61 protein-coding genes, 4 tRNA genes and 1 pseudogene (1 of these 66 only partly in view) are annotated in these 54003 nt (G+C 70.7%); 48 read left to right on the top strand and 18 right to left on the bottom strand.

Annotated elements, in window-relative coordinates; genetic code table 11:
• The 6 genes in view from IE317_RS02790 to IE317_RS02775 are tightly spaced (at most 12 nt apart) and all read left to right on the top strand, a layout consistent with a single transcriptional unit that may run on beyond the window.
• Window positions 1-531 carry the 3' portion of a class I fructose-bisphosphate aldolase gene (locus tag IE317_RS02790; RefSeq protein WP_229902434.1) on the top strand. It extends 153 nt beyond the left edge of the window, so 531 of the gene's 684 nt are visible here — the last part of the coding sequence; its start codon lies beyond the left edge, outside the window; its stop codon occupies window positions 529-531.
• A 7-nt stretch (window positions 532-538) separates the two neighbouring features.
• Window positions 539-658: a 4Fe-4S binding protein gene (locus IE317_RS44255; protein ID WP_229902433.1), complete on the top strand. Its 120-nt coding sequence runs from the start codon at window positions 539-541 to the stop codon at window positions 656-658.
• 9 nt (window positions 659-667) lie between these two features.
• The gene (locus tag IE317_RS44250) at window positions 668-772 is read left to right on the top strand and encodes a DUF1876 domain-containing protein (protein WP_229902432.1); all 105 of its coding nucleotides are present in this window, start codon (window positions 668-670) and stop codon (window positions 770-772) included.
• A gap of 12 nt (window positions 773-784) precedes the next feature.
• Window positions 785-1249, top strand: coding sequence for a flavodoxin family protein (locus IE317_RS44245; RefSeq protein WP_229902431.1), 465 nt, complete (start codon window positions 785-787; stop codon window positions 1247-1249).
• The gene (locus IE317_RS44240) at window positions 1204-2001 is read left to right on the top strand and encodes a glutamate-cysteine ligase family protein (protein ID WP_229902430.1); all 798 of its coding nucleotides are present in this window, start codon (window positions 1204-1206) and stop codon (window positions 1999-2001) included. The genes IE317_RS44245 and IE317_RS44240 overlap by 46 nt, the downstream gene beginning before the upstream one ends.
• Entirely contained in the window at window positions 1926-2093 is a 168-nt protein-coding gene (locus tag IE317_RS02775; RefSeq protein WP_191306435.1) for a hypothetical protein, read from the top strand. Before IE317_RS44240 ends, IE317_RS02775 begins: the two co-directional genes overlap by 76 nt.
• A 79-nt stretch (window positions 2094-2172) precedes the next feature.
• On the opposite strand, the gene IE317_RS02770 is transcribed toward IE317_RS02775, so the two are convergent.
• Window positions 2173-3969, bottom strand: coding sequence for a sigma-54-dependent Fis family transcriptional regulator (locus IE317_RS02770; RefSeq protein WP_229902429.1), 1797 nt, complete (start codon window positions 3967-3969; stop codon window positions 2173-2175).
• Window positions 3970-4155: 186 nt separating this feature from the next.
• On the opposite strand from IE317_RS02770, the gene IE317_RS02765 reads away from it, so the two are divergent.
• From IE317_RS02765 to groL, 8 genes are all read left to right on the top strand, one after another.
• On the top strand, window positions 4156-5793 hold the full coding sequence (locus tag IE317_RS02765; RefSeq protein WP_191306434.1) for a methane monooxygenase: 1638 nt from the start codon (window positions 4156-4158) through the stop codon (window positions 5791-5793).
• 71 nt (window positions 5794-5864) lie between these two features.
• Entirely contained in the window at window positions 5865-6914 is a 1050-nt protein-coding gene (locus tag IE317_RS02760; protein WP_191306433.1) for an FAD-binding oxidoreductase, read from the top strand.
• Window positions 6915-6926: 12 nt separating this feature from the next.
• Window positions 6927-8030: an aromatic/alkene monooxygenase hydroxylase subunit beta gene (locus IE317_RS02755; protein WP_191306432.1), complete on the top strand. Its 1104-nt coding sequence runs from the start codon at window positions 6927-6929 to the stop codon at window positions 8028-8030.
• The gene (mimD, locus tag IE317_RS02750; RefSeq protein ID WP_229902428.1) at window positions 8027-8377 is read left to right on the top strand and encodes a propane 2-monooxygenase effector subunit MimD; all 351 of its coding nucleotides are present in this window, start codon (window positions 8027-8029) and stop codon (window positions 8375-8377) included. Before IE317_RS02755 ends, mimD begins: the two co-directional genes overlap by 4 nt.
• Before the next feature lie 97 nt (window positions 8378-8474).
• A complete protein-coding gene (locus IE317_RS02745) occupies window positions 8475-9509 on the top strand; it encodes an amidohydrolase family protein (RefSeq protein WP_191306431.1) in 1035 nt (344 codons plus the stop codon).
• Entirely contained in the window at window positions 9506-10231 is a 726-nt protein-coding gene (locus IE317_RS02740; protein ID WP_191306430.1) for an iron-sulfur cluster assembly protein, read from the top strand. The genes IE317_RS02745 and IE317_RS02740 overlap by 4 nt, the downstream gene beginning before the upstream one ends.
• Entirely contained in the window at window positions 10228-11253 is a 1026-nt protein-coding gene (locus IE317_RS02735) for an NAD(P)-dependent alcohol dehydrogenase (RefSeq protein ID WP_191306429.1), read from the top strand. The genes IE317_RS02740 and IE317_RS02735 overlap by 4 nt, the downstream gene beginning before the upstream one ends.
• A gap of 11 nt (window positions 11254-11264) precedes the next feature.
• On the top strand, window positions 11265-12914 hold the full coding sequence (groL, locus tag IE317_RS02730; RefSeq protein WP_191306428.1) for a chaperonin GroEL: 1650 nt from the start codon (window positions 11265-11267) through the stop codon (window positions 12912-12914).
• A gap of 69 nt (window positions 12915-12983) precedes the next feature.
• Here groL and IE317_RS02725 read toward each other — a convergent pair whose 3' ends face one another.
• Complete coding sequence (locus IE317_RS02725) at window positions 12984-13469, bottom strand: enoyl-CoA hydratase-related protein (protein WP_191306427.1); 486 nt, start codon at window positions 13467-13469, stop codon at window positions 12984-12986.
• A gap of 408 nt (window positions 13470-13877) precedes the next feature.
• Between IE317_RS02725 and IE317_RS02720 the strand changes: the two genes are divergently transcribed.
• Complete coding sequence (locus IE317_RS02720) at window positions 13878-14438, top strand: hypothetical protein (RefSeq protein WP_191306426.1); 561 nt, start codon at window positions 13878-13880, stop codon at window positions 14436-14438.
• A gap of 194 nt (window positions 14439-14632) precedes the next feature.
• Here the strand turns inward: IE317_RS02720 and IE317_RS02715 are convergent, their stop codons facing one another.
• The gene (locus tag IE317_RS02715; protein ID WP_191306425.1) at window positions 14633-15118 is read right to left on the bottom strand and encodes a universal stress protein; all 486 of its coding nucleotides are present in this window, start codon (window positions 15116-15118) and stop codon (window positions 14633-14635) included.
• 11 nt (window positions 15119-15129) lie between these two features.
• The gene (locus IE317_RS02710) at window positions 15130-16665 is read right to left on the bottom strand and encodes an MDR family MFS transporter (protein WP_191306789.1); all 1536 of its coding nucleotides are present in this window, start codon (window positions 16663-16665) and stop codon (window positions 15130-15132) included.
• A gap of 118 nt (window positions 16666-16783) precedes the next feature.
• Between IE317_RS02710 and IE317_RS02705 the strand changes: the two genes are divergently transcribed.
• Window positions 16784-17365: a TetR/AcrR family transcriptional regulator gene (locus IE317_RS02705; protein WP_191306424.1), complete on the top strand. Its 582-nt coding sequence runs from the start codon at window positions 16784-16786 to the stop codon at window positions 17363-17365.
• On the opposite strand, the gene IE317_RS02700 is transcribed toward IE317_RS02705, so the two are convergent.
• The 4 genes from IE317_RS02700 to IE317_RS02685 form a co-directional block, all read right to left on the bottom strand.
• Complete coding sequence (locus IE317_RS02700; RefSeq protein WP_191306423.1) at window positions 17315-18571, bottom strand: NAD(P)/FAD-dependent oxidoreductase; 1257 nt, start codon at window positions 18569-18571, stop codon at window positions 17315-17317. The genes IE317_RS02705 and IE317_RS02700 overlap by 51 nt on opposite strands.
• Entirely contained in the window at window positions 18568-18759 is a 192-nt protein-coding gene (locus IE317_RS02695) for a ferredoxin (protein WP_191306422.1), read from the bottom strand. The genes IE317_RS02700 and IE317_RS02695 overlap by 4 nt, the downstream gene beginning before the upstream one ends.
• Window positions 18760-18786: 27 nt before the next feature.
• On the bottom strand, window positions 18787-20016 hold the full coding sequence (locus tag IE317_RS02690; RefSeq protein ID WP_191306421.1) for a cytochrome P450: 1230 nt from the start codon (window positions 20014-20016) through the stop codon (window positions 18787-18789).
• An 89-nt stretch (window positions 20017-20105) separates the two neighbouring features.
• Window positions 20106-20555 (bottom strand): MarR family transcriptional regulator, encoded by a 450-nt coding sequence (locus tag IE317_RS02685; RefSeq protein ID WP_191306420.1) that lies wholly within the window; start codon window positions 20553-20555, stop codon window positions 20106-20108.
• 167 nt (window positions 20556-20722) lie between these two features.
• On the opposite strand from IE317_RS02685, the gene IE317_RS02680 reads away from it, so the two are divergent.
• A complete protein-coding gene (locus IE317_RS02680) occupies window positions 20723-21085 on the top strand; it encodes a MarR family winged helix-turn-helix transcriptional regulator (RefSeq protein WP_191306419.1) in 363 nt (120 codons plus the stop codon).
• An 880-nt stretch (window positions 21086-21965) separates the two neighbouring features.
• On the opposite strand, the gene IE317_RS02675 is transcribed toward IE317_RS02680, so the two are convergent.
• Window positions 21966-22355, bottom strand: a complete 390-nt coding sequence (locus IE317_RS02675; protein ID WP_191306418.1) for a histone-like nucleoid-structuring protein Lsr2 — start codon at window positions 22353-22355, stop codon at window positions 21966-21968.
• Window positions 22356-22574: 219 nt separating this feature from the next.
• Between IE317_RS02675 and IE317_RS02670 the strand changes: the two genes are divergently transcribed.
• Both IE317_RS02670 and IE317_RS44235 read left to right on the top strand, forming a co-directional pair.
• A complete protein-coding gene (locus tag IE317_RS02670; protein ID WP_191306417.1) occupies window positions 22575-22913 on the top strand; it encodes a helix-turn-helix domain-containing protein in 339 nt (112 codons plus the stop codon).
• A 194-nt stretch (window positions 22914-23107) separates the two neighbouring features.
• Entirely contained in the window at window positions 23108-23494 is a 387-nt protein-coding gene (locus IE317_RS44235) for a hypothetical protein (RefSeq protein WP_229902427.1), read from the top strand.
• 812 nt (window positions 23495-24306) lie between these two features.
• On the opposite strand, the gene IE317_RS02660 is transcribed toward IE317_RS44235, so the two are convergent.
• The 4 genes from IE317_RS02660 to IE317_RS02645 form a co-directional block, all read right to left on the bottom strand.
• A tRNA-Val gene (locus IE317_RS02660) sits at window positions 24307-24378 on the bottom strand.
• A gap of 1 nt (window position 24379) precedes the next feature.
• A tRNA-Cys gene (locus tag IE317_RS02655) sits at window positions 24380-24450 on the bottom strand.
• A 24-nt stretch (window positions 24451-24474) separates the two neighbouring features.
• Window positions 24475-24547: transfer RNA gene (locus IE317_RS02650), tRNA-Gly, on the bottom strand.
• A gap of 112 nt (window positions 24548-24659) precedes the next feature.
• Window positions 24660-25085, bottom strand: coding sequence for an SsgA family sporulation/cell division regulator (locus IE317_RS02645; RefSeq protein WP_013227152.1), 426 nt, complete (start codon window positions 25083-25085; stop codon window positions 24660-24662).
• Window positions 25086-25476: 391 nt separating this feature from the next.
• On the opposite strand from IE317_RS02645, the gene IE317_RS02640 reads away from it, so the two are divergent.
• The 14 genes from IE317_RS02640 (at window position 25477) to IE317_RS02575 (ending at window position 36907) form a co-directional block, all read left to right on the top strand.
• Window positions 25477-25548, top strand: a tRNA-Val gene (locus IE317_RS02640).
• A 737-nt stretch (window positions 25549-26285) separates the two neighbouring features.
• The gene (locus IE317_RS02635) at window positions 26286-27809 is read left to right on the top strand and encodes a sugar transferase (protein ID WP_191306416.1); all 1524 of its coding nucleotides are present in this window, start codon (window positions 26286-26288) and stop codon (window positions 27807-27809) included.
• Window positions 27810-28384: 575 nt separating this feature from the next.
• Window positions 28385-28999: a malonic semialdehyde reductase gene (locus tag IE317_RS02630; protein ID WP_191306415.1), complete on the top strand. Its 615-nt coding sequence runs from the start codon at window positions 28385-28387 to the stop codon at window positions 28997-28999.
• A 133-nt stretch (window positions 29000-29132) separates the two neighbouring features.
• Window positions 29133-31169: a threonine--tRNA ligase gene (thrS, locus tag IE317_RS02625; RefSeq protein ID WP_191306414.1), complete on the top strand. Its 2037-nt coding sequence runs from the start codon at window positions 29133-29135 to the stop codon at window positions 31167-31169.
• Entirely contained in the window at window positions 31166-31708 is a 543-nt protein-coding gene (locus tag IE317_RS02620; RefSeq protein ID WP_191306413.1) for an HIT family protein, read from the top strand. Before thrS ends, IE317_RS02620 begins: the two co-directional genes overlap by 4 nt.
• A 74-nt stretch (window positions 31709-31782) precedes the next feature.
• Entirely contained in the window at window positions 31783-32304 is a 522-nt protein-coding gene (locus IE317_RS02615) for a MarR family winged helix-turn-helix transcriptional regulator (protein WP_191306412.1), read from the top strand.
• A gap of 88 nt (window positions 32305-32392) precedes the next feature.
• Window positions 32393-33016, top strand: coding sequence for a phosphatidylinositol phosphate synthase (pgsA, locus tag IE317_RS02610; RefSeq protein ID WP_191306411.1), 624 nt, complete (start codon window positions 32393-32395; stop codon window positions 33014-33016).
• Window positions 33013-33930, top strand: coding sequence for a phosphatidylinositol mannoside acyltransferase (locus IE317_RS02605; RefSeq protein ID WP_191306410.1), 918 nt, complete (start codon window positions 33013-33015; stop codon window positions 33928-33930). The genes pgsA and IE317_RS02605 overlap by 4 nt, the downstream gene beginning before the upstream one ends.
• Before the next feature lie 18 nt (window positions 33931-33948).
• Entirely contained in the window at window positions 33949-35094 is a 1146-nt protein-coding gene (locus tag IE317_RS02600) for a glycosyltransferase family 4 protein (RefSeq protein ID WP_191306788.1), read from the top strand.
• Window positions 35091-35573 (top strand): NUDIX hydrolase, encoded by a 483-nt coding sequence (locus tag IE317_RS02595; RefSeq protein ID WP_191306409.1) that lies wholly within the window; start codon window positions 35091-35093, stop codon window positions 35571-35573. Before IE317_RS02600 ends, IE317_RS02595 begins: the two co-directional genes overlap by 4 nt.
• A 1-nt stretch (window position 35574) precedes the next feature.
• Window positions 35575-35844 carry a hypothetical protein gene (locus IE317_RS02590; RefSeq protein ID WP_191306408.1) on the top strand — a complete coding sequence of 90 codons (270 nt, stop codon included), beginning with the start codon at window positions 35575-35577 and terminating at the stop codon, window positions 35842-35844.
• A complete protein-coding gene (locus IE317_RS02585; protein WP_191306407.1) occupies window positions 35841-36092 on the top strand; it encodes a hypothetical protein in 252 nt (83 codons plus the stop codon). Before IE317_RS02590 ends, IE317_RS02585 begins: the two co-directional genes overlap by 4 nt.
• Before the next feature lie 31 nt (window positions 36093-36123).
• Complete coding sequence (locus IE317_RS02580) at window positions 36124-36390, top strand: hypothetical protein (protein WP_191306406.1); 267 nt, start codon at window positions 36124-36126, stop codon at window positions 36388-36390.
• 13 nt (window positions 36391-36403) lie between these two features.
• A complete protein-coding gene (locus tag IE317_RS02575) occupies window positions 36404-36907 on the top strand; it encodes an XdhC family protein (RefSeq protein WP_191306405.1) in 504 nt (167 codons plus the stop codon).
• A 59-nt stretch (window positions 36908-36966) separates the two neighbouring features.
• On the opposite strand, the gene IE317_RS02570 is transcribed toward IE317_RS02575, so the two are convergent.
• Window positions 36967-39075: an elongation factor G-like protein EF-G2 gene (locus tag IE317_RS02570; protein WP_191306404.1), complete on the bottom strand. Its 2109-nt coding sequence runs from the start codon at window positions 39073-39075 to the stop codon at window positions 36967-36969.
• 128 nt (window positions 39076-39203) lie between these two features.
• Between IE317_RS02570 and IE317_RS02565 the strand changes: the two genes are divergently transcribed.
• The 3 genes from IE317_RS02565 (at window position 39204) to pdxS (ending at window position 42622) form a co-directional block, all read left to right on the top strand.
• On the top strand, window positions 39204-40592 hold the full coding sequence (locus tag IE317_RS02565) for an FAD-binding oxidoreductase (RefSeq protein ID WP_191306403.1): 1389 nt from the start codon (window positions 39204-39206) through the stop codon (window positions 40590-40592).
• Window positions 40593-40624: 32 nt separating this feature from the next.
• Window positions 40625-41608, top strand: a complete 984-nt coding sequence (locus tag IE317_RS02560) for an ArsR/SmtB family transcription factor (protein ID WP_191306402.1) — start codon at window positions 40625-40627, stop codon at window positions 41606-41608.
• A 90-nt stretch (window positions 41609-41698) separates the two neighbouring features.
• Window positions 41699-42622: a pyridoxal 5'-phosphate synthase lyase subunit PdxS gene (gene pdxS, locus IE317_RS02555; protein WP_191306401.1), complete on the top strand. Its 924-nt coding sequence runs from the start codon at window positions 41699-41701 to the stop codon at window positions 42620-42622.
• 4 nt (window positions 42623-42626) lie between these two features.
• On the opposite strand, the gene IE317_RS02550 is transcribed toward pdxS, so the two are convergent.
• Window positions 42627-42962, bottom strand: a complete 336-nt coding sequence (locus IE317_RS02550) for a cupin domain-containing protein (protein ID WP_191306787.1) — start codon at window positions 42960-42962, stop codon at window positions 42627-42629.
• Between the two features lie 70 nt (window positions 42963-43032).
• Between IE317_RS02550 and IE317_RS02545 the strand changes: the two genes are divergently transcribed.
• Window positions 43033-43971 carry a GlxA family transcriptional regulator gene (locus IE317_RS02545; RefSeq protein WP_191306400.1) on the top strand — a complete coding sequence of 313 codons (939 nt, stop codon included), beginning with the start codon at window positions 43033-43035 and terminating at the stop codon, window positions 43969-43971.
• A gap of 56 nt (window positions 43972-44027) precedes the next feature.
• Here the strand turns inward: IE317_RS02545 and IE317_RS02540 are convergent, their stop codons facing one another.
• On the bottom strand, window positions 44028-44948 hold the full coding sequence (locus IE317_RS02540) for an NADP-dependent oxidoreductase (protein ID WP_191306399.1): 921 nt from the start codon (window positions 44946-44948) through the stop codon (window positions 44028-44030).
• A gap of 105 nt (window positions 44949-45053) precedes the next feature.
• Between IE317_RS02540 and IE317_RS02535 the strand changes: the two genes are divergently transcribed.
• A complete protein-coding gene (locus IE317_RS02535; RefSeq protein ID WP_191306398.1) occupies window positions 45054-46007 on the top strand; it encodes an AraC family transcriptional regulator in 954 nt (317 codons plus the stop codon).
• On the opposite strand, the gene IE317_RS02530 is transcribed toward IE317_RS02535, so the two are convergent.
• Window positions 45977-46540: a helix-turn-helix domain-containing protein gene (locus tag IE317_RS02530; protein WP_191306397.1), complete on the bottom strand. Its 564-nt coding sequence runs from the start codon at window positions 46538-46540 to the stop codon at window positions 45977-45979. The genes IE317_RS02535 and IE317_RS02530 overlap by 31 nt on opposite strands.
• Window positions 46541-46608: 68 nt before the next feature.
• On the opposite strand from IE317_RS02530, the gene IE317_RS02525 reads away from it, so the two are divergent.
• From IE317_RS02525 to IE317_RS02505, 5 genes are all read left to right on the top strand, one after another.
• Complete coding sequence (locus tag IE317_RS02525) at window positions 46609-47301, top strand: AzlC family ABC transporter permease (protein WP_191306396.1); 693 nt, start codon at window positions 46609-46611, stop codon at window positions 47299-47301.
• Window positions 47301-47621, top strand: coding sequence for an AzlD domain-containing protein (locus tag IE317_RS02520; protein WP_191306395.1), 321 nt, complete (start codon window positions 47301-47303; stop codon window positions 47619-47621). Before IE317_RS02525 ends, IE317_RS02520 begins: the two co-directional genes overlap by 1 nt.
• Window positions 47622-47887: 266 nt before the next feature.
• A complete protein-coding gene (pdxT, locus tag IE317_RS02515; RefSeq protein ID WP_268246844.1) occupies window positions 47888-48508 on the top strand; it encodes a pyridoxal 5'-phosphate synthase glutaminase subunit PdxT in 621 nt (206 codons plus the stop codon).
• Window positions 48509-48549: 41 nt separating this feature from the next.
• Window positions 48550-49305 (top strand): YebC/PmpR family DNA-binding transcriptional regulator, encoded by a 756-nt coding sequence (locus tag IE317_RS02510; protein ID WP_091310751.1) that lies wholly within the window; start codon window positions 48550-48552, stop codon window positions 49303-49305.
• A gap of 87 nt (window positions 49306-49392) precedes the next feature.
• Window positions 49393-49944 carry a DUF4262 domain-containing protein gene (locus tag IE317_RS02505; protein ID WP_191306394.1) on the top strand — a complete coding sequence of 184 codons (552 nt, stop codon included), beginning with the start codon at window positions 49393-49395 and terminating at the stop codon, window positions 49942-49944.
• Between the two features lie 9 nt (window positions 49945-49953).
• On the opposite strand, the gene IE317_RS02500 is transcribed toward IE317_RS02505, so the two are convergent.
• The gene (locus IE317_RS02500; RefSeq protein WP_191306393.1) at window positions 49954-50394 is read right to left on the bottom strand and encodes a cupin domain-containing protein; all 441 of its coding nucleotides are present in this window, start codon (window positions 50392-50394) and stop codon (window positions 49954-49956) included.
• Window positions 50395-50467: 73 nt separating this feature from the next.
• Here IE317_RS02500 and ruvC point away from each other — a divergent pair, with 73 nt between their 5' ends.
• The 5 genes and pseudogenes from ruvC to IE317_RS02475 form a co-directional block, all read left to right on the top strand.
• Entirely contained in the window at window positions 50468-51052 is a 585-nt protein-coding gene (ruvC, locus tag IE317_RS02495; RefSeq protein ID WP_191306785.1) for a crossover junction endodeoxyribonuclease RuvC, read from the top strand.
• Window positions 51049-51645 (top strand): Holliday junction branch migration protein RuvA, encoded by a 597-nt coding sequence (ruvA, locus tag IE317_RS02490; protein WP_191306392.1) that lies wholly within the window; start codon window positions 51049-51051, stop codon window positions 51643-51645. Before ruvC ends, ruvA begins: the two co-directional genes overlap by 4 nt.
• 8 nt (window positions 51646-51653) lie before the next feature.
• Window positions 51654-52721, top strand: a complete 1068-nt coding sequence (ruvB, locus tag IE317_RS02485) for a Holliday junction branch migration DNA helicase RuvB (protein ID WP_191306391.1) — start codon at window positions 51654-51656, stop codon at window positions 52719-52721.
• A 119-nt stretch (window positions 52722-52840) separates the two neighbouring features.
• Window positions 52841-53245 carry a preprotein translocase subunit YajC gene (gene yajC, locus IE317_RS02480; protein ID WP_191306390.1) on the top strand — a complete coding sequence of 135 codons (405 nt, stop codon included), beginning with the start codon at window positions 52841-52843 and terminating at the stop codon, window positions 53243-53245.
• Between the two features lie 236 nt (window positions 53246-53481).
• Window positions 53482-54003, top strand: a pseudogene (locus tag IE317_RS02475) (protein translocase subunit SecD); the annotation flags it as partial.

The raw sequence follows: 54003 nt of genomic DNA, 5'->3' as shown, positions 1-54003 counted from the left end.
GCGAACCCGGCCGCGAGCGACCCCAAGTACATCCTGAAGCTGGCGATCGAGGGCGGCTTCAACGGCATCGCCATCCAGATCGGGCTGGCCGAGAAGTTCTACTGGGACTACGCGGGTGAGCTGCCGCTGGTGCTCAAGCTCAACGGCAAGACCGAGATCCCGTCCGACGCCGAGGCGCTGTCCCCGCTGCACGGCAGCGTCGAGGAGGCGGTCCGGCTGGGCGCCGACGCCGTCGGCTACACCCTCTACGTCGGGACTCCGGCCCAGGAACAGGACTTCGCGCAGCTGCGGCAGGTCCGCGCCGACGCGCACCGGCTCGGCATGCCGCTCATCGTCTGGGCCTACCCGCGCGGCTCGGCCAACGAAGCCAAGGGCGGCCGCGACTCGTTCTACGCCGTCGACTACGCCGCCCGGGCCGGACCGCAACCGTCGCGGTGGGCCACGGCGCGAAGGCGGCCCGGCAGATCGACGCCGCTGCCTGTCCTGCGGCAACTGCTTCGAATGCGACAACTGCTTCGGCGTGTGTCCTGACAACGCGGTGATCAAGCTCGAACCGGGGAACCGGTACGCGATCGACCTCGACTACTGCAAGGGCTGCGGGATCTGCGTCGCCGAATGCCCCTGCGGCGCCATCGAAATGGTGCCCGAAGAAACCTGAGGAGACATGATGCGGGAGAAGCGCTGGCACGGCGACCTGGCCCACAACCTGCTCGAATGCGCGGCCGGCGACATCGAAGCGCTCACGCGCAAGCCGGTCCGGCTCGAGCACTGAAAGGAGCGGACTATGCGGATCCTCGTCGTCTTCGAGTCGATGTTCGGTGCCACCGAAGAGGTGGCCAAGGCCATCGGGAAGGGGCTTGCCGTCTCCGCCCCGGCGGAGGTGGTCAACGTCGACAAAGCGCCTCGGGACCTGACCGGCGTCGATCTGCTCGTCGTCGGCGGACCCACCCACCCGACACGGTCGCAGACCGGCGTCCGGGAGTGGCTGGACTCGCTCGACGCCGTGCCGGCCGAACTGGCCGTCGCGGCCTTCGACACGCGGATCGAGAAGCCGCGCCTGGTCACCGGGGCCGCGTCGCTCGGGGTGGCCAAGCGGCTGCGCCGGCGCGGGTGCCAGCTCGTCCTGCCGGCGGAGAGCTTCTTCGTCGGGACGGAACCGGTCGACGCCGGCCCGGAACCCGGCGAACCGGAACGAGCCGAGGCGTGGGGTGCGGCTCCCGGGGCGGCGCTGGCCCGCGCCGGCTCCTGACGGCCGTGGCGGACGCCCCGACGGCCGGCGTGGAGGAGGAGTTCGTGCTGCTGGACACGCGGACCGGGGCGGCCGTCCCGGCGGCTCCGCGCATCCTGGACGGCCTCCGCGGCGAGCCCGGCGTGGTGCCGGAGTTCCTGCGCTTCCAGATCGAGACCGTCACGGGGGTGTGCCGTTCGCTCGCCGAGGTCCGCGCGGATCTGACGCGGCTGCGCCGCCGGGTGAGCGAGGCCGCGGAGGCGGCGGGGTGCTTGGCCGTGGCGACTTTCCTTCCGGGTCGCGGCCCGGTGGTCCGCCGGTCGGACCGGCTGCAGGCCAGGCTCCTGGCGCTGGTCGTCCTCCCGTCGCTCGTCGCCGCGGTGCGCGGTGCTGTTCGGCATCGGCGAGTATTCGGCCTCGGCGGCCAAGTCCCGCGAGCAGACGGCCACGCGCTACACGGTGACGGCGGTCCTCCTGGCCGACGGCCCCCAACCGGCGGCGGGCCGAAGCGGAACGCCGTTCAACTCAGCCCCGACCCGGGCGGCGTGGCGAACGCGAGACGGGCAACAGCGGATGGGGGAGGTGGAAGCGGCGGCGGGCACGGTCGCGGGCCACGAGGTCCGGATCTGGGGGGACGGAACAGGGGCATCGACGGAGCGCCCGCTGACCATGGCAGCAGCGACCATCGGAGCCCCCCTTGGGCGCGGCCATCCTCTGGGCGGCGGCAGTGTCGTTGTGCGTGTTCCTCTACCGCGGCGCGGTCTACGCGCTGAACCGCCACCGCCTGGCCGAGTGGCAGCGGGAATGGACGGCCTGCCAAGCCAGCAGCAAACACCGCGGCGACCAGAGCCCCACCGGCTGCTAGCCGACACGTCGCTTCCGTTGTGGCGAACCGAGACCGACCGGAGAAGGTCCGAGCGGCGACCTGACCGGATAGTTCGAGTTCAGGAATGGTCCGGGACGATGCCGAACGCACGGATTTTGCGGTAGATCGTCGCCCGGGACATGCCGAGGTCAGCCGCGGCGAGTTCCTTGTTGCCCCGGTTCGCGGCCAAGCTGCGCACGATGGCATCGCGTTCGATGGCTTCGAGCTTGGTCAGCTGGCGGCGGGTGAAGGTCCGGCACTCCGCGGGCAGGTCCGAAACCTCGATCGTCCCGCTCCGGCGTCGGCGGGCGGCGTCCGCCAGCACCTCGTCGAGCTGGCGGACGTTGCCGGCCCAGGGCAGCCGCATGAGCTGGCGCAGGCAGGTGTCCGACATCGTGAGGGGCCGGTTGGCCGCGTGGCGCCCGAGGAGGTGGGGGACCAGGCGCTGCAGGTCGTCGAGCCGGTGGCGCAGCGGCGGGATCTCGACGGTGTGTGCGAAGAACGGCATCAGGCAGCCCTGGACATCGGAGCCGGGCGGTTCGTCGCCGAGCGTCACGACCACCCAGGCCGGCGCCTGGTCGGGGGGCGCGCCCTGCCAGAGGGTGAGCAGAGTGGTGAGGCGCTGGAGGTCGTCGCCGGTGAGGGCGTCCGCGTGCCGGATGATCACGACCGGTGACTCGCCTCGGGTCACCTCGTCGGCGAGGTCGTCGGCCCAGTCCTCGTAGCCGCCGTCCGCGACGGCGGCGGAGTCGACCAGCACGGGCCGGCGCCCGTGCCGGGCTGCGACGGCCTGCGCCACGGCGGTCTTGCCGACGCCGCGTTCGCCGCTGAGTGCCAGCCAGGTGCTGCCGGTGAGGCTGCTGTCGGCGGCGGCGCAGGCCTGACGCCATTGCGGGTTGGCGCCGACGACGCCGGGAAGCTGCAGGTCGTTGCGTCCGGCCCGGCGGCGGCGCTGGGTCTGGTTCTTGACGCGGAACACGCCGCCGGCCAGCGCGGAGCCGCTGTAGACCGGGCGGTACTCCATCCGGGCAGTGGTTCCGGAGGGGAGGTCGGCGACGACGGTCACCGGCTTCGTCGAGCCGACCAGGTCCGCCGTGTGGGTGATGAGCGCGGCGCGGTCGGTCACGTCGTACAGCTCCTCGGCGTGGCTGTTGACCATGACGACGTCCTGGTTGACGGCCAGGATCGCCCCGGAGCCGCGTTGACAGGACGCCAGGTACTCGCGGAAGAGACTGAGTTCCCGCGCACCGGTGGTCGCGAGCATCGCCTCCTCGATCCGTTTCGCCGTGGTCCGGGCCAGCGTGAGGAGCAGCGGACCGGAGGTGTCGGCCCATGACGTCAGGTCGAGTACGCCGACGAGATGTCCCCGAAGCGGGTGAATGATCGGCGCGCCGGCGCATTCGAACTCGGTGAGGCTGCTGTTGAAGTGTTCGAAGCCGGACACCAGCACGGATTTCTGGCATTCGAGGGCGGTGCCGATCCCGTTGGTCCCGACGGACTCCTCGGCGTAGCTGTACCCGGGGGCGAGCGAGATGGTGTCCAGGCCGGAGGTCAGGGCGTGGTCCGTGCTCACCCTGCTGACCACGAGACCGTTCGCGTCCGTCAGCAGGATCGCGACGGGGTGGTTGGCCATTTCCTCCGATAGATTCACCAGTACGGGTGTCGCGCTGTGGGCCAGCAGACTCTCTTCGTCACGGTCGGTGACAAAAATGGGCTCCGGGGCTTCGGTGGCGACGCGATTGGCGAGCGCACGGCGCCAGGACGCGCTGATGACGTCCCGCACTCCGGGTACCTCGGGCAGGGGAGGGGAAGAGAGAAACCGCTCCCGCAGGTAGCGCATCGGCTGCGATCCCGGCCGGTCTCCTTGCGTCGTCACCAGCGTCTCCTTCGACGGTCGGTGCCCTCGGACAGTGTGGTGGCCCTGTCCGTGCCCACATCGTCGCCCAGACCTGCGCCCGGCTTCATCTCACATTGAGACAGAACCCGGCTGCGATCCGCAACACACTCTGCCGGTCAGACATACCGGCCGGGCTGAGAGACCCCGGTTTCGAGGAGGCCGATTTTGAGCAGGCAGAGTCTCACCAAAGCGCACAACAAGATCACCGAACTGTCGTGGGAGCCGACGTTCGCCACTCCGGCGACCCGGTTCGGGACGGACTACACGTTCGAGAAGGCGCCCAAGAAGGACCCGCTGAAGCAGATCATGCGCTCCTACTTCCCGATGGAAGAGGAGAAGGACAACCGGGTCTTCGGTGCCATGGACGGCGCGATCCGCGGGAACATGTTCCGGCAGGTGCAGCAGCGCTGGCTCGAATGGCAGAAGCTGTTCCTCTCGATCATCCCGTTCCCGGAAATCTCCGCCGCGCGGGCGATGCCGATGGCCATCGACGCGGTCCCGAACCCCGAGATCCACAACGGCCTCGCGGTTCAGATGATCGACGAGGTTCGCCACTCGACGATCCAGATGAACCTCAAGAAGCTGTACATGAACAACTACATCGACCCGGCCGGGTTCGACATCACGGAGAAGGCGTTCGCGAACAACTACGCCGGCACCATCGGCCGCCAGTTCGGCGAGGGCTTCATCACCGGTGACGCGATCACCGCGGCGAACATCTACCTCACGGTCGTGGCCGAGACGGCCTTCACCAACACCTTGTTCGTCGCGATGCCCGACGAGGCGGCCGCGAACGGCGACTACCTGCTGCCGACGGTGTTCCACTCGGTGCAGTCCGACGAGTCGCGCCACATCAGCAACGGGTACTCGATCCTGCTGATGGCGCTGGCCGACGAGCGCAACCGGCCGCTGCTGGAGCGCGACCTGCGCTACGCATGGTGGAACAACCACTGCGTCGTCGACGCCGCGATCGGCACGTTCATCGAGTACGGCACCAAGGACCGCCGCAAGGACCGCGAGTCCTACGCGGAGATGTGGCGCCGCTGGATCTACGACGACTACTACCGCAGCTACCTGCTGCCGCTGGAGAAGTACGGCCTCGTCATCCCGCACGACCTGGTCGAGGAGGCGTGGAACCGCATCACGAACAAGTTCTACGTTCACCGCGTCGCGCAGTTCTTCGCGACCGGCTGGCCGGTGAACTACTGGCGGATCGACGGCATGACCGACACCGACTTCGAGTGGTTCGAGGACAAGTACCCGGGCTGGTACAACCAGTTCGGCAAGTGGTGGGAGGCCTACAACCGGCTGAGCCGGCCGGGCCGCAACAAGCCGATCGCGTTCGAGGACGTCGGTTACGAGTACCCGCACCGCTGCTGGACCTGCATGGTGCCCTGCCTGGTGCGCGAGGACCTGGTGGTCGACAAGGTCGACGACCAGTGGCGGACCTACTGCTCGGAGACCTGCGCCTGGACCGACAAGGTCGCATTCCGGCCCGAGTACGAGGGCCGGGCGACGCCGAACATGGGACGGCTCACCGGGCAGCGCGAGTGGGAGACGCTGCACCACGACCGGGACCTCGCCGACATCGTCAAGGATCTCGGGTACGTCCGCGACGACGGCAAGACCCTGATCCCGCAGCCGCACCTGGACCTCGACGACCCCAAGAAGCTGTGGACGCTCGACGACCTGCGCGGGATCCAGTTCGCCAGCCCGAACGTGACCCTCAACCAGATGTCCGACGCCGAGCGCGAGCAGTGGGCCGCGGCGTACCGCGCGAACCCCAACGTCACCGTCGCCTGACGGCCTGAGACCGGCGGCCGGCGGGACGTGACCGCTCCTGCCCGCCGGCCGCCACGAGAATCGAGGCAACGATGGCGGACAAGCACCGCATCTCCTTCGAACCGGTCGACATCGACATGGAAGTCGGCGAAGACGAGAAGATCCTCGACGCCGCGTTCCGCCAGGGCATCCACCTGATGCACGGCTGCCGCGAGGGCCAGTGCTCGGCGTGCAAGTCGTACGTGCTCGAGGGCGAGATCCAGATGGAGCGCTACTCGACGTTCGCCTGCAACGACGCCGAGGTCGAAGAGGGCTACGTCCTGCTGTGCCGGGCGCACGCCTTCAGCGACTGCACCATCGAGCTGCTGAACTTCGACGAGGAGGAACTGCTCAACTCGGCGCCGCTGCAGCAGGTCCGGACCGAGGTTCTCGAGATCGTGCCGCACACGCACGACATCGTGGGCCTCAAGCTCAAGCCGGTCGACCCCGCCGCGTACGAGTTCAAGCCCGGTCAGTACGCCGACCTCACCATCCCGGGCAGCGACGAGCACCGGTCCTTCTCGATGGCGACGACACCATCCACACCGGACCACATCGAGTTCGTGATCAAGAAGTACCCGGGCGGCCGGTTCTCGGCGTTGCTGGAGAACGGGATCGCGGTCGGCGACACGATCGAGCTGACCGGCCCGTACGGCAACTTCACGCTCAAGAGCGGCCACGCCCTGCCGCTGGTGCTGATGGCGGGCGGGGCCGGGATGGCGCCCGTGCTCGGCCTGCTCCGGTACCTCAGCGAGACCGAGGACACCCGCCGGATCCGTTTCTACTACGGCGCGCGCACTTCCGCAGACCTGTTCTACCTCGACGAGATCCGGGTGCTGGGGGAGCGGCTGGCGGACTTCGAGTTCGTCGTCGCCCTCTCGGAGTCCACCGACGGCGCCGAAAGGCTCGGAGTCCACATCGAGCCGGGCATGGTCACCGACGTCGTCGAAGCCGCGGAGCCGGAGCTGCACCGGACCGAGGTGTACCTGTGCGGGCCACCACCCATGGTGGACGCCGCCCTGGCCCTGGCCGCCCGGCAAGGCGTTCCGGACGACCAGGTGTTCTACGACAAGTTCACGACCTCGGTCACCGACGACCAGTAGAGGAGACAGCAGATGGCAACACCAGCGCCGAAGGTGCGCAGCTTCCCGAAGGTGGAGTTCACCGATTCCGAAGCGGGCGCACTGGAGTTCCCGAGCTCCAAGAGCCGGGCGTACTCGTACTTCAAGCCGGCCAAGCTGCGGGCGACGGTGTACGAGGACGTGACCGTCGACGTGCAGCCGGACCCCGAGCGGCACCTGTCCCAGGGCTGGATCTACGGCTTCGGCAACGGGCCGGGCGGCTACCCGCAGGAGTGGACCCAGGCGAAGTCCTCGAACTGGCACGCCTTCCTCGACCCGAACGAGGAGTGGGAGCAGACCCTCTACCGGAACAACTCCGCGGTGGTCCGGCAGGTCGCGCTCGGACTGGAGAACGCCAAGCGCGCCAACGCCTACGACGGGTGGAACCCCGCCTGGCAGAAGTTCATCGCCCGCAACCTCGGCGCCTGGATGCACGCCGAGAACGGGATGGCGCTGCACGTGTTCACCTCGATCCAGCGCTCCGGCCCCACCAACATGATCAACACCGCGGTCGCCGTCAACGCCGCGCACAAGATGCGCTTCGCCCAGGACCTCGCCCTGTTCAACCTCGACCTGGCCGAGTCGCTCGACACCTTCGACGGCGCCGTCCACAAGGAGGTCTGGCAGTCGGCCCCCGAGTGGCAGCCCACCCGGCGCGTCGTCGAGGAGCTGACCGCGGTCGGCGACTGGGCGGAGCTGCTGTTCGCGACCAACGTCGTCTTCGAGCAGCTCGTCGGCCAGCTCTTCCGGTCCGAGCTGGTCATGCAGATCTCCGCCAAGAACGGCGACTACGTCACGCCGACCATCGTCGGCACCGGTGAGCACGACTACAGCCGCGACCTCGCCTACACCCGCGCGCTGTTCCGCCTGCTCACCCGCGACGAGCAGTTCGCCGCCACCAACAAGGAGCTGTTCGGCCAGTGGCTCTCGACCTGGGTGCCGCGGTGCCTGGACGCCGCGCACGCGCTGCAGCCGATCTGGTCGCAGCCGGCCGAGAAGACGCGGACCTTCGCCGACTCGCTCGCCGCGACCAAGGAGAAGTTCGCCCAGCTGCTCGAGGAGATCGGGCTCGACGTTCCGAAGGAGTTGGACCAGTGAGCAGTCCCCTGCAGTTCGGTTCCCAGGCGGGGTCGTCGAACATGTGCGGCGTCACCCTGATGAACACCCCGATCGGCCGCGTCGTCGCGGACGTGATGGGTGCCAAGGACGGCGTCGAGCTCGTCGAGTACCCGTCGATGATCCGGGTCGACGGCACGAAGCTGCTCGAGTTCGACTACGCCGAGCTGACCGACGCCCTCGGCCAGCCGTTCGACGGCTCGATCTTCGAGGAGATCAGTTCCACCCACTACGGGCGCATGGTGCACCTGGACGACCGCACCCTGCTGTTCGCCAACCCCGAGGACGCCGCCGAGTACATCGGCTTCGATCTCTCGGCCCACGGCTGACGCGGACCGCGCACCGCACCGGTGGTGGCGGGTCACCCGGGGGAGCTCCGCCACCACCGCACCACCACACACCCAGAACGAAGGTTGAGGATCTCCGATGTACGAGAAGGACGGCGAAAAGTACTTCATCGTCGATGGCCACGTCCACATCTGGGACGCCCGGGAGTCGAACCAGAAGAACGTCCACGGCAAGCAGTTCATCGACTGCTTCTACGACTACCACAAGAACCTCAGCCCCGAGGAAGTCCTCTGGGACTACGACACCTACACCTACTACGGCGCCGAGCGCTTCATGAAGGACATCTTCCAGGAAGGCCACGTCGACCACGCGATCTTCCAGGCCACGTTACTCAGCGAGTTCTACAAGACCGGGTTCGGACAGACCGAGGAGGCCTTCGGGCTCACCCGGCAGCATCCGGACAAGCTGACCTACAACCACGCCTACGACCCGCGCAACGGGGAAGCCGGGCTGGAACAGCTGCGCCGGGACGCCGAACGGATGAACCTCAAGGGCGTCAAGCTGTACACCGCGGAGTGGCACGGCGACTCGCGCGGGTACAAGCTGGACGACCCGTGGTCGCGCCGCTACCTCGAAGAGTGCCTGGCCCTGGGCATCAAGAACATCCACGTCCACAAGGGACCGACGATCCGCCCGCTGGACCGCGACGCGTTCGACGTCGCCGACGTCGACAAGGTCGCCACCGACTACCTCGACCTCAACTTCATCGTCGAGCACGTCGGCCTGCCCCGCCTGGAGGACTTCTGCTGGATCGCCACCCAGGAGTCCAACGTGTACGGCGGTCTCGCGGTGGCGATCCCGTTCATGCACACGCGGCCGCGCTACTTCGCCCAGATCATCGGCGAGCTGCTGTACTGGCTCGGGGAGGACAAGATCCTCTTCGGCAGTGACTACGCGCTCTGGACGCCGAAGTGGCTCATCGAGCGGTTCGTGGACTTCCAGATCCCCGAGGACATGCCCGAATACCCGGCCATCACCACCGCGCAGAAGAAGAAGATCCTCGGCCTGAACGCCGCCGCACTCTACGACATCGACGTGCCGCAGGAGCTCCGGTTGCCGACCAAGGCCGGTGACACCGGAGAAGAGGTGGCCGCCGGGGCGGTGGCACGATGACTACCGCCGTGTCGGTGGAAGCCGAGGTGCTCGCGGCACTGGCCACTGTGCTCGATCCCGAGCTGGACCAGCCGGTCACCGAACTCGGTTTCGTGCGCTCGGTGGCCATCGATGACGAGGGCGTCGAGGTGCACCTGCGCCTGCCGACGTCGTTCTGCGCCCCCAACTTCGCGTACTTGATGGTCTCCGACGCCCAGGACGCCCTGTCCGCCGTGCCGGGGCTGGGGCGGATCCGGGTGTTCCTGGACGACCACCACGACTCGGACAAGATCAACCGCGGGATCGCCGCCGGTGCCGGTTACGTGGGCACGTTCGGGGTCGAGGCGCAGGACAACCTGGACGAGCTGCGCGCGACCTTCCAGCGCAAGGCGCACCTGGCCGCCGTCGAACGGTGCTGCCGCACCGTGCTGGCCGGTGGCGCCTGGACGCTCGAGGAGTTGCCACTGCTGGAGCTGTTCGACCTGCCCGAAGGTCCGCTCAAGTCGGCGCTGCTGCGCCGGCGGGAAGCGATCGGGCTGCCCACCGGCTCGCACGCCCGCGTGCTCGTCGACCACGACGGTACGGCGGTCGCGAAAGCAGACAGCGCGCTGTGGCTGCGCCTGGCCGCGGCCACCCGCGTGTCCATCGAGGGAAACGCCCACTTCTGCCGGGGACTGCTCGCCACCCGGTACGGCGACGCGGACGCCGACCCCGTCATCACGAACACCAGGAGCCGATCGTGAAAGCAGTTCAGGTCACCGGTTACCACCGGAACCTCGAGGCCCGCGAAGTCGACGAGCCGAAGATCACCGGGCCGCTGGACGTGGTCGTCCGGGTCGGCGCGGCCGGGGTCTGCCGCACCGACCTCCACATCCTGGAGGGCCAGTGGGCCGAGAAGAGCGGCGTCACCCTGCCGTACACGATCGGCCACGAGAACGCCGGGTGGGTGCACGCGGTCGGCGACGCGGTCACGAACGTCGCAGTCGGCGACAAGGTCATCCTCCACCCGCTGATGACCTGCGGGCTGTGCCGGGCCTGCCGCCTCGGCGACGACGTGCACTGCGAGAACTCGAAGTTCCCCGGCATCGACACCGCCGGCGGGTACGCCGAGTACCTGCTCACCTCGGCCCGGTCCTGCGTCAAGCTGGACGACAGCCTCGAGCCGGCCGACGTCGCCGCGCTCGCCGACGCCGGGCTGACCGCGCAACACGCAGTGGCGAAGGCCGCGGCGGTGCTCCGGCCGGGCGATGTCTGCGTCATGATCGGCGCGGGCGGCCTCGGCCACATCGGCGTCCAGTGCCTGAAGGCGATGAGCGCGGCGACTCTCGTCGTCGTCGATCGCAATCCCGCGGCGCTCAAGCTGGCTGAGCAGATCGGGGCGGACGTCACCGTCGTCGCCGACGGGTCCCACGTGGACACGGTCCTCGAGCTGACCGGCGGACACGGCGCCGAAGCCGTCATCGACTTCGTCGGTGAAGGCGGCTCCACCACCGAAGGCGTGCGGATGCTGCGCCGGGCGGGCAACTACTACGTCGTCGGCTACGGCGAAAACATCGATGTCCCGACGATCGACATCATCTCCACGGAGATCAACATCGTCGGCAACCTCGTCGGTTCCTACACCGACCTGCAGGACCTGATGGTGCTCGCGGCCCAGGGCAAGGTGAAGCTGCACACCGCCCAGTACCGCCTGGAGCAGTTCCAGCAGGCCATCGACGATTTGAGCGCGGGCAAGGTCCGCGGCCGGGCAATTCTCATCCCCTGAAAGGAAAGATCATGGCCAAGGAGCTGCGGTTCAGCGTCGATGCGCGGCGCCAGCTCGAGCTGGGGGTCAATGCCCTGGCCGACGCGGTGAAGGTGACCCTGGGGCCGAAGGGCCGCAACGCGGTGCTGGAGAAGCTGACCGGCCCCCCGACCATCACCAACGACGGCGTGACGATCGCCCGGGAGATCCAGCTGGAGGAACCCTTCGCCAACATGGGCGCCCAGCTGGTCAAGGAAGTCGCGATGAAGACCAACGGCGCGGTCGGCGACGGCACGACGACCGCCACCGTGCTCGCCCAGGCGATGGTGCGGGAGGGTCTGGCCGCGCTGAGCGAGGGCGCAAACCCCATGCGGGTCCGCCGCGGCATCGAAGAGACCGTCGAAGCCGTCGTCGAGCGGCTGCGCAAGTCCGCGGTCGAGGTCGCCGGCGAAGCCGAGCTGGAACGGATCGCGACACTGGCCGCCAGCGACGACGAACGCATCGGCCGGGTCATCGCGCAGGCCCTGTCCGCGGTCGGCCGTCAAGGCGTCGTCGAGGTCGAGGAGTCCGACTCGCCGGGGCTGAGCGTCGACGTGGTCGACGGGATCGAGTTCGACCACGGCTACACCTCGCCCTACATGGTCACCGACCGCGACCGGATGGAAGTGAGCTTCGACAACGCCGTCATCCTGCTCACCAACAAGAAGATCAGCCAGGTGCAGGACCTGATGCCCACCGTCGAGGCGGCCCGGCGCGCCGACCGGCCGCTGGTGATCCTCGCCGAGAACGTCGACGGCCCGGCCCTGCAGATGATCGTCAGCGGCAACGTCCACCGCACCTTCGCCGCGGCCGTCGTGCGCGCACCCGGCTTCGGCCACCGGCGGGTGGCCGAGCTGGAAGACCTGGCGGCCGCGCTCGGCGGCCGGGTCGTCAGCGAGGACTCCGGCGTCACCCTGGCCGAGGTCACCGAGCAGGACCTGGGCCGCTGCGAGCACATCACGATCACGGAGGACACGACGACCATCGTGGGCGGCGCGGGCGGCGAGGCCACCGTGCGGGCGCGGATCGGACAGCTCGAGAAACAGCTCGAACGGGCGCGGATCGAACATGACCAGGACAGCCTCAAACTCCGGATCGCCCGGCTGTCCGGCAGCATCGCCGTCGTGCACGTCGGCGCGGCGACCAGCGTGGAGCTCAAGGAGCGGATGCTGCGCGTCGAGGACTCGCTGGCCGCGGCACGGGCGGCCCTGGAAGAGGGGGTGGTCGCCGGCGGCGGCGCGGCACTGGCGCAGGCCGCGATCACCGTCGAGCTGCCCGGCCTCGAGGGCGACGCGGCCCAGGGGCGGGAAATCGTGCGGCGCGCGCTCGGCGAGCCGTTGCACTGGATCGCGGAGAACGCCGGCTACGAGGGCGCCGAGGTGCGCGAGCGGGTCGCGGGCATGGCCAACGGACAGGGATTCGACGCCCTGACCGGCAGCTACTGCGATCTCTTCGCCGCCGGAGTCATCGACCCGCTGAAGGTGACTCGCTCGGCGTTGGAGAGTGCGGCCTCGATCGCCGCGCTGCTGATCACCACCGAGACCGCGGTCGTGGAGAAGGTGCTGGTCAACCCGGGAGCGATCATCGCGCCGGGCGTCGGCGACCTGGCCGAGGGCATGGTCCGCCCGTCGAACATCTACTGACCGGATCGCGCGAGGTGCGCGCCACGGGCAATCCGTGGCGCGCACCTTGGCGTGTCGGCAGGTCCGTGCCTACCCGGCCGCGGCTCGCGGCCGCAACCGGTCGGCCAGCGTGAGCGCGTGGTCGAGCAGGTTCGCCGGGGCGGTGGTGTGTTCGACCAGCCCGGCGGCCCAGGCCGCCGTCACCCCGTACCGCACGCCGTGCTCCGGCGCGATGACACCGCCGGACATGATGCGGACGTCCGCGGCCTCGGCCAGCGCCCAGCCCGCGCCGATGGCGTCCCCGTTGATCGCGGCGGCGACGGGATGCGGGTGAGCGGCGATCGCGCGCCGCACCTCGTGCACGCGGCTCAGCACCTTGGCCTTGACGAGGTCGCTGTCGGCGGCGATATCGGGAGCGAAGACGTCGCCGATGCCCGTCAGCACGATCGAGCGATCCGAACCGATGTAGGTGAGTGCCGCGCCCAGGCGATCCAGCAGGCAGCTGTCCATCGTGTGCCGGGACAGCGCCCGCAGACGGACCACCACCACTCCCCGGAGGTACTGGAGGTCAAGCATGGCGTCCTCCTCGACACGGGCAAGGTCGCGGAAAGCCCGCAACGGGCAGCGTAGAGCGGCGACAGGACGTCTTCGGTCTCAGATTGAGACCAGCCGTCCAGCCATCCGAGCGGTGGCCAGCTACGACGACGAAGGATTGGACGCGGCCATCGACTGGTGCTGCGAGCACATGGCGGACGACGACACGATCTCCGTGTGGACGCACTTGAAGTCCAACCTGCGAACGACTTGAGCAGTTCGTAGCTCGCTATCGGAACGTCGAGCACGTAACCGGCCGGGGCGGTGGTTACCTTCGCCGCCGTGGTCCGGTCTGATGGCCTGGCCGGACATGTCCGACATAGGGCAGCTGATCCAGGAGGGCGGTAACCGTGTCCGAGCGCCGAGCTGACACCTGAACTCGATGGTGTCGTGACCGAGGCCCTCGAAAGCGTGACCCGCTCGGTGAACCACAACAACACCATCTCGGCGGCCTTCGAAAAAGATCACGTCGTGAGCACCTTGCTCGCTCTGCGCGACGCTGGGATCGACATGGACGCTGAAGCCATCGAAGGTTGGGCGCTGGCGCCGCATACGGCGTTGGGACTTGCCCCGGATTGGCCTGGTGGAGATCCTTCCCGCGCCCAGGCTCGACCTCTGTATAACGTTCTATTCGGTTCAGTGTGGGTGCTGCCCAACCCGGAAGGCCAACTCGGCCTCCGAGCTGAACAAACGCGAATGGTGGTCGGAGGGCTCGTTCGCGTCGCTGATCGTTTCGTGTGTTGCGGGAGACCGGGCTATGCGTCGACAGGCCTTGATGATCGGGCGGCGGGCGTGGTCTTCGTGGTTGATCTCAGTGGGCAACGCGAGGTCGGCGATGGTGGCGGCTGGAGGCTGCGCTGGGCCGTCGCGCTAGCCGACGCCGGCGCCGAAACTCGTCCGTCGCGGAGTGCTCCGCCGACGCGCTGCGCGAGGTGGCCGAACCGACGGTGACCGAGCCGCGTGCGTCCCGGATGGCGGCGGTCTGGCCGGGGTCGCCGTGGTAGGAGAGAACTCGCGGGCGTCGGCGAACAGGCCGTGCCGACCTCGCCGGTGGGCCACTCCTCAGCGGTGATAGCGGTGGCACCGATGGCCTCCGTGCTTGGTGCGCGGGACTCGGACCGAGGGCGACCGGCATGGGCGCGAGGTCAAGGAACCACGAGGACGGGCCAGTGTCCGGCCCGGATCAGCTTGGTGGCGACGGAACCGGCGAAGCGGTGGCCCGCCTTCTGCGAGGCGCCGACCACGACCGTGTCGACCTGGTTGTGGTCGGCGGCGTCGCGCAGCGCCGTGTACGGGTCGCCGAACGTCTTCAGCAGCGAGACGGGGACTTGCAGTTCCGTGGCGGCCGTACGCATCTGCTCGCGCAATTCGGCGTAGAGGTGGGTTGTCGTGTCGTGTTCGAGCATGGTTGCGGCTGCCGGCCGCAGCGGGATCAGCGGTGCGGGACAGGCGACGAAGGCGATGATGAGCCGGCTGTCTTGGCGGCGAGCCAGGCCGAAGGCGAAAGCTGCGGCCCGCATGGCCGTGTCGGACCCGTCGACGCCGGCCAGGATGGCCCGCGCCGAGGGGTCCCGGCGCGGGCCGAACTGCTCCATGGTGGACGCGAACGCACTGGGCTCGGCCCCGCTCATCGTCAGCCTTCCTACCGGGTGACTGGGTTCGGTTCGGCGGTCTCCTTCTGCTGCGCGAGGTCGATCGTGGTGCGCAGGGTGACCGGCTTGAGCGCCAGTGCCGCGATCACCCCGATGACCGCGACTGCCGCGGAAATCAGGAAGATGTGCGCGGTCGCGTCGCCGTACACGGTGTGCACCACCGTCTGGACCTGCGGCGGCAGCGCCTTGAGGTTGAGGGCGCTGACACTGCCCGTGGAGGCCTGGCCGGCGGGCACGTGCAGGGCCGCGGACAGGTCGGCGGTGACCCGGTTGGCGAGGACGGCGCCGAGCACCGAGACGCCGATGGTGCCGCCGAGCGACCGGAAGAACGTCACCGATGCGCTCGCTGCGCCGAGGTCCCGCAGCGGGACGTCGTTCTGCACCGACAGCACGAGGTTCTGCATGGTCATGCCGACCCCGATGCCGACCACGGCCATCGCGATGCCGATGATCCACAGCGGGGTGGCGTGGTCGACCATGCCGAGTCCGAGGAACCCGAGCACGAGGATGATCGTGCCGGCCACGATGTACGGCTTGATCTTGCCGGTGCGGCTGATCAGCCGCCCGGACACGGTGGAGGACACGAGCACGCCGGCCATCATCGGCATGGTCAGGAGACCGGCCTCGGTGGGCGTGTAGCCGCGCCCGATCTGGAAGTACTGACCGAGGAACACCGCGCCGCCGAACATCGCCATGCCGACCGCGAGGCTCGCGATGATCGCGAGCGCGGGCGTCCGCTGGACGACGATGTGCAGCGGCACGACGGGTTCGCGGACCTTCTTCTCCACCAGCACGGCGGCCGCGAGCAGCACGAGCCCGGCCGCGACCATCACCGCGGTCTGCCAGGAGAGCCAGTCGAAGGAGTTGCCGACGAAGGACACCCAGATCAGCAGGACGCTGACGCCGGCGGCGATGAGGCCGGCGCCGAGGTAGTCGACGTGGACGTTCTCGCGGCGCACGGTCTTCAGCTTCAGGGTGCGCTGAAGCACGACGAACGCGATGACCGCGATCGGCACGCCGACGAAGAAGCACCAGCGCCAGCCCAGCCACGGCACGTCCACGATCAGGCCGCCCAGCAGCGGGCCGCCGACCGTCGCGACGGCCATGACGGCGCCGAGGTAGCCGTTGTACCGGCCGCGTTCGCGCGGCGGGATGATCGCGGCGATCACGACCTGGACCAGGGCCTGCAGCCCGCCGACGCCGATGCCCTGGAAGGCGCGGGCGGCGATCAGCTGGCCGGTGTTCTGGCTGAGCCCGCTGATCATCGAGCCGGCCACGAAGATCACGATGGCCACCTGGACCAGGGTCTTCTTGTTGAACAGGTCGGCGAGCTTGCCCCAGATCGGGGTGGTGGCCGTGGCGGCGAGCAGCGTCGCGGTGACGACCCACGTGTACTGCGTCTGGGTGCCGTTCAGCGAGCCGATGATCAGTGGCAGCGACGTCGACACGACCGTCGAGCTGATCATGGCCACGAACAGGGCCAGCAGCAGGCCGGACAGCGATTCCAGCACCTCGCGGTGCCGCATGGCCCCGTCCGCGGTGTCTCTCTCGGTTTTCACAGCACCCCTTCACGTCCGGGTAAATTATTGCCCACTGTGCAAACTTGCACAATGGGCAGTGTATTCCCGTCGCTAGGCTGACCGCATGGACACCCTCGACTCGCTGCGGACGCGCAAGAAGGCGGCCACTCGCCAGTCGCTCCACGAGGCCGCGCTGCGGCTGGCGATGGAACGGGGACTCGACGGCGTGACCGTCGAGGACATCGCCGACGAGGTGGGCGTGTCCCGGCGGACGTTCTCCAACTACTTCGCGAACAAGGAAGACGCGGTCCTGCACGCCGACCGCGAGCGGACCAGGGAGCTGGTGTCCCTGCTCGAGGCGAGGCCCGCGGCGGAGGAGCCGTGGCAGGCGCTGCGCGCGGCTTGCGGCGAGCTGTACCGCGACCGGGTGATCCCCGACCGCGAGTGGGTGGCGCAGCTGCGGCTGCTCCGGCGGCATCCCTCGCTGCTCGCGCAGCAGGCCGCCGACCAGATGGCCCTGGAACGCGACCTGGCGGCGGTCCTGATGGCCCGGGGGCGCGGCATCGACGAGGAGTCCGCTCACCTCATGGCGGCGACGTTCCTCGCCGCCGTGCGAGTCGGGAGCGTCCGGTGGCTCGAAGGATCGGCTACGCGATCACTGCACGACCTCGTCGATGATCTGCTTGGTCGCGTTCACCTGCGGTGACTGCGGCATGGCGGCCCGGCTCCCGGCCGCCGACACCAGCGGCGCCTGCTCGACGACGAGCCGGCGCGCTTCGCGGACCCGCCGCGGCTCGTCCCAGCCGAGCACGCCGACCACGGTGTCGTCCCGGACGTAGGCGGCGATGAACTTGCGTTCGTCGAAGCCGCCGTCGAGGAGCTGGACGCGGGCGTCTTCGGGGAAGATGCCGTAGGCCTGGATCTTGGTGTCGTACTGGTCGGTCCAGAAGTACGGCACCGGCGCGAACGGCTTCGCCTCGCCCATGATCGCGGCCGCGACGGCCATGCCCTGCTCGGTCGCGTTCATCCGGTGCTCCAGTCGCATCCGCAGGCCGAAGTGGGTGTTCGGCCAGGATGCGACGTCTCCGGCGGCGTAGACGCCGGGGGCGGCGCGGCAGAACTCGTCGCATTCGACGCCGTTGCCCAGGGGCAGGCCCGACTCCACCAGCCAGGTGGTGGCCGGCGTGGAGCCGACGGCGACGAGCACGAGGTCGGCGTCCAGCACGGATTCGTCGGCGAGCTCGACGCCGATGACGCGGCCGCCGCTGCCGAGAAAACGGGCGACACCGACGCCGCAGCGCAGCGTGGTGCCGTGATCGCGGTGCAGTCGGCCGACGAGATCGCCGACACGGTCGCCGAACTGGCGGCGCATCGGCACCGACAGCGGGTCGACGAGGGTCACCTCCAGATCCATCCGCCGGGCGACGGCGGCGACCTCGGCGCCGAGGAACCCGGCGCCGACGACGACCACCTTGGGACCCGCGAGCAGCCCGGTGCGCAGGGCGAGCGCGTCGTCCAGGGTGCGCAGGCGGTGCACGCCGTCGAGGTTCGTGCCGGGCAGCTCGCGCGGGGTTACGCCGGTCGCGATCACGAGGGCGTCGTACTCCAGCGTGGCTCCGTCGTCGAGGGAGACCCGCCGGGTGGCGGGGTCGAGGCCGGTCGCGCGGTGGCCGAGCAACAGGGTCGCGTCGAGGCCGCGCAGGGCGTCGTCGTCGCGGAGCCGGACGCGTTCGGGGACCCAGGTGCCGGCCAGGATCTGCTTGGACAGCGGGGGCCGGTCGTAGGGCGGGTGGGGTTCGTCGCCGACGAGGGTCAGTTTCCCGTCGTAGCCGCGTTTGCGGAGGTTCTCGGCGGTGGTGAGGCCGGCGGCGGACGCGCCGCCCACGACCACGTGCCGGGGTAGGTCGCTCATTCCTCGATCCGGATGGCCAGTGCGGGGCAGATCGCGGCGGCTTCCCGGACGTCGGCGGCGTGCGCCTCACTCGGGTTTTCCTGGAGCAGCACGGCGATGCCGTTGTCGTCCTGGTCGAAGACGTCGCCGGCGGCGAGGACGCACTGCCCCGACGCGACGCAGGCGTCCTGGTCGATGATGACCTTCATGAGTTCCTCCTTTGTGGACAGTCCGGATTACCAGGTGACCGGCAGTTCGTAGACGCCGTAGACCTGGCCGTCGTGCTTGAACGGGAGCTCGTCGACGCTGGTGGCGAGGCTCAAGGTCGGAATGCGGCGGAAGAGGCTCGCGTAGGCGACCTGCAGTTCGACGCGGGCGAGGGGCTGGCCGAGGCACTGGTGCACGCCGAAGCCGAACGCGACGTGGCGGCGGGCGTCGCGGGTGATGTCGAGCCGGTCGGGGTCGGCGAACACCTCGGGGTCACGGTTGCCGACTTCGCCGGCGAACACGATGCCCTCGCCGGCCCGGATCGTCACGCCCCCGTACTCGATGTCGGCCAGTGCCACCCGCCGCCGTCCCATGTGGACGATGGTGAGGTAGCGCAGCAGCTCTTCGACCGCGCCGGCGACCAGCTTCGGGTCCTCGGTTTCCCGCAGGAGGGTGAGCTGGTCCGGGTGCTCCAGCAGGGCCACGGTACCGAGGGCGATCATGTTGGCGGTGGTCTCGTGCCCCGCCACCAGCAGAAGCATGCCCATCGCCGCGGCCTCGCGCCGGGTCAGCTCGCCGGCGCGGACGCGCTGGGTGGCGAGGTCGGTGAGCAGGTCGTCACCGGGGTCCGTGAGCTTGCGGCCCAGCAGGTCGTCGATGTAGTCGACCAGGCGTTGCTGCGCGGCCAGCGCGTCCTCCGTCGGCGTGTCGCGCTTGACCAGGAGCCGGCTGTTCTGCTGGAAGAAGCCGTGGTCTTCGTAGGGCACGCCGAGCAGTTCGCAGATGACCAGGGACGGCATCGGCAAGGCGAACGCCTGGACCAGGTCGACCGGCTTCGGACCGGCGAGGAGGTCGTTGAGCAGGCCGTCGACGATCCGCTGGATCGCGGAGCGCATCGCCTCGATGCGCTTGATGGCGAACGGCGCGGTGACCATCCGCCGGAGCCGGGCGTGGTCGGGGTCGTCCATGGAGATGAAACTCCGAGCCTGCGTGCGGCGGGCCAGCATGGCCGGGGTGGTGCTGGGGTAGCCGGCGCGCGTGGGGTCCGCGCTCACCCGGGGGTCGGCCAGCAGGGCGCGGAAGTCCTCGTGCCGGGTGACCAGCCACGGCGTACTGCCGTCCCACAGGCTCGTCCGGGTGATCGACGCCTGCTCCTGCAGTTCACGGATGCGGGGCGAGGGATCGAACGGGCAGCCCTGCGCCCGTGGGGCGGGATACTCCGGCTGCGCGGACCGCTCCGGCTCGAGCGAGGTGGTCATGGTGCTCCCTTCGAACGGTTGGTAGGCGGTTGCCTACTTTCGGTCACGGGTCGTGGGCGTGCGAAAACACCCGGCGTGAGCCGGGGTGGTCAGGCCTCGGCGGCCGCGGAGCTGGGGTGGCGGGCGGCGTCGACGAGTCGGCGGACCACGGGCAGGGCCACCGTCATGGCCAGCCGCAGGGCGGCCGCGTCCTCGTCGGGCAGTACTGCCAGCAGGTCGGCGAGGCGCTGGTGGCGCGCGGCGCGGCGCTCGGCGAGCAGGGCGCGGCCGGGTTCGGTGAGGGCGACGAGCGAGGCGCGGCCGTCTTCGGGGTCGGCGATCCGGGACACGAGCCCCTGTCGCTCCAGGCGCTGGACGAGCTGGCTCATCGACGGCTGGCTGACCGCCTCGGCCGTGGCGAGCGTCGTCAAGCGAAGCGGGCCTTCGTGCTGCAGCCGGGACATGCAGGCCAAAGCTGTCATCGACAGGCCCTCCCGGCCGGTCAGGTGGCGGACGACGAGGCCGACCATCTCGTCCAGCGCTTCTGCGGTGTCGTCCATAGGTCAACTTGTATCACTGGATTATGTTGCTGTCTAACGTGCTGCGCCATCGGCCACGCGCTGTGTAACCGAATCACCGGAACGGCTGCATGTTGAATCAGTCACTTCGGCGAGAAGGCACAAAATTTAGATAGGTAAGCTATGTAGTTAGCGTGTACCACTAACCCGTGGAGACCGACGCGGGAAAGATCTCCGGGGACCTCTACGAAGTCGTCGGAAAACTCACGCAATGGCTGCGCTGCCACGGCGGCGAGCTGAGCCCGACCGCCGCGGCCGTCCTCGTCCGGCTGGCTCGGCACGGGCCGGCTCGCGCGAGCGCGCTCGCCGCCCACGTGCGGGTCGCCTTGCCGACCATGACGGCGTTGCTCACGCGGCTGGCCGGACAGGAGCTGGTCCGGCGGGAAACGAACCGGGCGGACGGCCGCGCGGCGGGTAGTCTGCATGCTGCCGCCGGGGGCCAGGACCGCACCTGCGAGCGGGTCAGCCTTCCCGGATGGCTGTGCGAAGCGCAAGCCGCAGCGGCCCCTTAGTAGTGGAGATCGCCTCCCGCGGCTGGCTGCTGAGCTGGTCGTCGTCGGCGGCCTCGACGGCGGTTTGGGCGATATTGCTGGTCTCGTTGTGGTGGACGCCGAGGGCGGCGCGCAGCAGGAAGGTGTAGGTGGAGGACCGGCCGCCGCCGGCGTAGCCGAAGGCGTGACGGCCGACCGTCGGTGGGACCGGCCGGTTTGCGGCGCCCGTCCGGGGTGGTGGTCAGCGCGAGCAGTGCGGCGGTGTCGTCAACGGCGGGCCGGGGAGCCGTTTTCCAAGGTGATCTGGCCTGGTGCAGATGTATGTCTCCGTTGACCGACTGGGTCCGCATGACCGCGCTGGAACCGCGCCATCGACTTGGTTGCCACCCCAAGGCCCGCTCACGGCGATCGATACTAGCGGGGCCCGCGGCGTTCGTTCGAGTTTCGGTGAAGCGATCGACAACCGTGAGGCGTCCACACTGCGTAGTTCGCGAACTGGCGTCTTCACTGGAGCTGCAAGTCCGTGCCAGATTTCAGGGTGGGGTTATAGATCAACTCGGTCCTCCGACTGTAACCAAGCCCTGCCGGGAAGAGCGCGGTTGGGCGGACGGAATTTCACGTGGTTGCGCCCGGCGGACTGGACATCTACGCCGACTAGCCTAGGTCACTTCCGGCCGCTCTAGCCGAGACGCACCTGACGGCTGCCACCTTGGGAGCTGGTGGGCTGGAAAGCTGGCCACCGCATGTCTCCAGTGAAGCCTATTGCCGGAGTTAGGAGCGTCGATGTGCTGCAAGCGGCACGTCATCGCTACTTTGGAGGGGCCGTGAGAATTCGGAGGTGCTTCGGTGCTGATGGAGCATCATTTTCGTGGTTTGGGGCGCCGCTTCGCCGTGGGCCCGGTCAGGCGCTCCGATTGGTTTCCGTGCTGAGCCGCTGGCGAGATGAGTGGTATGCCTCGATGACTGTCTTCGCGATGCGGCCCTGATCGGCTACTTCATGCCCGCTTGCTCGAGCCCGCCTGCGGATGTCGCGAGTAGCCGTGTAGTTCTTACTTGGCTCCGGTTCCTGTTTCGTGCTGTCGGTCGGCTGGCCGACGGCGACTTTGATCCGGCGGCCTTCGGTTCGCCGTGCGGCTGCCACATACGGTCCCAGTGCTTCGCGTAGTGCGGTGGCGTTCGTTGCGGACAGGTCGATCTCGTAAGCGACGCCGTCGAGTCCGAACGGGACGGTCTGCTCGGCGGGACTGCCGTTCGTGTCGTCGAGTATCTCGATCGTGACCCTCTTGGCCATCCGTTCATCCTTTTCGTTCTGGCGCTGGTTCGTATATCGGTTCGTCGAATAGTAGCTTCGCGGAAGCGCGGGGCGTGTTGGGGTTTGCTCACGTCCGAGGCTCTTTAAGTTTCTTTCTGGAACGTATTGACTGTAGGTCGTGTTTCGTTGTGGATATGTGTGCTGGGTTGAACACTTCCCTGATCGGCTCGATTTCTGACAACAAGAATGGAGTGCGTAATGGAGCTCGAATGCGACCACGGAAACGGAGAGGGCTGTGCGGTCGCCATGGCCATCCGCGAGCTTGCCGCGGCGGTGCGGGCGACCGTGCCGGAGCCGCCGGCGGATCCGGATGCGTTGCTGACTGCGGAGGAGGTGGGGGAGTTGTTGCAGCTGTCGCCGAGGACGTTGAAGGACCAGGCGGCTGCTGGGGTGCTGCCGCATCACCGGTTCGGCAAGCACTACCGGTTCACCCGCGCCGATGTCGCCGAGATCGTACGTCTCAGCGCGGCACCGGTGAAGCCGCCGCGACTACGAGTGTCCGTTGAGGACCTTGCCAAGGATTTCCGTGCCGCGTGAGGCGGGGCGGAGTAATAGAGAAGACGAGGAGTGAAGGATGGCCTACGGCCAGGAAGGGCCGGGAACCGGTGAGTGGCGGGCTCGGTACAAGCGTCCGGACGGGACGTGGGGGAGCAAGTCAGGCTTCCCGACGGAGAAAAGCGGCCGAGGACTGGGGTCTTGAGCAGGAGGCGCTGATCCGGCGGAACCTGTGGTTGGACCCGCGCGACGGTGAGACGCGGTTCGGAGACTTCGCGGAGGAGTCGCTCGAGGCGGTCGCGCCGCGGTTGGAGCTGAACACGATTGCTAAGTACCGGTCGTTCCTCGACAACCAGCTGCTGCCGCAGTGGAACGCGTGGCCGCTGGTGGCGATCTTCAACGGGTACGTCGAGATCGAGCGGTGGCTCTCGGAGCTGCACGAGGACTACGCCGAGTCGTCGGTGTCGTCCTACTTCGCGTTGTTTTCCACCATTCTGAACGGTGCGGTGCGGGCCCGGATGATCCCGTGCAACGGCGTTCGGTTGTCCATGGGGGAGTTTCGACACCGAGCGGCTCGTGGGCACGCCGGCGCAGGCGTTGCGGGCTGCTATGCGGCTCTATGAGCTGGGGTTGGGTAAGTCTGGGTTCGTGCTGTGCCTGATGGATGTCTATACCGGCGCCCGATGGGGCGAACTTGTCGGGCAGCAGCGGCACGAATACGACTCCGAACGCCGCGGCATCGAGATCCGGACGCCGTTGAAGGAGGTGGCGGGGAAGGTCTACAAAGGAGGCCGGAAGAGCGATGATCATCACGCGGCTGGTCGCCAGCGGCCGCCGACGCGGCGCGGGAACTCGCGGCCGAAGAAGGGCCGGACCAAGACACCTGCGGGCACGCGCTTCGTGGCGCTGCCGCCCGGGATCGCGGTGGTCTACGAGGAGCTGATGGACAGCCACCGGGAACCCTTCGTGCTGTGCACGCCGGAGGGGCATCCGTGGCGGCGGTCCAACTTCCGGATCCGGTTCTGGCGGCCGGCGTGGGACGGTGTCGAACTGGACGACGCTGGCGCGGGGGAGCGGCGGCCGCCGATCCTGCCCACGTTCACCTTTCACGAAGGCCGTCACACGCACAGCACCTGGCTGACCGAGGACGGGATTCCGGAGGTCGCCCGCCGGGCGCGGCTGGGCCAGAAGATGAAGGGCATCGCCCGCGTCTACGACCACGTGACCCCGGCGATGGTCAACCAGATCCTGGACGCCCTGGAGGAACGCTGGCTGCGGTCCCTGGCCCCAGGCCAGGCGGTTCCCTCGGGAGGCGACCACCCCTGGGGGTCCGGGGGCGTGCCCACGGCGGGGGTGTGGGGGCTCGGCCCCCACAGGGCACGACGAAGAGAGCCCTGCTTGCGTGTTCCGCAAGCAGGGCTCTCCCGCTATCGAGTGCGCGATACTGGGATTGAACCAGTGACCTCTTCCGTGTCAGGGAAGCGCTCTCCCGCTGAGCTAATCGCGCGAGGTGGAGACGGGATTCGAACCCGTGTACACGGCTTTGCAGGCCGTTGCCTCGCCTCTCGGCCACTCCACCGTGACTAGGCCCGAGAGCCTATCGAGCGGATGACGGGATTCGAACCCGCGACCCTCACCTTGGCAAGGTGATGCGCTACCAGCTGCGCTACATCCGCATTCCGCAGCTCCGGGAACCCGAGTCCCCGTCGCCGTGGTGTGGGAAAACCATATCGGACCCCGAAAACGGGGCCGACACCGGGGTGTCACTCCGCCGTTGCGCGGCCGTCATCAGGCCAGATCGTGGGGGATGAGGTGGGTGAGGGCGTCGTCGACGTCGACCCACAGGTGCTCGTTGCCCGGGAGGACCACGTCGTACGTGCGGTCGAGGAAGTCGGCCAGCTCCTGGGCGGACGCCTCGAACATGGCGTGCCCGGACGGCGAGTTCAGCTCGATCAGCACCGCTTCGGGGTCCTCGACCGACGGGCGGATGCGGACGTCGCCGTCGCCTGCGTCGGCCAGGAGGCCGTCCGCGAGGAGGTCGCGGGCGTACACCCACTCGACCCAGCCGGCGCGTCCGGTGCGGAAGGCGGCGACGACCGCGTACGGGTCGCGTGTGTCGTAGCGCAGCTCCACCTTGACCGGAACCGCGGGAGTCCGCGGCGCCAGCAGGTCGAAGACCGCCGTCGAGCGGAGCGTCACGTGATCGTTGCGCATCGTCCTACCCTTCGTCTCCCTTCCCGGCCCGGCCCGGCCGAGGGCGTCACTGCTTGGACGCATCAGGAGGCCGAATCCGTCGCGGGTGCGCCGCAGATCACCCGTCCGGGCTCTCCGGCCCCCTTCTCCACCCGTGACCACCCGCGGCGCGCAACTGACCGGCGCGCCCCGCGGGGCCCACGCCTCCATACTGCGCGGTTTAGTCGCCGGGCGATAGCACCGTCGCACGGATGTCGAACGTGGTGTCAGGCGGCCCCCCCGGCCGGACAACCCTGGCTAGCTCGGGGTTGTGCGTTCCGTACCCGCCGGTAAGCGGAGTGTGGTCGGTGAGGACCACCCGTTTGCAGGCGCCTGAAAGTCGTACGCTAAAGTTCACCTCAACACCGCTAGCGGGCGATTAGCTCAGCGGGAGAGCGCTTCGTTCACACCGAAGAGGTCACTGGTTCGATCCCAGTATCGCCCACCCGATAGCCGTGAGAGAGCCCTGATCGCCGGAGTGCGGACGGGGCTTTTTTCGTGACCGCCGCCGGCGCCCCCAGGCCGGGCCGCGTTTTCGCGGCGAGACCCACCAGTCCGGAAACCGGAGTGAACGATCCGTTCGGATCCTCCGTATCAGCTGGCAAGAGCGGTTCGCGCCCCCGCCGCGGGGCTCGCCGAACCTGCCTTCGAACGCTGCCGCCGCGGCGGGTTTCAGTAGAACGCCACCCCGTGGGAGGTCCGATGTGATCCTCGGCACGTCTCTGCGCCTGAGATCGCGTGACAACGCAGCGATGGATGTCACTGTCGGTGGCGGCCGGATCCCGGTGACGGCGCCCGGCGGCTCCCGCCTGGTCCACTGTGGACCACCGGACACCCGTAGTGTCCACAGTAGATTCCGGAGGGCCCCGCTGGGCCGTTCGGCCGAGCTTGGTCCACCCGGGTGCGGGTATCGCCCTGTTCGCTACGGAACGTAATTTTCACGGGGATACGCGCTATTACGCATCGTCCTCATCTTGTTATCTTCCGGCCATTTTCTGGCGGGGATCTCACGCAGCATGTGGCTGGAAATCCTTGTAACACTGCCGAGAGGGTCGCCGATAACTTGCCGTGTGAAGCCTCCGCGGGCTCTGCGCGACCACCGATATGCCGTGACTCTCCGAAGTCATCTCCGGTGACGCTGCGTGCCTGCGGCTCAATTCGATCCAGTCCCCGGGAGGTCAGATGGAAGAGTCGGTGCGGCCTTCGTACACGGTGAGCCAGCCACCGCCGCACATCGACCTCCAGGCCATCCCGCGTCCCGCCAAGCGGGACGACCACCCCGGCGACTCCGGCGGTCCGTCCGCCAAGGCGTGGCCCGCGGCCTGGGAAGCGCGGTACAGAGCCTGGGTCATCGGCAGCGACGTGTTCATCACGCTGCTGGTGATCGCGATCAGCGCGTTCGTCATCGATCGCGTTGCCCCGCACGACATGCACGCCTTCGGCACCATCCTCGCGGTGTTCGTCTCGCTGCCCGCCAGCCGGGCCTGGAGCCCGCGCGTGCTCGGCGAAGGCGCGGAGGAGTACCGCACCCTCGGCCGCGGCTTCCTCACCGCCGCCGTCCTGGTCGCGCTGGGCGGCCTGCTGTTCGGTGCGCTCGAGGTCCAGGTCTGGGTGTTCGTCGTCGTCCCGGCCATCGCGCTGGTCGCCTTCCCGCAGCGCTACCTGCTGCGCCAGGTGCTGCACCGCAAGCGCGCCAAGGGACTCTGCCTGCTGCCGGTGATGGCGGCGGGCAGCCCGGAAACCGTCGCCGACCTGATCGCCCGCACCCGCTCCGAGGTGCACGTCGGCTGGCGCGTCGAGGCCGCCTGCACGTTCAGCGGCCACGGCGCCGACCGCGACAGCGGCGAGATCGACGGCGTCCCGGTGGTCGGGCGGCTGGAGGAGCTGTCCCGGCACGTCCGGCGCGGCGGCTACCGGGTCGTGGCCATCACCGCCGACCAGTACTGGACGCCGAAGCGGCTGCAGCGGCTGGCCTGGGACATGGAGGGCACCGGCGCGGAGATGGTCGTGGCGCCCGTGCTGATGGAGGTGGCCGGGCCCCGGCTCAACGTCACCGGCGTGCTCGGCATGCCCCTGCTGCGGGTCACCGCGCCGATGTTCACCGGCGGGCGCCGCGTGGTGAAGGAGATCGTCGACCGGGCCGGCTCCGCGCTGCTGCTCACCCTGCTGTCCCCGCTGCTGCTGGTGATCGCCGTCGCGATCAAGCTGAACGACCGCGGCCCGGTGATCTACCGCCAGCGCCGCGTCGGCCGCGACGGCGCGACGTTCACCATGCTCAAGTTCCGGACGATGGTCACCAACGCCGACGCGATCAAGCAGTCCCTCGCCGCGGACAACGAAGGCGCGGGTCCGCTCTTCAAGATGAAGCGCGACCCGCGTATCACCCGCGTGGGTGGTTTCCTGCGCCGGTATTCGCTCGACGAGGTGCCGCAGCTGTTCAACGTCCTGTCCGGCAAGATGTCGCTCGTGGGGCCGCGGCCGCCGCTGCCGGAGGAAACCGAGCAGTACCCGCCGGACGCCCGCCGCCGGCTGCTCGTCAAGCCGGGCCTCACGGGCCTCTGGCAGGTCAGCGGGCGCAGCGACCTCACCTGGGCGGAGAGCATCCGCCTGGACCTGCGCTACGTCGAGGACTGGTCGCTCGCCCTGGACCTGGTGATCCTCTGGAAGACCCTCCGCGCGGTGATGGGCGGGCACGGCGCCTACTGACCCGTCTTCGCCGCGCCGCGCACCACGGCCGCCGACTCCCGCCACGGGGAGCCGGCGGCCGTGCCCGTTTCCGGAACATGGGGATACCGGGACCCAGGGACGCCGTGGACGCCCCGGAACTGTCGGTGCTCGCCGGTAAACTGGACACCGGGGGCCGGAGGGCCGCCCTTCGCGCCGCCGCACCCGCCCGGCAGGGCCGCTCCAGTCGCCCAGCGGGGCCGCTGCACACGCTCGGCAAGGCCGCGGCACCGAAGCTCCGGGAACCCCAGCTGCGAGCGACGAGCCCCGCGCCTCCTCGACGTCGCACCGCGCTACCGGCCGTACCCACCACCCCAGGTCCCCGAGCCGCCCGGCCGCCCCAGCACCCCTGTTCGCCGCGAAGACCCGCTCCGCCCGGCCCATCCGGAACGCCCCCGTTCGCCCGGATTACCGGCACCCGAGGAGGCCACCGTGACCCGATCGGCTGACCCGAGCTCACCCGCAGCTGTGATCGGCGCAACTGATTGAACCCGAAATAGTTCAACGCTCAACTGGGTTGCACGGGGTACCGACCCAACGGAAGGAAGCTCAGCCCCATGACCACCTTTGCCGAGCAGACCGAGGCCCTCCAGCTCCCCGCGGACGTGCAGAACCTGCTGTTCCGCGAGGCCCGCACGGCCAACAGTTTCAGCTCCGAGCCGGTGACCGAGGAGCAGGTCCGCGCGATCTACGACCTCGTCAAGTGGGCCCCGACGTCGATGAACACCCAGCCGCTGCGCGCGCTGGTGCTCCGGACCGCCGAGGCGAAGGCCCGCCTGCTCCCGCACATGGCCCCGGGCAACCGGGACAAGACCGAAGCCGCGCCGCTGACCGTCGTGCTCGCCGCGGACGTCGACTTCCACGAGAACATCCCGCAGGTGTTCCCGCACGCCCCGCACGTGAAGGACAACTTCGCCGACGAGCAGGGCCGCGTCGAGTTCTCCAAGCTGAACTCGCTGCTGCAGGTCGGCTACTTCATCATCGGCGTCCGCGCCGCCGGGCTGGCCGCCGGCCCGATGACCGGCTTCGACGCCCAGGGCGTCGACGACGAGTTCTTCGCGGACAAGAAGTGGCGCTCGCTCGTCATCGTCAACGTCGGCAAGCCGGGCGAGAACCCCTGGTTCGATCGGCTGCCGCGGCTCGACTTCGACCAGGTCGTCGAGACCCTCTGACGCGGCTCGGACGGGCCGCCTCCGGAGCCGGAGGCGGCCCGTCCGGCGTTCGCGCCACGCGCGTGAGGCGCGAAGACACCGACGACTAGCATCGACGGCGTCATCTCTGTCACTCCAGCTTGAGGAGCCGATCGTGTCCCAGTCGCCCCCCGTTTCCCCCGTGGCCGCCTCCCGCGTGGTGGTACCGGCGGGCACTACGGCGGGCGCGGCGGTCCGCGAAGCCGGTCTGCCGACCAAGGGCGCGGACACGATCGTCGTCGTCCGCGACGCCGACGGGAAGCTGCGCGACCTCGCCTGGGCGCCGGAAGCCGAGGCCGAGGTCGAGCCGGTCGCGGCGAACACCGAGGACGGCCGCAGCGTCATCCGCCATTCGGCCGCGCACGTGCTCGCCCAGGCCGTGCAGCAGCAGTTCCCGGACGCCAAGCTCGGCATCGGCCCGCCGGTCAAGGACGGTTTCTACTACGACTTCGCCGTCGACAAGCCGTTCACCCCGGAGGACCTGCAGGCGCTCGAAAAGCGCATGAAGCAGATCGTGAAGGGCGCCCAGCAGTTCTCGCGGCGCGTTTTCGACTCCGTCGACGAGGCCAAGAAGGAACTGGCGGACGAGCCGTTCAAGCTCGAACTCGTCGACTTGAAGTCCGAAAAGGACACAGTGGACACGTCCGAGGTGATGGAGGTCGGTGAGGGCGAACTCACCATTTACGACAACCTCGACCCGCGCACCAAGGAACGTGTCTGGAGTGACCTCTGCCGCGGCCCGCACGTGCCGACGACGAAGTTCATCCCGGCGTTCAGGCTCACCCGCGTCGCCGCCGCGTACTGGCGGGGGAGCGAGAAGAACCCGCAGCTGCAGCGGATCTACGGCACGGCGTGGGAGTCGGCCGAGGCGCAGGACGCCTACCTCGAGCGGATCGCCGAGGCCGAGCGCCGCGACCACCGCAAGCTCGGCGCCGAGCTGGACCTGTTCTCCTTCCCCGAGGAGATCGGCTCCGGCCTGCCGGTGTTCCACCCCAAGGGCGGGATCATCCGCCGCGAGCTGGAGAACTACTCGCGCCGCCGCCACGAAGAGGCCGGCTACGAGTTCGTGAACACCCCGCACATCAGCAAGGGCGAGCTGTTCCACACCTCCGGCCACCTGCCCTACTACGCGGACACGATGTTCCCGCCGGTGCAGTTCGACGAGGAGAACTACTACCTCAAGGCCATGAACTGCCCGATGCACAACCTGATCTTCCGCTCGCGCGGGCGGTCCTACCGCGAGCTGCCGCTGCGGCTGTTCGAGTTCGGCACCGTCTACCGCTACGAGAAGTCCGGCGTGGTGCACGGCCTCACCCGCGTCCGCGGGCTGACGATGGACGACTCGCACATCTACTGCACCAAGGAGCAGATGCCGGGCGAGCTCAAGTCGCTGCTCAAGTTCGTCCTCGACCTGCTCGCCGACTACGGCCTTTCCGACTTCTACCTCGAGCTGTCCACCCGCGGGGACTCCGACAAGTTCATCGGCGAGGACTGGGAGTGGGAGGAGGCCACCGAGACGCTGCGGCAGGCGGCGATCGACTCCGGCCTCGAGCTCGTCCCGGACCCGGGCGGCGCGGCCTTCTACGGCCCGAAGATCTCGGTGCAGGCCAAGGACGCCATCGGCCGCACCTGGCAGATGTCGACCATCCAGCTGGACTTCAACCAGAACAAGCGGTTCGAGCTCGAGTACACCGCGCCCGACGGCTCGCGCCAGCGCCCGGTGATGATCCACCGCGCGCTGTTCGGCTCGATCGAGCGCTTCTTCGGTGTGCTGACCGAGCACTACGCGGGTGCGTTCCCGGCGTGGCTCTCGCCGGTGCAGGTGGTCGGCATCCCGATCACCGCCGACCAGGTGGAGTACCTGCAGGACGTCGAGAAGGCGTTGCGCGCCAAGGGGATCCGCGCCGAGGTCGACGCGAGCGACGACCGGATGCAGAAGAAGATCCGCACGCACACCACGCAGAAGGTGCCGTTCATGCTGCTGGCCGGCGCGAAGGACGTCGAGGCGGGCGCGGTGTCGTTCCGCTTCCGCGACGGCGGCCAGATCAACGGCGTGCCGGTGGAGAAGGCGGTGGCGGCGATCGCGGAGTGGGTCGCGCGCCGCGAGAACGCGTCGCCGTCGGCCGACGCGCTGGAGACGATCGTTCGGTGAGTGAGGGTCCCGAGCTCGTCGAGCAGCAGGGCATCGGGGTCCAGGACGCCTTCCAGCGCCTCTGGACCCCGCACCGGATGGCCTACATCAAGGGCCAGGACAAGCCGGACGGCGACGACGAGCCCGGCTGCCCGTTCTGCCGGATCCCCGCGCTGGACGACAAAACCGGCCTGATCGTCGCACGCGGCGACCTCGTGTTCGCGGTGCTGAACCTGTACCCGTACAACCCGGGGCACCTGATGGTGGTGCCGTACCGGCACGTCGCGGACTACACCGAACTGACGGTCGAGGAGACGCGCGAGGTCGCCGAATTCACGCAGCACGCGATGAAGGTCATCCGCGCGGTGTCCGGCGCGCACGGGTTCAACATCGGCCTGAACCAGGGCCACATCGCGGGCGCGGGGATCGCCGCGCACCTGCATCAGCACCTGGTGCCGCGGTGGGGCGGCGACGCGAACTTCATGCCGATCATCGGCCAGACGAAGGTGCTGCCGCAGCTGCTGGGGGAGACGAGGGACCTGCTCGCCGACGGGTGGTAACAGAGTGGTCAGGGACCCTGGTCCGACCGGGGAAAACTCCTGATTGAGTGTTCAACCGAGAGTATGATGGGGTTATGTCCGGAACCCGATGGCTCAGCGACCACGAACAGCGTGTCTGGCGTGAGTTCAACGCGGCCACTCGCATGCTCAGCGCGCACCTCGAAGGCCAGCTGCAGCACGACTCGGGCATGCCGCACACCTATTACGAAGTCCTCGTCGCGCTCTCCGAAGCCGAAGGCCGCCGGCTGCGGATGAGCGAGCTCGCCGACGCGCGGCAGGCGTCCCGCAGCCGCCTTTCGCACGCCGTCGCGCGACTGGAGGCGAACGGGTGGGTGCGGCGCGAGGCGTGCCCGACCGACAAGCGCGGTGCCTGGGCGGTGCTGACCGACGCCGGCTTCGCCGCGCTCGAGGCGGCCGCGCCGGGGCACGTCGAGGCCGTCCGCGAAAGCCTGTTCGACCCGCTGACGCCGGAGCAGGTGACGGCGCTCGGGGAGATCAGCGCGGCGATCCGCCGTCAACTGTCGCCGAAGTGCGCTGCCGCGGTGGCCGCCGAAGAGGCGCGGGAGCACGAGGGCCAGCTCACGAAATCGGGCTGACCCGGGGCGGCGCGTCGGGGCCGCGCACGTGGGTGGATAGGCTGCATTCGCCCACCCGACCCTCGTAGCCAGGTGCCTCGACGAACCGATGCTCAATATCTTCGCGCGTGCCTCCGTCTCCCGCGTCACCGATCCGATCGGCCAGGCGCTGGTTCGCGCCGGGCTGACCCCCAACGTGATGACCGTGCTCGGCACCGCCGGCGCGGTCGTCTGCGCGCTCGCCTTCTTCCCGACCGACCACCTGCTGTGGGGCACCTTCACGGTGTGGGGCTTCGCCATGCTCGACCTGCTCGACGGCGCCATGGCCCGCGCCCGCGGCTACGGCACCCCGTTCGGCGCGGTGCTCGACGCCACCTGCGACAGGCTGGTCGACGGGGCCCTGTTCGCCGCCATCGCGTGGTGGTGCTTCGTCGTCGACGACAACCACCCGGCCGCCGCCGCGGCGCTGCTGTGCCTGGTGCTCGCCCAGGTCATCTCCTACGTCAAGGCCCGCGCGGACGCCTCCGGCCTGCCGGTCGACGGCGGGCTCGTCGAGCGCGCCGAGCGGCTGATCATCGCGCTGGTCGGCACCGGCCTGCACGGCTTCGGCATTCCGTACACCGTGGACGTGACGCTCTGGCTGCTCGCGGTCCTGTCGGTGATCACGCTCCTCCAGCGGACGGCTGCGGTGGCGAAGGCGGCCCGCGAAGCCGCCGGGGAGCAACGGGCATGAGCAAGCTGTCAGAGCGGCTGAGCGCCTTCGGCTACGCGGCCGGGTGGAAGCTCGCCGGCTGGCTGCCCGCCGGGTTCGGCGGCACGGTCTTCTCGCTCGGCGCGGACCTCGCCGTCCGCCACGACGGCGGGGGAGTGCGGCAGCTGCGCGCGAACCTCGCCCGCGTGGTGCCGCAGGCCGACCCGGTCGAGCTCGACGAGCTGACGCGGCGCGCGATGCGCTCGTACGCCCGGTACTGGCACGAGACGTTCCGGCTGCCCTCGATGGACCACAAGGAGGTCAGCGCCAAGGTCGCGGCGTCGATCACCGGGGTGGAAAACCTGGACGCGGCGCTGGCCGAGGGCAACGGCGCGGTGATGGCGCTGCCGCACAGCGGCAACTGGGACGTCGCCGGTGTCTGGCTGGCCGACTACCTCGGCGGCTTCACGACCGTGGCGGAACGGCTGAAGCCGGAGTCGCTCTACCGCCGGTTCGCCGAGTACCGGGAGTCGCTCGGCTTCGAGATCGTGCCGCTCACCGGCGACAGCTCGGCGATGCGCGTGCTGCTGAAGCGCCTGCGCGAAAACAAGGCCGTCTGCCTGGTCGGCGACCGCGACCTGACCACCAGCGGCATCCCGGTGAAGTTCTTCGGCGAGAAGGCCCGCTTCCCCGGTGGCCCGGCGCGGCTGGCGGCGACGACCGGCGCGGCGCTGATCCCGGCCGGCTGCTGGTTCACCGAGGACGGCTGGCAGATCCGGCTGCACCCGCGGATCCGGGTCACCGCGCGGGCCGAGGTCCCGGCCGCGACCCAGGCACTGGCGGACATCTTCGCCGGCGACATCGCCGCGCACCCGGCCGACTGGCACATGGTGCAGAAGTTCTGGCCCGCCGACCTCGAGGCCGCCGAGCAGGCAAGCCTCGAAGAAGCGAGCTGAGCGGTGGCCACGCGGCCGATGCGGGTCGGGATCGTGTGCCCCTACTCCTTCGACGTGCCCGGCGGGGTCCAGGGGCACGTGATCGACCTGACGAAGGCGCTGCTCGCGCGCGGGCACCAGGTGTCGGTGCTGGCGCCCGCCGACGAGGACGCGGAGCTGCCGGAGTTCGTGCACCCGGCCGGGAAGGCGCTGGGGATCCCGTACAACGGCTCGGTCGCGCGGCTGCAGTTCGGCCCGGTGTCCTACGCGCGGGTGCGGCGCTGGATCCGCGAAGGCGACTTCGACGTCCTGCACCTGCACGAACCCGCCGCGCCGAGCCTGTCGCTGCTGGCGCTGCTCATCGCCGACGGCCCGATCGTCGCGACGTTCCACACCGCGACCACGCGCTCGCGCACCCTCTCGGCGTTCCAGCCCGTGCTGCGGCCGCTGCTGGAGAAGATCACCGCGCGGATCGCCGTGTCCGCGCTGGCCCGCCGCGTCCAGGTCGAGCACGCGGGCGGGGACGCCGTGGAGATCCCCAACGGCGTCGACGTCGAGTTCTTCTCTTCGGCACTGCCCCTGCCGGGCTACCCGCGGGCCGGGGGCACGGTCGGGTTCGTCGGCCGGTTCGGCGAGCCGCGCAAAGGCATGGGTGTGCTGCTCGAGGCGCTGCGGATGATTCTGCCGGAGTTCGAGGACCTGCGGCTGGTCGTGGTCGGGCGCGGCGACGAAGAGCAGCTGCGCCGCGACGCCGGGCCGGAGCTGGCCCCGCACCTGGAGCTGCTGGGCCAGGTCGACGACGCCACGAAGGCCCGGGCGTTGCGCAGCGTCGACGTCTACTGCGCGCCCAACACCGGCGGCGAGAGCTTCGGCATGATCCTCACCGAGGCGATGGCGGCCGGGACCCCGGTGCTGGCCAGCGGGCTCGACTCGTTCCGGCGGGTGCTCGACGACGGCCGCGCCGGCCTGCTCGTCGAGACCGGTGACCCGGCCGCGCTCGCGGACGGGCTGCGCGAACTCCTCGGCGACCCGGCACAGCGGGTGTCGCTGGCCGCGGCGGCGGGGGAGCGCGTCACGATGTACGACTGGTCGGTGGTGGCCACGCAGGTGCTGCGCGTCTACGAGACGGCCGTCGCCGCCGACCCGCGGCGGGTCGCGGCGCCGGAGCGGGAGCTCGCCCGGTGAGCGTGCTCGGCTGGCTGCTGCCGCTGCTCGCTCTGGTGGTGGTGCTCGGCGGGCTCTTCCTGGTCGCGACGGCGAACCGGCTCGACCGGCTGCACGTCCGCACGGACGCCGGGTGGGCCGCGCTGGAGTCGGCGTTGGCGCGCCGGGCGGTGGTGGCGCGCGCGGTGGCTTCGGTGCTGGGCTCTCCCGGCCTGCGGACCTGTGCGGAGCGCGCCGAGGCGGCACCGCGGGGCGAGCGCGAAGCGGCGGAGAACGAGCTGACGCTGGAGCTGGGCCGGGTCGACCGGGCGTGCCTGCCGGCCGAGCTGGCCGAGGAGCTGACCGACGCCGAGCACCGCGTGGTGATCGCCCGCCGCGTCCACAACGACGCCGTCCGCGACACGCTGCGGCTGCGGCGGCGCCGGAAGGTGCGGTACTTCCGCCTCGCGGGGACCGCGCCGTTGCCGGAGTACTTCGAGTTCGCGGAGCCGGAGGTCTGACATGTGGTGGGTGGTCGTCGAGGAACAGCGCGGCGGCGGGGACGCGCGCGCCTGGAACGTCACCAAGACGAAGCCGGCCGGAGCGGATCGCGAGCACGCCGACGAGGTGGCGCGGCGGCTGGCGTTCTCGCACGAGCCCGTGCACCCGTCGGCGGTGAAGGAGCGGAAGGTGCTGCGGGTGGGCGACGGGTACCTGGTGATCGCGACCGGCCGGACGCAGACGTTCCACTTCCGCGTGACGCTCGGCGAGACCGTGGCGGAACCGGCATGACCTGGTGGGTGGTCGTCGAGGAGCAGCGCACCTCGGAGCGGAACTGGACGATGTCGGAGCGGTACTCCTTCACCGACCAGGAGACCGCCGAAGCGGAGGCGCTGCGGCTGGCGCGTGAGTACGAGCCGGCCTACCCGTGGTCGCCGAAGTCGCGGAAGGTGCTGCGGGGCCCGGGCGGGTACGTGGTGATCGTCGAGGGCCGGACGTCGACGTTCCACTTCCGGCTGAGCGTGCTCGAAGAGATCTGAACCGCCGCGGGCTTCGCCGCGTCGGACCGGCATGAGTACGTGGTGGGTGGTCATCGAAGAGCAGGGCGGCGCGGGAGACGGGCGCGGCTGGGGCGTCGCCGACGCGGCGGGGTACCCGGACCGCGACACCGCGTTCGGCGAGGCGTTCCTGCTGGCCAAGCAGCACCGGCCGCCGCGGCCGTCGTCGCCGCAGAAGCGGGTCGTGCTGCGGATCAGCGACGGGTATCTGGTGCTGGTGAAGGGCAGGACGGACGTGTGGCAGTTCCGCGTGACGGTGGGCGAGCAGGCCGGCGGCTGACACACTGGGCGGCATGAGTGAGACCTGCGACGTCGCGCACGGCACGGCTCCGGCCGACCCGGGAGTGCGGACCCTGGTGGCGGTGTTCGCGTCGCCGGTTTCCCGGTTCCTGCTGAAGTTCGCGAAGGACCTCGGTTACCACGTCGCGCTCTACGAGGCCGATCCCGCCCGCGTCACCGACGTGCCCGAGGGCTTCGAGGCGGACACCGTGCTGCCGCCGCTCGACGCGTCCGCGGACGTGGTCGTCACCGACCACCACCGGCCCGAGCTGGGGCCGGTGCTGAAGGCCGCGCTCGAGGGGAACCCGCGGTGGGTGGGCGTGCTCGGCAACCCGCGTCACCCCGGTCCGCACGTGGCGGCGCTGCAGGGCCTCGGCGTGCCGGAGGCCGACATCGCCCGCGTGCACCGCCCGGTCGGGCTGAACATCGGCTCCCGCACCCCGCCGGAGATCGCCCTGGCCACCCTCGCGGGCCTGCTCGCCGACCGCAACGACCGCCCCGGCGGCTTCGACTTCTGACCCGACGCGGTCGTGAGTGGTAAGGAGAGTTCCAACCCGCCTTACCACTCACGAGCGGGTCAGTGGACGGCCATTCCTTCCGGCATCGGCTCGAACCGGGCGTGGCGGCGGGTGAACGTGGCCGTGCCCGAGGTCATCGAACGCAGGTCGATCAGGTAGCGGACCAGTTCCGTGGCGGGGACCTCCGCGCGGATCACCGTCCGGCCACCCTCGCCCGCCTCGGTGCCCAGGACACGGCCGCGGCGGGACGAGAGGTCGCCCAGCACGGTGCCCAGGTGCTCGTCCGGCAGCCGGATCGCCACTTCCTCCAGGGGCTCCAGCATCGTGAGGTGGCCGTTCGCCGCGGCCTCCCGCAGGGCCAGCGCGCCCGCCGTCTGGAACGCCGCGTCCGAGGAGTCGACGCTGTGCGCCTTGCCGTCGACCAGGGTGACCTTGACGTCGACCACCGGGTGGCCGTCGGCGAGGCCGCGCGCCAGCTGGGCCCGCACGCCCTTCTCCACGCTGGGGATGAACTGGTGCGGCACCGCGCCGCCGACGACCTTGTCCACGAACTGGAACCCGCCGCCGCGCGGCAGCGGTTCGACCTCGATGTCGCAGACGGCGAACTGGCCGTGCCCGCCGGACTGCTTCACGTGCCGCCCGTGGCCCTTGGCCGGCTTGCTGAACGTCGAGCGCAGGCTGATCTTCACCGGTTCGGTGTCGACGTCGGCGCCGCCCGCGCGCAGCCGCGAGAGCACGACGTCGGCGTGGGCCTCGCCCATGCACCACAGCACCAGCTGGCCGGTCTCGGCGTTGCGGTCCAGGCGCAGCGTCGGGTCGCCGGCGACGAGCCGGGAAAGGTTGCGGGCCAACGTGTCCTCGTCGCTGCGGGTCTTCGCGACGACCGCCACCGGCAACAGCGGTTCCGGCATCGCCCAGGGCTCCATGAGCAGCGGGTCGTCGGGGGAGGAGACGGTGTCGCCGGTCTCGGCCGAGCCGACCTTCGTCAGCGCGCAGAGGTCGCCCGCGACGCAGAAGGGCACTTCCCGCAAGGAAGAGCCGAGCGGGGAATAGAGGTGCGCGACGCGCTCGTCGGCGTCGTGGTCCTCGTGACCGCGCTCGGCGAGGCCGTGCCCGGACACGTGCACCGGACGTTCGGGCCGCAGCGTCCCGGAAAACACCCGGACGAGGGACACCCGGCCGACGTAGGAGTCCACCGCCGTCCGGACGACCTCCGCGGCGAGGGGGCCCGCGGGGTCGGCGGTGATCGCGGCGTGCTCGCCGCCGTCCGGCGTGGTGACCGCGGGGGGCCGGTGCTCCAGCGGGGAGGGGAACGCGCGGACGATGCCGTCGAGCACCTCGGCCAGGCCGATCCCGCTGGTCGAGCACACCGGGATGACCGGGTGGAAGGACCCGCGGGCGACCGCGGTCTCCAGGTCGGCGATGAGGGTGGCTTCCGGGATTTCCTCGCCGGCGAGGTAACGGTCCATCAAGGACTCGTCCTCGCTCTCGGCGATGATCCCTTCGATCAGCTCGTTGCGTGCCTCGGCCATCCGCGCCAGCTCGGCGGCGGCGGGCTCGCCGACCGTCGGCGGGTACCCGCCGGAGTAGTCGAAGTACCGCTGGGTGATCAGCCCGACCAGGCCGTCGCCCGCCGGGAGGTACAGCGGCAGCACGCCGGCGCCGAACGCGGCCTGGCAGGCGGCGATCTCGGCCGTCGCGTCGGCCCGGTGGTGGTCGAGCCGGGAGACGACGACCGCGCGCGGCATCCCGACCGCGGCGCACTCCTCCCACACCGCGACCGTCGCCGCGTCGACGCCCTCGGCGGCGGAGACGACGAACAGCGCCGCGTCGGCCGCCCGCAGCCCGGCCCGCAGCTCCCCGACGAAGTCCGCGTACCCGGGCGTGTCGATCAGGTTGATCTTGTGGCCCTGGTGCAGCACCGGTGCGACCGAGAGGCCGACCGAGCGCTGCTGGCGGACCGCCGCCGGGTCGTGGTCGCACACCGTCGTGCCGTCGACCACCGAGCCCGCCCGCGGCACCGTGCCGGAGGCGGCGAGCAGGGCTTCGGCGAGGGTGGTCTTCCCGGACCCGGCCGGGCCGACGAGCACGACGTTGCGGACCTTGGCGGGGTCGTCCACAGCGACGGCGGCCCCGGTGTCGGCGTTCTTGGCTTGTTTGTCGGCCATGACGACTCCTCGGCGAACGGCTGGTGTACGGGATGTGTCCTCGATCACACACCCGCTACCCTGGTCACGGCAAGGCAAGGCCCCCGGGACCAGCCGAATGCCCCGGGGCCCGGGCAGGCGGGAGCGGCATGAACAGGCAGGTGTTCCCGTCGTCGGCCGACTGGGAGCGGCTGCGCGGCCGGCTGACCGGGCCCCTGTTCCGGCCGGGCGAACCGGGCTACGCGACCGCGCGGCGGTGCTTCTTCACGATGTTCGACGACCGGAGACCGGCCGCCGTCGTCGGCGCGATGCGCGTCGAGGACGTCCAGGCCGCCGTCGGCTTCGCGGCCCGGCACGGCTTGCCGGTCGCCGCCCGCGGCGGCGGGCACAGCTACCCCGGCTATTCCACTGTGGACGGCGGGATCGTGGTGGACCTCGGCCGGTTCTCCGGCATCGAGGTGCGCCCGGACGGGCGGGCCGTGCTCGGCGGCGGGACCCGGCTGGGACCGGTCGCGGCGGCGCTGGCCGCCGCCGGCCGCGTCCTGCCCGCGGGCCTCTGCGGAGCCGTGGGCATCGCCGGACTCGCCCTCGGCGGCGGAATCGGCGTGGTCGACCGCAAGTACGGGCTGACGTGCGACCACCTCGAAGCGGCGCGGATCGTCACCGCCGACAGCCGGGTGCGCACGGTTTCGGCGACGGCGGAACCGGATCTGTTCTGGGCGCTGCGCGGCGGGGGCGGCGGGAACTTCGGGATCGTCACCGCGTTCACCTTCCGGACCGTCCCGGCCACCGACCTCGCCACCTACTCGCTGGAGTTCCCGGCCGCCGCGCGGGCCGCGTTGTTCGGCGCCTGGCAGGACTGGCTGCCCGGGATGCCGGACGAGCTGTGGTCCGGCATCGAGTTCGCGCCCGGCCGCACCGCGCTCGCCGGGACCTTCGCCGGTCGCGAAACCCGGCTGGCCGGCCTGCTGGACGACCTCGTCCGCCGGATCGGCACCCGGCCGTCCGCCCGGCGGACCCGGGAGCTGGACCACCTGAGCGCGGTGCGCTCCTTCGACGTCCGGGACTCCCGGCCGGGGCTTCGCGAGGCCTACACCGGCACCTCGCGCATGCTGACGCGGCCGGCCGCCGACCCGGCGGCGGTGACCGAGGTGGTGACCCGCGACCCGGGCGTCACCACGCTGATCGACTCCGCCGGCGGCGCGATCGCCCGCGTCGGCGCCCGCGAAACGGCGTTCCCGCACCGGTCCGCGCTGGCGAGTTTCCAGTTCCTGCACGACGCCGCGCCCGAGGACGGCGGCGAAGCCGGGGCCCGGCGCGCGCTGGCCGCCGTGCGCGACGGGCTGGGGCCGGAGTTCGGCACCACCGGGTACGTCAACTACCTCGACCCGGACCTGCCGGACTGGGCGCAGGCGTACTACGGGGTGAACCTGCCGCGGCTGCGCGCGATCGCCCGGAAGTACGACCCGGACGGGGTTTTCGCCTTCCCGCAAGGGCTCTCCGGGACCCGCTCGACTGTCCACACGGGAGCGTCCTAGACTGCGCCGGATCCCGCCGGCAGGAGGCAGCGTTGCTCGACCTGGCATTCTCCACAGAGGACCTGGCGCACACCCGGTTCGCGTTCTCCCCGGCCTGGGAGATCGTCGCCAGCGTCCGCGTCCTCAACGCCCCGGGGCAGCACGCCCTGCACCTGCCGTGGATCAAGCGCGCCACCGCGGCGCTCGACGAGGCCGGCCTGGACATCGGGCTGCTGCGCGAGCTCGTCCCGCCGCGGCACCTGCCCGGGTTCCTGGCCGGGACGCCGTCGACGCCGCTGCCCGAACTGGCCGACGAGCTGGCCGACCTGCGGGACGTGCCCGCCCGCCTGGTCCGGCGCGAACTGGACGCGATGAGCGGGCCGCGTTCGCCCGCGCTGAACCGGTTCCACCGCGAGCCGGAGGCGGGACTGGAGCGGCTCGCGACGCTGATGGAGCGGTACTGGCAGCTCGTGCTGGCCCCCGACTGGCCGCGGATCCGCGCCCTGCTCGAAGCCGACGTGCTGTACCGGTCCCGGCTGCTGGCCCAGGGCGGGGCCGCCGAGCTGTTCAACGACCTCACCCCGCTGGTCCGCTGGCGGGGCGGCACGCTCACGGTGGCGCACCGGCACCTGCACGCCGCCGTCCCGCTCGACGGGCGCGGTCTCGTGCTGGTGCCCTCGGCGTTCGTCTGGCCGCGGGTGTTCTCGAAGACCGACGCGCGCTGGCAGCCGGTGCTGCGCTACCCGCCGCGCGGGATCGCCACGCTGTGGGAGACCGGCACGGCCACCGCACCCGGCGCGCTGGCCGCCGTGGTGGGCCGCGGCCGCGCGATGCTGCTGGCCGAACTGGCCGCCCCGGCGTCGACCGCCGAACTGGCCCGCCGGACCGGGCTGAGCGCCGGCGCGGTGTCGCAGCACCTCGGCGTACTCCAGGCTGCGGGCCTGGTCAACCGGCATCGTGCCGGACGTCACGTGCTCTACGTGCGCAGTTCGCTCGCGGAAGCCCTGGTCGCGGGCACCGGCGAAGTGGACTGCTGAGATACCCGCGTACTGGCCTGCTTGAAGGGTCCACCGCGGTCCTACCCTCGGACTCGTCACCCCCTGTTCTCCTTGTGGAAAGGCCTCGTCGTGTCCGAGCAGCAGCCCACCCCCTCCAGCGGCACCGTCCAGTCCGTCACCGGCACCGCCAAGGTGAAGCGCGGCATGGCCGAGATGCTCAAGGGCGGCGTGATCATGGACGTGGTCACCGCCGATCAGGCCAAGATCGCCGAAGACGCCGGCGCGGTCGCGGTGATGGCCCTCGAGCGCGTGCCCGCCGACATCCGCGCCCAGGGCGGCGTCGCCCGGATGAGCGACCCCGACCTGATCGACGGCATCATCGAGGCCGTCTCGATCCCGGTGATGGCCAAGGCCCGCATCGGCCACTTCGTCGAGGCGCAGGTCCTGCAGTCCCTCGGCGTCGACTACGTGGACGAGTCCGAGGTCCTCACCCCGGCCGACTACGCCAACCACATCGACAAGTGGGCGTTCACCGTCCCCTTCGTCTGCGGCGCGACCAACCTCGGCGAGGCGCTGCGCCGGATCACCGAGGGCGCGGCGATGATCCGCTCCAAGGGCGAGGCCGGCACCGGTGACGTCTCCAACGCGACCACGCACATGCGGAAGATCCGGCAGGAGATCCGCCGCCTGCAGAACCTGCCCGAGGACGAGCTGTTCGTCGCGGCGAAGGAGCTGCAGGCGCCGTACGAGCTGGTGCGCGAGGTGGCCGAGGCGGGCAAGCTGCCGGTGGTGCTGTTCACCGCGGGCGGCATCGCCACCCCGGCCGACGCGGCGATGATGATGCAGCTCGGCGCCGAGGGCGTGTTCGTCGGCTCGGGCATCTTCAAGTCCGGCAACCCGGCCCAGCGCGCCGAGGCGATCGTCAAGGCGACGACGTTCTACGACGACCCGGACGTCCTGGCCAAGGTCTCGCGCGGCCTCGGCGAGGCGATGGTCGGCATCAACGTCGAGGAACTGCCGGAGCCGCACCGCCTCGCCGAGCGCGGCTGGTGACGTTCTAACCCTCGGGGTAGAAGAGGAACAACGTGCAGCCGGTGGCACTGGCGGGCACGTGCCAGGAGCCGGCCGGGGCGTGCAGGAACGTTCCGGCCGGATGGCTCCGGGCGCCGTCGTCGAAGGTGCCTGCGACGACGTAGACCTCTTCCGGGCCGGGCTCGTGCACGTCCCGGTGCGGCCAGGACGTGCCGGGGTCCATTTCCAGGACGCCGGCGTGGGCGCCGTTCGCGCCCGTCCACAGTGGACGAAGCCGGACACCGGGGAACAGCTCGCGCACGGGAGCGTCGGCGACGGACACGGACGTGTAGCCCTCCTGGGCGAGGATTTCCGGATGCATGGCACCACCGTGCCGGGGGCCGCCGCGGCGGGACAGCGTCCGGAACGACACCGTGGGGTACTTTCCTGCCATGCATCGCGTGGTGGCCCTCGTGCGGCCGGTGCAGTCGACGTTCGAGCTCGGCGTCGCCGCCGAGGTGTTCGGGACCCCGCGGGCGGGGATTCCGGGGCACTACGCGTTCGAGGTGTGCGCCGAGACGCCAGGGCCGGTCGCGACGACGGCCGGGTACGCGATGGCCGTTCCGCACGGCCTCGAGGCGCTGGAGGCCGCGGACACCGTGCTCGTCCCGGGCTGGGCGCCGGTGGAGGCGCCGCTGCCGGCCGGCGTGCGGCGGGCGCTCCTCGCGGCGCACGCGCGCGGCGCACGGCTCGTCACGATCTGCTCGGGGGTGTTCGCGCTGGCCCGCACGGGACTGCTGGACGGCCGTTCGGCGACGACGCACTGGGCGCGGGCCGACCAGCTGCGGCGGGAGTTCCCGAAGGTGAGCGTGGAACCGGACGTCCTCTACGTCGACCACGGCGACGTCGCCACGAGCGCCGGGGCGGGCGCCGGCTTCGACCTGTGCCTGCACCTGGTCCGGAAAGACCACGGAGCCGCGTACGCGGCCCTGCTCGCGCGGCACATGGTGCTGCCGCCGCACCGCGAAGGCGGCCAGGCGCAGTACGCGCCGCCGCCCGATCCGGCCGACGGCGAACTGGACGGCCTGCTGGAGTGGGCCGGTGCGCGCCTCGGCACGCCGTTGTCGGTGGGGGAGCTGGCCGCGCACCTGAACGTTTCCCCGCGGACGCTGGCCCGGCGCTTCGCCGACCGGCTCGGGACGAGCCCGGGCGCGTGGCTGCTGGCCCGCCGGGTGGCGGCGGCGCGCACGCTGCTCGAGGAGACGGACCTGCCGGTGGAGGCGATCGCGGCCCGCGTCGGCCTGGCCTCGGCGGTCAACCTGCGGCGCCGGTTCCGCGAGCGCGTCGGCACCACACCGGGTGCTTACCGGCGGGCGTTCCGGGCGCCGTAGAAGTCGTTCCGGCCGGCGGGCCCCGTGGACGGCGCGTCCACGGGGCCGGTCCGGCTTCAGGGAATGAGCACGATCTTGCCGCGCGAGTGGCGGCGCAGCAGGTCGCGGTAGGCCGCGCGGACCTCGGCGAGCGGGTAGGTGGCGGCGATCGGGACCTCCAGTTCGCCCGCCTCCACCAGCTTGACGAGCTCGCCCAGCACCTCGACGGTCGCGGATCCGGCCATGCCTTCGGCCTTGACACCGGTGCGCGCCGCGCCGGCGAAGTCGATGATCGTGTTGATCCGGTCCTTCGCCACGCCGAGTTCCAGCGCCAGGTCGAGGTAGCCGTCGCCGAAGTTGTCGATGAACGCGTCGACGCCGTCCGGCGCGGCCGCGCGGATCCGGTCCCGGACGCCGTCGCCGTAGGTCACCGGCAGCACGCCGTGCGCCCGCAGCCAGGCGTGGTTGGCCGCACCCGCCAGGCCGATGACGGTGGCGCCGGCGTGACGCAGCAGCTGCACGGTCAGCGAACCGACCCCGCCCGCGGCGCCCGCGACGACGACCGTGTCGCCCGGCCCGGCCCCGACGGCCCGCACGTTCGCGTGCGCCGTGGTGCCCGCGACGAACAGCGAACCGGCGACCTCCCACGGCACCGACGGGGGACGCGGCACGAGGTGCGCTGCCGGGACGGCGACCAGCTCGGCGTGGCTGCCGCGGGTGTCCACCCAGCCGATCACCTCGTCGCCGGGGGACCACGTGCGGACCGCCGAGCCGACCTCCTCGACCACACCGGCCAGGTCGCTGCCCTCGCCGGACGGGAACGTCGCCGGCCAGCGCTCGTGGAGCGCGCCGATCCGGATCGTGTTCTCGCCTGGGTTGATCCCGGCGGCCCGCACGCGCACCAGCACCTCGCCGGCCGACGGCGACGGCCGGGGCACGTCCCGCACCTCGAGGACGTCGATGTCGCCGTAGTTGTCGAACCGCACTGCCTGGGGCATCTCGCCCCTCCTTCCGGATTCCTGGTTGCCGAACCCAGGAAACCCGAGTCACAGGTCATGATCCATGCTGGATTCGCGCGAAAAAATATGCGATCGTCTCATGGCGTGGACGTCCTCACAGATCTGCTGCAGCGCTCGAGGGCCCGCGGCGCCGCGTTCTCGCACTCGACGGCGCGCGGCGATTGGGGCATCGAGTTCCCCACCGGCGCCAAGCTCGCGATCCACGGCATCCTCGGCGGCGAGGCCTTCGCGTGGACCGAAGACCCGGCGCGCGCCCGCCACGTGCTGCCCGGCGACGTCGTCGTGGTCCGCGGCCCGGTGCGGCAGTTCATGGCCCACACGCCGGGCGCCGGTGTCGAGCCGTTCCTGTACCACCCGGCCGACGCGGGCGCGGGCCCGCGCCGCATGAGGTTCGGTGCGGAAGCGGGTGACCCGACCACGTTCTTCTGCGGCGCGTACACCTTCGACGGCGAGCTCTGTGCGGGGCTGCTGGCCGGGCTGCCGGACCTGACCGTGGTGCGCCCGCGGGCCGGGTCGAGCCTGCGGGCGATCCTCGACGTGTTCGCCGCCGAGATCCTCGGTGACGCGCCGGGGCAGCAGGCGCTCCTGGACAGCTTGCTCGACGTCGTCCTGGTGCAGGTGCTGCGCGAACAGCTCGCCGCCGACGTGCAGACCGCGCCCGCGTGGTTCCGCGCGATGGACGCCCCGGCGGTCGGCGCCGCGCTGCGCGCGGTCCACGAGGCGCCGGCCCGCGCGTGGACGGTCGCGGACCTCGCCGAAGAGGCGTCGCTCTCGCGCGCGACCTTCGCCCGGCGGTTCACCGGGCTGCTCGGCGTGGCCCCGCTGACCTACGTCGCCGACTGGCGCATGGCGCTGGCGCGCGAGCAGCTGCGCGACGGCGACGCCGGTCTCGCCGCGATCGCGCACTCGCTGGGCTACTCGTCGGAGTTCGCGTTCGCTGCGGCGTTCAAACGCCACCACGGGACGCCGCCCGGACGCTGGCGCGCGTCGAAGGCGGGCACGGTGCCTCAGATGTACTCGGAGATTTCGACGCCGTAGGTGCCCGGCTCCAGGGCTTCGAAGATGTGCGGGACGTCGCCGGGGTAGCAGATGTAGTCCCCGGGCAGGAGTTCTTCCGGGTCGTCCATGACGCCGATGCGGGCGCGGCCGGCGCACAGCACGATGTGCTCGACCACCCCGCTCATGTGCGGGTCGGAACGCCGGGGCGTGCCCGGCTCGCCCCGCACCACGTAGATGTCGCGGCGGGCGCCGGTGGGGCAGGCCGACAGCAGCGTGCACGCGTAGTCGGAGTGCTCGGCGAAGACCGTCGGTCCCTTGCCCGCGCGGACCACCCGGACTTTGGGGCGTTCCGGTTCGACGAGCCGGGAAAAGGGTACGTCGAGAGCGACGCCGAGGGCCCAGAGCGTCTCGACGCTCGGGTTGCCGGTGCCCGACTCGAGCTGCGAGAGCGTCGACTTGGCCAGGCCGGCGCGGCGCGCGACCTCGGTCAGGGAAAGCCCGGCGCGGGTCCGTTCGCGGCGCAGCGACGCCGCGATGATCTCCAGCGGCGCCCCGGTGGCTTCCTGAGACATGCTGTTCGCTCCATCGGTCGTTCTGTTCGCCTTGACGAACACGGCGGCCTGTGTTCACCATAGAACACATGCGTTCGATATGGCGAACACTCGATCGGGGCCTCGCCCGTGACATCGGCCTGGTCTGTCTCGCCGATTGTCTCGTGGGCGTCTCCTACGGCGCCATCGCGGTGAGCTCCGGCTTCCCGCTGTGGCTGCCGATGCTGATGTCGCTGCTGGTCTTCGCCGGGGCGTCGCAGTTCATGTTCATCGGGATCGTGGCCGCGGGCGGCAACCCGTTCGCCGCGGTGCTGGCCGGCCTGCTGGCCAACGCGCGCCACCTGCCGTTCGGCTTCGCGGTCGGCGACGCGGTGGGACGGCGCCGGGTGACCCGGGCGATCGGCAGCCACCTGATGAGCGACGAGACGGTGGCGTTCGCGATGGCCCAGGACGCCGCCCCGCGCCGCCGCGCGGCCTACTGGGCGTGCGGGCTGGGCATCTTCGTCTTCTGGAACACCGGCGTCCTGGTCGGCGCGTATGCCGGGACGGCGATCAGCGACACGGACGCGTTCGGCCTGGACGCGGCGTTCCCGGCGGTGCTGCTGGCGCTGGTGCTGCCCTCGCTGCGTGACAAGGCGGCCCGGCTGCCGGTGCTGATCGGGGTGCTGGTCGCCCTGGTCGCGACGCCGTTCCTGCCGGCCGGGCTGCCGGTGCTGCTCGCGCTGGCCGGCGTGCTGGCCGGGGTGGCGGCCAAGGATCCCGAGCTGGAGGAGGCCCGCTGATGGACGGGACGGAACTGCTGGTCGCGACCGCGGTGCTGGCGGTGGGCACGTTCGCGTTCCGGTTCGCCGGGCCGGTGCTGCGCAGCCGGGTGAAACTGACGCCGCGGGCGGAGCGGCTGATGGCCCTGGCGGCGGTGGTGCTGCTGGCGGCGCTGGTGGCGGTGAGCGCGCTGACGGAGGGGCACGGGTTCGCGGGCATCGCCCGGCCGGCCGGGGTGCTGGTGGCCGGGGTGCTGGCGTGGCGGAAGGCGCCGTTCGCGCTGGTGGTGGTGGCCGCCGCGGCGACGGCGGCCCTGCTGAGGCTGGCCGGCGTCCCCTGACGGCCCGGCTCGACGTGCGGAAAAGGGCGGCACCCGTGATCAGGCGGGCATCACTCGTGATCCAGGAGGCATCTCGCGTGATCCGAGGGGCATCACGGTGATGCCCGCTCAATCACGGGTGATGCCCCACGGGACACGGGTGATGCCCGCTCGATCACGGGTGATGCCCGCCCGGGCACGCCGGGCCGGGCCTGACCTGCCGGGGAGTGCCCGGGCGAGGGCGTCTAGGCTGATGAGAAGGTCTTTCGGGAGGTCGGGTGGCAGGAGTGTCTTCGGAACCGGTCATCGGTGTGCTCGCCATGCAGGGTGCCGTGCGCGAGCACGTCGCCATGCTGGCCGAAGCGGGCGCGCGCGCCGTGCCCGTCCGCCGGGCCGCCGAACTCTCCGAAGTGGACGGTTTGGTGCTGCCCGGCGGCGAGTCCACCACCATGTCGCGGCTGCTGGAGAGCTTCGAACTCCTCGAGCCGCTGCGAGCGCGGATCGCCGAGGGGCTGCCCGCGTTCGGCTCGTGCGCCGGGATGATCCTGCTGGCGCGGCAGACCCTCGACGGGCGGCCCGACCAGCAGCAGCTCGGCGGGCTCGACGTCGTCGTCCGGCGCAACGCCTTCGGCAGGCAGGTCGACTCCTTCGAGGCCGACCTGGACTTCGCGGGGATCGCCGACCGGCCCGTGCACGCGGTGTTCATCCGCGCTCCCTGGGTCGAGAAGGCCGGTGACGGCGTCGAGGTGCTGGCCACCGTCAGCGGCGTGCCCGGCGTGGACGGCGACACCGCTAGGATCGTCGCGGTCCGGCAAGGGGCGGTGCTGGCGACCGCGTTCCACCCGGAACTGACGCCCGACGTGCGGGTGCACCGGCTGTTCGTCGACCTCGTGCGAAAGGCTGCCTGAGACGCGGTGCCCGGCCGGGGTACGGAACAGATGGAGGAGAGATGAGCGGCCACTCCAAGTGGGCCACCACGAAGCACAAGAAGGCCAACCTCGACGCGAAGCGCGGCAAGCTCTTCGCGCGGTTGATCAAGAACATCGAGGTGGCCGCCCGCACGGGCACCGGTGGTGGCGACCCGGATGGCAACCCCACGCTCTACGACGCCATCCAGAAGGCGAAGAAGAACTCGGTCCCGCAGGACAACATCGAGCGCGCCCGCAAGCGCGGCGCCGGTGAAGAGGCCGGTGGCGCCGACTGGCAGACCATCACTTACGAAGGCTACGGCCCGAACGGCGTCGCCGTCCTGATCGAGTGCCTCACCGACAACCGCAACCGCGCCGCGTCGGAGGTCCGCACCGCTTTGACGCGCAACGGCGGTTCGCTCGCCGACCCCGGCTCGGTGGCCTACCTGTTCAACCGCAAGGGCGTGGTGCTCATGCCCAAGGGTGACGCGGCCGAGGACGACGTCCTCATGGCGGTCCTCGACGCGGGCGCCGAAGAGGTCAACGACCTCGGCGAGAGCTTCGAAATCGTCTCCGAGGCGACCGACCTGGTGCCGGTTCGCAAGGCACTGCAGGACGCCGGCTTCGAATACGAGTCGGCCGACCTGACGTTCCTGCCGTCGGTCAGCGTGCCGCTCGACGCCGACGGCGCGAAGAAGGTCTTCAAGCTCATCGACGCCCTCGAAGACTGCGACGACGTCCAGAACGTTTACGCCAACTTCGATGTCTCCGACGAGGTGCTAGCCGAAGTCGGCTGAGTTTTCCCTTGCGCGGCAACGCTCTCGTGCCCGGGCCGGAAACTTTTCCGGCCCGGGCACTGGGCTGAAGGCGGGCCGTCGGGCACAATGTGCGCCGTGACCTCGACGACCCCCGCCGCTGCCGCCGACATCACCGCCGAGCTGTCCGCGGAAGAACTGCGCCTCATCGAATGGATCGAGGGGCAGGCGAAGGAACGCGGCAACGCCGTCATCAGCGTCGCCGCCGACGACGAAGGGGCAGGCTACTGCTTCACCGCCTGCGCGTGGGCGCTGCACAACGTGCCGGAGGCGGTCGTGGTCGGGCTGCCCGGCCAGATGGGTCAGGTGCTGCTCGACGCCTACGTCGACCGCGCCGCCAACGGCGAGATCTTCGAGGTCGGCAAGCGCTACGACGACTTCTTCGAAGGCGTCCCGGTGGTTCTCGAGCGCGTTCACAAGGGGCACTACCCCGAGTACTTCGGCACCGCGTTCCTCATCTACCCGGACGGCGACTTCCCGGCGCTGCAGCTGATCGTCGCGACGCCGGAGGGCAAGTTCCCCTGGCACCCGGACGCGCCCGAGGGCTTCGCGCGGTGGCAGCCGGTGCTGACCGGGAGCGGCGACCCCGAGAGCTGGACCCCCGGCGTCGATGGTCCCTAGCACCGGCCCCTAGAACTTCCGCAGGTCGGCGGCCGCTTCCGGATACCGCCGGGCCAGTTCCGCGGCGGGCGCGAACTCGACGCAGTCGTCGGTGTAGGGCGGCACGACGACGGTGCCCAGCAGGCTCCACGCGCCACGGGTGACGGTGGCCTGCCACGTCCCGGCGGGCACGACGACCTGCGGGCGCTGCCCGGCGGCGACGTCGGTGCCCAGCACCGGCCGCTCGACCGAGCCGTCCGGGTGCAGCAGCAGCATCTGCGCCGGCGCGCCCGCGTGGTGCGCGTAGACCTCGACCCGGTCGAGGCGGTGCGGCGCGGAGCGTTCGGGCGCGACGAGCAGGTAGTAGATCGCCGACCCGTCGGCCGAGCGCCAGCTCTGCGCCCACTGCCCGCCTTCGACCGGCAGGGGTTGAAGTCCCAGGTGGGTGACGAAATCCGCTGGCTCCGGCATGTCCTCCATCCTGCCGCAGACGCGCCCAGTAGCCTGCAACCTCGAACTGGTGTTCGCGGCGGAAGGAATGCGGGTGCGCGTGCTCGGGGTCGACCCCGGTCTGACCAGGTGCGGCCTCGGGGTGGTCGACGGCGGCAAGGGCCGGGCCGTCCGCTGCGTCGCCGTCGACGTCGTGCGGACGCCGGCGGACGCCGACCTGGCCCACCGCCTGCTCGGCATCTCCGACGAGGTCGAACGGTGGATGGACAAGTACAAGCCGGCCGCGGTCGCGGTCGAGCGCGTCTTCGCCCAGCACAACGTCCGCACCGCGATGGGGACCGCCCAGGCCGGCGGCGTGGTCGCGCTCGCCGCCGCCCGCCGGGGGCTGCCCGTCGTGTTCCACACCCCGAGCGAGGTCAAGGCCGCCGTCAGCGGCTCCGGCCGCGCCGACAAGGCCCAGGTCACCGCGATGGTGATGCGCCTGCTCAACCTCGAAGTCGCGCCGAAGCCCGCCGACGCCGCGGACGCCCTCGCCCTGGCCATCTGCCACCTCTGGCGGGAACCGATGCGGGCCCGGCTCGCCGAAGCCGAGGCCCGCGCGGCCGAAATGGCCCGCACGCACAAGGCCCGGCTCGCCGCGGCCGCGAAACAAGCCAAGCACCCTGGAGCAGCACGATGATCTCGTCGGTACGCGGAGAAGTCCTGTCGGTCGGTCTCGACCACGTCGTGGTCGAGGTCGGCGGGGTCGGCTTCGCCGTGCAGGCCACCCCGGCCACCCTCGCGACCCTGCGCCGCGGGGAAGAGGCCCGCCTGCACACCGCGCTCGTCGTCCGCGAGGACTCGCTGACGTTGTTCGGCTTCGCCGACGCCGACGCGCGCGAGCTGTTCGGGCTGCTGCAGACGGTGTCCGGCATCGGGCCGCGGCTGGCGCTGGCCACCCTCGCGGTGCTGGACCCGGACAAGCTGCGGGCCGCGCTGGTCGAAGGCAACATCACCGTGCTCACCTCGGTGCCCGGCATCGGCCGCAAGGGCGCCGAACGGCTCACCCTCGAACTGCGCGACAAGGTCACCGCGCTCGGCGGCGCGGGCGACGCCCCGGCCGTCACCGCCCCCGGCGCGCTGCGGGCCGAGGTCGTCGAAGCACTGGCCGGGCTCGGTTTCCCGGCGAAGCAGGCCGAGCAGGCCGTGGACAAGGTCCTCGCCGACGGTGACGGCCACACCACCTCCAGCGTGCTGCGCGCCGCGCTGGCCACCCTCGGCCGGAAGCGGTAGGCCGCGCCGTGGAGTATGAAGCGGTGGACGAGGAAGAAGCCCTGTCGGCGTGGGCCCAGACCGGCGACCGCGACGTCGAAGGCACCCTGCGGCCCCGCAAGCTGGACGAGTTCGTCGGCCAGCCCCGCGTGCGCGAGCAGCTGGAGCTGGTGCTGGAAAGCGCGCGCCGCCGCGGCGTGCCGCCCGACCACGTCCTGCTGTCCGGCCCGCCCGGGCTGGGCAAGACGTCGATGGCGATGATCGTCGCCGCCGAGCTCGGCGCGGCCATCCGGATCACCTCCGGCCCGGCCCTGGAACGGGCAGGCGACCTCGCCGCGATGCTGTCCAACCTCGCCCCCGGCGACGTCCTGTTCATCGACGAGATCCACCGGATCGCCCGCCCGGCCGAGGAGATGCTCTACCTGGCGATGGAGGACTTCCGGGTCGACGTCGTCGTCGGCAAGGGCCCGGGCGCCACCAGCATCCCCCTGGAGATCGCCCCGTTCACGCTGGTCGGCGCGACCACCCGGTCCGGCTCGCTGACCGGCCCGCTGCGGGACCGGTTCGGCTTCACCGGCCAGATGGAGTTCTACACCGACGCCGAGCTGGAGCTGGTCGTCCGCCGGGCCGCGACCATCCTCGACATCCCGATCGACCGCGACGGCTGCGCCGAGATCGCCGGCCGCTCGCGGGGCACGCCCCGGATCGCGAACCGGCTGCTGCGGCGCGTCCGCGACTACGCCGAGGTCCGCGCCGACGGCAAGGTGACCCGCGAAGTCGCGCGCGCCGCGCTGGCCGTCTACGACGTCGACGAGCTGGGGCTCGACCGCCTCGACCGCGCCGTGCTCACCGCGCTGACCAGGTCGTTCGGTGGTGGTCCGGTGGGCATCTCGACGCTGGCGGTGGCCGTGGGGGAGGAAGCGACCACCGTCGAAGAGGTGTGCGAGCCCTACCTCGTGCGCGCCGGTATGCTCGCCCGCACCCCGCGCGGCCGTGTCGCGACCGCGTCCGCGTGGGAACACCTCGGCATGGTGCCGCCCGCGGACCTCCCGGGGCGCCCCGACCAGGGCGGGCCGTCGCTGTTCGACCAGGACTGAGCGGCCCGAACCGGCGGGTGGGTGTCGGCGTCCGCGCTGGTACCTGGCACACTTGACCGGAGCACATACCCAAGAACCGGACATTTCGGCTGGGCCCGGTGTCCGTCGAACGGAGAATCATGCAAAGTCTATTGCTGCCCCTGCTGCTGGTGCTCGTCCTCGCCGTGCCGCTGGTGATGAGCACGCGGAAGCAGAAGAAGCAGCAGGCCGCGCAGCAGGAACTGCAGAGCAGCCTGGCGCCCGGTGACCGCGTGATGACCACTTCGGGTCTCTACGGCACCGTCGCCGACGCTTCGGGCGACACCACGATCGACATCGAGATCGCGCCCGGCGTCGTCACCACGTGGCTGCGGCTGGCGGTCCGCGAGAAGGTCGAGCCGGTCGTCGAGACCGAGGAGGACTCGGTCGACGAGGTCGAGGAGACCGTCGAGGAGCCGAAGGCCGTCGAGGCGACCGCCGTCAAGGCCGACGAACCGCAGACCACCGCCCAGGTGGCGCCGCCGCTGGAGCACGGCAAGAAGTAGTCTTCCGCGGCCCTCCGGGGCAGGGGCGGGGAATACCGACGAAAGTCGGTGTGGCCTCGCACGCCGGGCTCACGCAGCACCGAGTAGTGTCTCGGTGCTGCGTGCGTGTCCGCCGTCATACCCGTGCCCGGGAGTGAATCGCACACGATCGGTGAATGCACACAGTCCCTCCCGGTAACCCTCCGGGCGGGCACCGCAACGTGGGGGTCCACCCCGTCCGAGGAGACCGAAGCACCGTGGCAGCTTCAGCCGGGCATCTCCGCCCGGGACGCTATCTCGCCCTGTTCGCCCTGATCGTGATCGTCTTGTACGCGCTGGTGTTCCTCACCGGCAACCACAAGCCGACCCCGAAGCTGGGCATCGACCTGCAGGGCGGTACCCGGGTCACGCTCACCGCCCGCACCCCCGACGGCGGCCAGCCGACCCGCGAGTCCCTGAACCAGGCGCGCCAGATCATCGAACGGCGCGTCAACGGGATCGGCGTCAGCGGCACCGAGGTCCTCCTCGACGGCAACAACGTCGTCATCACGGTCCCGGGCGAGCAGGGCGACCAGGCGAAGAACCTGGGCAAGACCGCGAAGCTGGGCTTCCGGAAGGTCGTCTCGAGCGCCACCCAGCCGGTGGTGCCGCCGCAGACGAACACCCCGCCGCCGGCCACCGGCGCCCCGGCCTCCGGCACGCCGAGTTCCGGCGCCCCGGGCAGCTCCGCGCCGCCGACCGCGTCGAGCGCGCCGCCGTCGTCCCCGGCCGGCGGTGGC

This window comes from Amycolatopsis bullii, from assembly GCF_014654205.1.
GTDB classification, from domain to species: domain Bacteria; phylum Actinomycetota; class Actinomycetes; order Mycobacteriales; family Pseudonocardiaceae; genus Amycolatopsis; species Amycolatopsis plumensis.
Note: the sequence above shows the minus strand (reverse complement) of the source record. Positions and strands in the feature narration are given on the sequence as shown.

Coding starts and splice junctions, on each gene's coding strand:
- IE317_RS44250 (WP_229902432.1), top strand. CDS start 668: ATGCGGGAGAAGCGCTGGCACGGCGACCTGGCCCACAACCTGCTCGAA.
- IE317_RS02645 (WP_013227152.1), bottom strand. CDS start 25,085: ATGCGCAACGATCACGTGACGCTCCGCTCGACGGCGGTCTTCGACCTG.
- IE317_RS02545 (WP_191306400.1), top strand. CDS start 43,033: ATGCATCGCGTGGTGGCCCTCGTGCGGCCGGTGCAGTCGACGTTCGAG.
- IE317_RS02540 (WP_191306399.1), bottom strand. CDS start 44,948: ATGCCCCAGGCAGTGCGGTTCGACAACTACGGCGACATCGACGTCCTC.
- IE317_RS02615 (WP_191306412.1), top strand. CDS start 31,783: ATGTCCGGAACCCGATGGCTCAGCGACCACGAACAGCGTGTCTGGCGT.
- IE317_RS02710 (WP_191306789.1), bottom strand. CDS start 16,665: ATGCGGCACCGCGAGGTGCTGGAATCGCTGTCCGGCCTGCTGCTGGCC.
- IE317_RS02530 (WP_191306397.1), bottom strand. CDS start 46,540: ATGTCTCAGGAAGCCACCGGGGCGCCGCTGGAGATCATCGCGGCGTCG.
- IE317_RS02740 (WP_191306430.1), top strand. CDS start 9,506: ATGACTACCGCCGTGTCGGTGGAAGCCGAGGTGCTCGCGGCACTGGCC.
- IE317_RS02510 (WP_091310751.1), top strand. CDS start 48,550: ATGAGCGGCCACTCCAAGTGGGCCACCACGAAGCACAAGAAGGCCAAC.
- IE317_RS44245 (WP_229902431.1), top strand. CDS start 785: ATGCGGATCCTCGTCGTCTTCGAGTCGATGTTCGGTGCCACCGAAGAG.
- IE317_RS02605 (WP_191306410.1), top strand. CDS start 33,013: ATGAGCAAGCTGTCAGAGCGGCTGAGCGCCTTCGGCTACGCGGCCGGG.
- IE317_RS02760 (WP_191306433.1), top strand. CDS start 5,865: ATGGCGGACAAGCACCGCATCTCCTTCGAACCGGTCGACATCGACATG.
- IE317_RS02670 (WP_191306417.1), top strand. CDS start 22,575: ATGGAGCTCGAATGCGACCACGGAAACGGAGAGGGCTGTGCGGTCGCC.
- IE317_RS02690 (WP_191306421.1), bottom strand. CDS start 20,016: ATGACCACCTCGCTCGAGCCGGAGCGGTCCGCGCAGCCGGAGTATCCC.
- IE317_RS02685 (WP_191306420.1), bottom strand. CDS start 20,555: ATGGACGACACCGCAGAAGCGCTGGACGAGATGGTCGGCCTCGTCGTC.
- IE317_RS02635 (WP_191306416.1), top strand. CDS start 26,286: ATGGAAGAGTCGGTGCGGCCTTCGTACACGGTGAGCCAGCCACCGCCG.
- ruvA (WP_191306392.1), top strand. CDS start 51,049: ATGATCTCGTCGGTACGCGGAGAAGTCCTGTCGGTCGGTCTCGACCAC.
- IE317_RS02745 (WP_191306431.1), top strand. CDS start 8,475: ATGTACGAGAAGGACGGCGAAAAGTACTTCATCGTCGATGGCCACGTC.
- IE317_RS02565 (WP_191306403.1), top strand. CDS start 39,204: ATGAACAGGCAGGTGTTCCCGTCGTCGGCCGACTGGGAGCGGCTGCGC.
- IE317_RS02590 (WP_191306408.1), top strand. CDS start 35,575: ATGTGGTGGGTGGTCGTCGAGGAACAGCGCGGCGGCGGGGACGCGCGC.
- IE317_RS02525 (WP_191306396.1), top strand. CDS start 46,609: ATGCGTTCGATATGGCGAACACTCGATCGGGGCCTCGCCCGTGACATC.
- pgsA (WP_191306411.1), top strand. CDS start 32,393: ATGCTCAATATCTTCGCGCGTGCCTCCGTCTCCCGCGTCACCGATCCG.
- IE317_RS02675 (WP_191306418.1), bottom strand. CDS start 22,355: ATGGCCAAGAGGGTCACGATCGAGATACTCGACGACACGAACGGCAGT.
- groL (WP_191306428.1), top strand. CDS start 11,265: ATGGCCAAGGAGCTGCGGTTCAGCGTCGATGCGCGGCGCCAGCTCGAG.
- IE317_RS02630 (WP_191306415.1), top strand. CDS start 28,385: ATGACCACCTTTGCCGAGCAGACCGAGGCCCTCCAGCTCCCCGCGGAC.
- IE317_RS02570 (WP_191306404.1), bottom strand. CDS start 39,075: ATGGCCGACAAACAAGCCAAGAACGCCGACACCGGGGCCGCCGTCGCT.
- IE317_RS02725 (WP_191306427.1), bottom strand. CDS start 13,469: ATGCTTGACCTCCAGTACCTCCGGGGAGTGGTGGTGGTCCGTCTGCGG.
- IE317_RS02755 (WP_191306432.1), top strand. CDS start 6,927: ATGGCAACACCAGCGCCGAAGGTGCGCAGCTTCCCGAAGGTGGAGTTC.
- IE317_RS02575 (WP_191306405.1), top strand. CDS start 36,404: ATGAGTGAGACCTGCGACGTCGCGCACGGCACGGCTCCGGCCGACCCG.
- IE317_RS02500 (WP_191306393.1), bottom strand. CDS start 50,394: ATGCCGGAGCCAGCGGATTTCGTCACCCACCTGGGACTTCAACCCCTG.
- IE317_RS02715 (WP_191306425.1), bottom strand. CDS start 15,118: ATGAGCGGGGCCGAGCCCAGTGCGTTCGCGTCCACCATGGAGCAGTTC.
- IE317_RS02600 (WP_191306788.1), top strand. CDS start 33,949: ATGCGGGTCGGGATCGTGTGCCCCTACTCCTTCGACGTGCCCGGCGGG.
- IE317_RS02705 (WP_191306424.1), top strand. CDS start 16,784: ATGGACACCCTCGACTCGCTGCGGACGCGCAAGAAGGCGGCCACTCGC.
- IE317_RS02580 (WP_191306406.1), top strand. CDS start 36,124: ATGAGTACGTGGTGGGTGGTCATCGAAGAGCAGGGCGGCGCGGGAGAC.
- IE317_RS02505 (WP_191306394.1), top strand. CDS start 49,393: ATGTGCGCCGTGACCTCGACGACCCCCGCCGCTGCCGCCGACATCACC.
- IE317_RS02700 (WP_191306423.1), bottom strand. CDS start 18,571: ATGAGCGACCTACCCCGGCACGTGGTCGTGGGCGGCGCGTCCGCCGCC.
- yajC (WP_191306390.1), top strand. CDS start 52,841: ATGCAAAGTCTATTGCTGCCCCTGCTGCTGGTGCTCGTCCTCGCCGTG.
- IE317_RS02520 (WP_191306395.1), top strand. CDS start 47,301: ATGGACGGGACGGAACTGCTGGTCGCGACCGCGGTGCTGGCGGTGGGC.
- IE317_RS02695 (WP_191306422.1), bottom strand. CDS start 18,759: ATGAAGGTCATCATCGACCAGGACGCCTGCGTCGCGTCGGGGCAGTGC.
- IE317_RS02550 (WP_191306787.1), bottom strand. CDS start 42,962: ATGCATCCGGAAATCCTCGCCCAGGAGGGCTACACGTCCGTGTCCGTC.
- IE317_RS02585 (WP_191306407.1), top strand. CDS start 35,841: ATGACCTGGTGGGTGGTCGTCGAGGAGCAGCGCACCTCGGAGCGGAAC.